Consider the following 57,671-nt stretch of genomic DNA (forward strand, 5'->3'; position numbering starts at 1 on the left):
CGCGCTTCTGATCGACGACGTTTCCGAGATGGCGATGGCCTTTGCCAATATCCTGAACGCCCCGTATCTGCGGTTACGCTTTGACATCATCACCACCAACGCTTGCCGTCGCTTCCACATAGATGCGGTGACGGCCCGCCTCGTCTGCACCTACCGTGGCACCGGAACGCAATATGGGATCTCTCCCAACGGCGAAGAGCCAAACCGGGTGTTCACAGTTCCCACTGGCGCGCCCATCGTCCTGCGCGGCACGCTCTGGCCGGAAACCCCGCAATCCGGCTTGCTCCACCGTTCGCCTCCCATCGAAGGCACTGGCGAAACGCGCTCTGTGTTGGTTCTGGACCCGGTCTTTGATCCGCAAAAGGAAATTTGATCGCGCTTGCCCCTAAGAAGGCTTTGATCACGTCGCAACCTGAGAGATATTAGGCGACAAGGGGTCCAAAGGCCTCTCATCACATGCAACCTCAAGGACTGAGGCGATACCGTCTTGAGACATCTTCCTTCGCGTCGCGCCTTCACTGTGCTTCGACACAATGTTCTGATCACGGCACTCTGCTGCCTGCTCTTCGGGCTCAGCCCGCAAGCCAAGGCGCATCCGCATGTCTTTGTCGACGGCGGCGTGGATTTCGTGTTTGACGCGGAACACCGCCTGACTGCCCTCAACGTCACATGGCTCTACGATGCCTTTGAGACGCTCTACATACTGTCCTCCTACGACATGTCTCTCAACGCCGAAGGCTCCTTGGATGAAGCGGACCGACAAGAACTCATCCGCATCAGAAGCAATTGGCCTCTGGATTTCAACGGCTCCGCCCATTTGTCAGTGCATGGCGAACGTGTTTCTCTCGATTGGCCCAGAGATCTCGATGCGCAGCTGATTGACGGGCGCTTGCAGCTCACCTTCACACGCGATCTCAAAACGGCGCTCCCGCTGGGCGCGTCCCCAGCAGAGGTCGCCTTTTATGAGTCCACCTATTTCTTTGCATTCTCCATCACCGACACGCCCGAACTCTTGGGCCCAGCAGAAGGGTGCCGCGCTGAGGTGATCCCCTTCAACCCAGCGCTCAAGAACAACAGCCTGCAAGCCTCATTGGCGCTGCTCAGCCGGGAAGAGACCCCGAGCATCCCCAATGTAGGCAAAGAATTTGCCGATAGGATCATCCTCATATGCGCGTGATACTGTCTTTCTGTGTGATCGCAGCTCTGGCGCTTGCGGTCTTCTGGATGGTGGATTTCTCCTCGGTCTCCGCTTGGGCGGTTGAGGCGCAGCGTGGATTTCAAAACCAGATGGCCGGAACAGTCCGCGCTTTGAAAATGGGCGAGCCGGGCGCTTATTTTGCGCTTCTCAGCGCAACCGCCGCCTACGGCTTTGTGCATGCGCTGGGGCCGGGGCACGGCAAATATCTCGTTGGCGGTGTGGGGCTCGGTACAGAAGTCTCCGCCATGCGCCTGCTGTCACTCGCCGTGGCCTCGAGCCTCGCACAGGCACTTTGGGCGATCATCTTGGTCTATGGCGGTTTCTCCATTGTGCAGGCCAGCGCGCAACAGATGACAGGGTGGACCGAGGACATTCTGGCCCCCGCCAGCTATCTCGCCATTTCCTGTGTGGGACTCGCGATCATCTGGCGAGGTGCGCGCGCGCTTCCCAAAAGCACGGCCAAGCACAGCCACCACCATGATCACTCCCATGACCACGCTCGTGATGACTGCGGCTGCGGTCACGCCCATGGCCCCACGGCTGAGGAAGCCGCCCGCCTTACATCTGTCAGAGAGGCCATCGCGCTGATCCTCAGCATTGCAATCCGGCCCTGCACCGGCGCCGTTTTCCTGCTGGTCATCGCGTGGCAAATGGACATCAAAACCGCCGGCGCTCTGGCCGTTGTGGTTATGGGGCTGGGCACCGCCGCCCTGACAAGTCTTGTGGCGGTCTCAAGCACTGCTGCCCGCCGCTTGGCTGTGATGTCATCGGGCTCCCTGCACGGCGTGGCCACCATGCTGCCTGCGCTGCAGATGTTGACCGGCCTGATGATCCTGATCTTCAGCCTCGGCCTGCTCGGCTTCACATTCTAAAGCCCCTACGCCCCGCAAAGGCCTAGATGCGCATTTTTTGGCCGAAACCCGCCCATCCTGCGCATCATTTTTTCAGAAAATCCCACGGCTTCTTTCGAAAATTTACCCCCGATCGGGCCAATGTCTGTTTTGCAACCGGAAAGGTCGCAAAAATTTTAGAGGCAATCCGACTTCAAAATATCTTGCGGGCGTGAGGTGCTGTTGCCGGTTTGTCCGGCAATGGAGAATTGGGAAGCCGGTGAAATACCGGCACTGCCCCCGCAACGGTAACGAAGGTGAGGTTCGGCAAACGACCACTGGGAGGAGGATCCCGGGAAGGTGCCAAAACCAGGTGAAAGCCGCTTCGAAGTCCGGAAACCAGCCTTGCAAACGTCAAACCGCGGGTGGCGGTGGAGGCTTCTGTCTGGGCGCGATCCTCATCCCGCCTGCGCAAGCCTCTGTGCCATCTGCCCCAAGCAAGGCCGCGGGGTGCGGCAGGAGAGCCAGATTTGAATAACATTCACACCCTATTGGCGCGTCGAAACCCGGGTCATGCTCTAGAGCAAGCCTTCTATACAGATCCCGAGATCTTTCAGACCGACCTTGAAGCCATCCACTATCGCGAGTGGCTGTTTGCCATTCCGTCTTGCGAATTGGAGAAAGCAGGCAGCTACGTCACCTACAATGTTGGCGCTTACCGCGTCATCATTGTGCGCGGTGCCGACAATCAGATCCGCGCCTTTCACAACACCTGCCGCCATCGCGGCTCGGTGATCTGCAAAGCTGCCAAGGGCCATGCCCCCAAGCTGGTCTGCCCTTATCACCAGTGGACCTATGAGCTGGACGGCTCGCTGCTCTGGGCGCGCGACATGGGGCCGGATTTTGACCCCAAGCAACATGGCCTGAAAACCGTGCATTGTCAGGAGCTCGCCGGTCTCGTCTACATCTGTCTGGCAGACGAAGCCCCTGATTTCGCACCCTTCGCAGAAACCGTGCACCCCTATTTGGAGGCTCATGATCTGGGCAATGCCAAAGTGGCATTCGAAAGCTCCATTGTCGAAAACGGCAACTGGAAGCTGGTCTGGGAAAACAATCGTGAATGTTACCACTGTGGCGGCAACCACCCGGCCTTGTGCCGCACCTACCCCGATGACCCCAGCGTGACCGGCATTGGCGAAGGTGGCGAAACACCTGACCACCTGCAGGCCCATTTTGACCGCTGCGAAGCCGCCGGTCTGCCCTCCAACTTCCACCTCAGCGAAGAAGGCCAATACCGCGTGGCGCGCATGCCGCTAAAAGAAGGCGCGGAAAGCTACACGATGGATGGCAAAACCGCCGTACGTCCGTGGCTCGGACGCGTGCCATTCGCTGATGCTGGCGCATTGCTGCAGTTCCACTACCCGACAACCTGGAACCACTTCCTCGCAGACCATTCCATCGTCTTCCGCGTCACCCCGATCAGCCCGACCGAGACCGAAGTCACCACCAAATGGCTGGTGCACAAAGACGCCGTGGAAGGCCGGGATTATGATCTCAAGCGCCTGACTGAAGTCTGGATGGCCACCAACGATGAAGACCGCCGCGTGGTCGAGGACAACCAGCAGGGCATCAACAGCCCCGCCTATGTGCCCGGCCCCTATTCCCCGACACAGGAATCCGGCGTGCTGCAGTTTGTTGAATGGTATTGCGCCAAACTGGCCAGCCACCTGACCCCAAACACCCTTGCTGCGGAGTGATGTGATGAAAGATCTTCAGACCACCGCAACCGTTTGGCAGGACAACGAGATGCTGGAATGCGTCTCCATCGTGCCGGAAATGCCCAACACGGCGAGCTTCACCTTCCGCGCCCCATCCGGCGCCCTCTTCGCCTATGATCCGGGGCAGTTCCTGACCCTGGAAATCCCCGCACCGGGTCAGCCGGGAGGCGTGGTGCACCGCACCTACACGATATCCTCCTCGCCCTCACGCCCGCGCTCGATCACCATCACTGCAAAGGCACAGCCTGACAGCATCGGCACCCGCTGGATGCTCGACAACCTGCGCCCCGGCATGCGCCTGAGAGCCTTGGGACCGGCAGGCCTCTTCACCAACGCGGGCAGCACAGCGAAGAAATTCCTCTTCATCTCGGCAGGTTCCGGCGTCACCCCCATGATGTCGATGACCACCTGCATGTGGGACGAAGGCCAGGAACTGGACGCCGTCTTCATCAACTGCGCCAAGCGCCCCTCGGAAATCATCTTCCGCCAAAGGCTTGAACAGATGGCCAGCCGCACCCCCGGACTGGATCTCAAATTTGTGGTCGAAGAGCCCGATCCCTACCGCCCCTGGACGGGCTATCAGGGGCAGTTCAACCAGCTGATGCTGGGCCTGATGGCGCCGGATTATCTTGACCGCGAGGTCTATTGCTGCGGGCCAGAGCCCTTCATGACCGCGGTGCGCGAAGCGCTGGCCGGTCTGGGCTTTGACATGGACAACTACCATCAGGAGAGCTTTGGCGCGCCGGTGGAAACCGAGGCCGAACAGCCCGCGCTGGATGATGTGGTGCCTGACGAGGACCGCAAGGCGGAAATCCACTTCGCCACGTCTGATGTCACCGCCAAAGTCGCCGAGACCGAAACCGTGCTCGCCGCCGCGCGCTCGGTCGGGCTCAACATCCCCTCAGGCTGTACCTTCGGCGTCTGCGGCACCTGCAAGGTCAAAAAGACCGAAGGCGAGGTGCATATGGTTCACAACGGCGGCATTTCGGACGACGACATCGAAGCCGGCTACATCCTCGCCTGCTGCTCCAACCCGATTGGCAAAGTGGCAGTAGAGGTCTGAGCCCCCCGCTCTCGGGCTCACAGAAAGGCCCGGCAGACATGCCGGGCTTTTTTTGTGTTCTATGGCTTTTGAGGCGATGGTGTTCTGGAAGTGTTTCGATTGACTACAGAGAAGAATTTGCAGCAATCCCCACTTTCGCTTTGCAAAGCGAAAGTCAGCATTTTTAGAAAGCCCAATGTTTTGTAGCGGCGTGACCCTTATCTACTAGGGGTTGCTGATGCAATGAAAATGCTTGCTTTGATTGCATCCAAACGCTTCCTGTGTAGGAGTAGTGTTAGCAAACGAGAGGCTTGTCGATGTCTTCCGGAGATAAAATGAAAGGTCGGTGCTCCCAGTGTGGCTGGGTCACTAGACGAACATTTAAAAACATGGGGCGGAAGCCGTGCCCGAAATGCGGTGGCCAAATTCTGTTTCATGAAGACGACAAAGAAGCAGCGCAGACTATCGCTATCCTGTCGATAATTGGCATGATCGTATTAGGGTTCCTGTTTGTCTCACTGGGAATAGCCGAATGGTAAAGTCGCAGGAGATATACTGACTACGGCTGTCGTTACCATTCCAACTTCGTCAGAAATTTCTTAGCAAACCCTAGTTTCGTCTTGATTACTCTGCTGCTTGTTTAAAGTCGTTCGAGCCTAAGCCACTAACCAACCTACCTCTTACTCACCCATCCTTCAAAACCCGCCCCAAATCAGGCCGCCGAAAATCCGGCCCTTTCAGCACCTTGCCATCTGCGCGCAGCACCGGGCGGCCGTCGGCACCCAACTTGGACATGTTGGAGGCATGCACCTCGGCCATGGCGGCGGGTTTCAACCCATGCAGGCCGAACTCCAGAAAGGTGCCATCCAGCACATACTGAATGTCACACAGCGCATCGAGCACCTCGACCATATCCCCGGCCGCAATAGCAGCGCGCAGCTCGGCCACCTCTTCTTCGAGAATGTCCTGACGCATCTCCGCACGCTCTTGGGGAATGGCAGGTGTGTCAACCACAGGCACATCAAAGGCCTCATGCCATTCCTTCACAAGCGCAAGTGTGTCGCGGGACATCAGAAATCCCAGTCTTCGTCTTCGGTCGCGACCGCTTTGCCGATCACATAAGAAGAGCCCGAGCCGGAGAAGAAGTCGTGGTTTTCGCTGTCCGGGCTGAGAGCGGCCAGAATGGCGGGGTTTACCTCGGAGACTTCCGGCGGGAACAGCGCTTCAAAGCCGAGGTTCTGCAGGGCTTTGTTGGCGTTGTAATGCAGGAAGACCTTCACATCCTCAGTGAGGCCAAGCTCGTCATAAAGCTCTTCGGTGTATTGGTTCTCAATCCCGTACAGCTCAAACATCAGGCCAAAGGCATAGTCCTTCAGCTCCTGCTGTCCGGCCTCATCGAGCTGCTCATAGCCGCGCTGGAATTTATAGCCGATGTAATAGCCATGCACCGCCTCGTCGCGGATAATCAGGCGGATCAGATCGGCGGTGTTGGTCAGCTTGGCGCGGCTCGACCAATACATCGGCAGATAGAAGCCTGAATAGAACAGGAAGCTCTCAAGGAACACGGAAGCGATCTTGCGCTTGAGCGGGTCATTGCCCGGCGCATAGGTATCAAGGATCGCTTTGGCTTTGGCTTGCAGATGCGGATTCTCTTCCGACCAGCGGAACGCCTCATCAATCTCCTTGGTGGAGCAAAGCGTTGAAAAGATGGAGGAATAGCTGCGCGCATGCACCGCCTCCATAAAGGCGATATTGGTCAGCACTGCCTCTTCATGCGGGGTGATCGCATCGGGCATCAGCGCAGGCGCACCCACAGAGTTCTGGATCGTATCCAGCAGCGTCAGCCCGGTGAACACGCGGATGGTGAGCTGTTTTTCATGGTCGGTCAGCGTGCCCCAGCTGGGGATGTCATTGGACAGCGGCACTTTTTCCGGCAGCCAGAAATTCACCGTCAGGCGGTTCCAGACCTCAAGGTCCTTGTCGTCCTCCAGACGGTTCCAATTGATGGCGCGGGGGATGTGGGTTTCGATCATGTCTTTCATGTCTGACGTCCCTTACAGCGAGCAGGATACGCAGCCCTGCACCTCGGTGCCCTCAAGGGCCTCCTGACGCAGACGCACATAATAGATTGTTTTGATGCCTTTTTTCCAGGCATAGATTTGCGCACGGTTGATGTCGCGCGTGGTGGCTTCGGCCGGGAAGAACAGGGTCAGAGACAGGCCTTGATCCACGTGCTCGGTGGCCGCCGCGTAGGTATCAATCAGCGCCTCGGGGCCGATTTCATAGGCGTCACGGTAATACTCGAGGTTCTCGTTGTTCATGAAGGCGGCTGGATAGTAGACGCGGCCGATTTTGCCCTCTTTGCGGATCTCGATTTTGGACACAATCGGGTGGATCGATGAGGTCGAGTTGTTGATGTAGGAGATCGAGCCGGTCGGCGGCACGGCCTGAAGGTTGCGGTTGAACAGCCCGTGTTTCATCACGTCAGCCTTCAGCGCGGCCCAATCCTCACGAGTGGGCAGATCCACACCGTCAAACAGCGCTTTCACCTTATCGCTTTTCGGCAACCAGTCCTGCTCGGTGTATTTGTCAAAGAACACACCAGAGGCATAGTCAGAGCGCTCAAACCCTTTGAAAGAAGCCTTGCGTTCCTGCGCCAGATCGCAAGAGGTGCGGATCGCGTGGAAAGCCACAGCGGCAAAGTAAACCGATGTGAATTCAATGCCTTCCGGGCTGCCATAGTGAATGTGCTCACGCGCAAGGAAGCCATGCAGGTTCATCTGGCCAAGGCCGATGGCGTGGCTGTCATCATTGCCTTTGCGCACCGATGGCACGGAGTCGATCGCGGACATTTCAGATACAGCCGTCAGCGCACGGATCGCGGCCCCCACGGTACGGCCCAGATCTTTGCCGTCCATGGTTTTGGCGATGTTGAGCGAGCCGAGGTTGCAGGAAATATCGCTGCCCATCTTGGCATAGCCGAGGTCTTCGTTGAACTCAGACGCCTCATTCACCTGAAGAATTTCCGAACAGAGGTTGGACATGTTGATCCGGCCCTCAATCGGGTTCATCCGGTTCACCGTGTCTTCAAACATCACATAAGGGTAGCCGCTCTCAAACTGGATTTCGGCAATGGTCTGGAAGAATTCGCGCGCGTTCACCTTGGATTTGCGAATGCGCTTGTCGTCCACCATCTCCTCATATTTCTCGGTCACCGAGATCTCAGAGAAAGGCACGCCATAGACCTTCTCCACGTCATGCGGAGAGAACAGATACATATCGGCGTTTTTCTTAGCGAGCTCAAAGGTGATGTCGGGGATCACCACGCCAAGAGACAACGTCTTGATGCGGATTTTTTCGTCTGCGTTTTCGCGCTTTGTGTCGAGGAAACGCATGATGTCAGGATGGTGCGCGTTCAGATAGACCGCGCCTGCGCCCTGACGTGCGCCCAGCTGGTTGGCATAGGAAAAGCTGTCTTCGAGCAGCTTCATCACCGGGATCACACCGGAAGACTGGTTCTCAATGCCTTTGATCGGCGCGCCGTGCTCGCGGATGTTGGTCAGCAAAAGCGCCACACCGCCACCCCGCTTGGAGAGCTGCAGTGCAGAGTTGATGCCGCGGCCAATGCTTTCCATATTGTCTTCCAGACGCAGCAGGAAGCAGGAGATCAGCTCGCCACGGGAGGCTTTACCGGCGTTCAGGAAGGTCGGTGTGGCCGGCTGGAAACGGCCCTCCAGAATCTCTTCCATAAAGGCCATGGCCTGATCCTCATCCCCACGCGCCAGCGCCAGAGAGGTCATGACCACACGGTCCTCATAGCGCTCCAGGAAGCGCTGCCCGTCACGGGTTTTCAGCGTGTAGGAGGTGTAATATTTGAAGGCGCCAAGGAAGGTCGGGAACCGGAATTTCTTGGCATAGGCCGCTTCCCAGATCGCGCGCATGAAGTTCTTGGAATATTGATCCAGAACCGCTTCTTCATAGTAGCCTTCGCTCACCAGATAGCCGAGCTTTTCATCCAACGAGTGGAAGAAAACGGTGTTCTGGTTCACATGCTGCAGGAAATACTGACGCGCCGCCATGCGATCCGCGTCAAAGCGGATGTTGCCATCCGCGTCATACAGATTCAGCATCGCGTTGAGTGCGTGATAGTCCTGCTCGTTCACTGTGCTGTCGAGCATAGCGGTCTCCCAATCTTTTCCAGCCCCGCACGGACGCGGGAAATATCAGTTTCGGTGCCTGCCAGCTCGAACGTGTAGAGCAGCGGGACATTGCATTTTTCGGCGATGACGCGCCCGGCCAACCCATAGGTGGCGCCAAAGTTGCGATTGCCGGTGGCGATCACCCCAACAAGGTGGGCGCGTTTGGTGGCGTCGTTTAGAAAACGGATCACCTGTTTGGGCACTGCCCCCCGCCCCTGCCCATCTGCATAGGTCGGACAGATCAGAACAAAGGCTTCTTTGGGGTCAGGGAGCGGCGCGTCGGGATCTTCCGAGATGCGCGCGGCTTCAATACCAAGCCGCGTCACAAACCGGTGGGTGTTGCCCGATTTTGAGGAATAGTAGACAAGCGCCGGAAATTGGCGGCTCACCTCCCTTAGGCCAGCTGTGCGATCATGTCAGGGCGGAAGCCCGACCAGTGATCCGCCCCCGCCACAACCACCGGCGCCTGACGATAGCCCAGCTCGGTCACATGGCTCAGCGCGCTGTCGTCCTGCGTCAGATCAACCACATCATAGCTGATGCCTTTGGCGTCCAGCGCACGTGTGGTGGCGGTGCATTGTACACAAGCGGGTTTGGAATAAACGATGATGCTCATCTGTCCTCTTTCTTTTTGTCAAAGCCGAGGACGCAGAGTGGCAGCACCACTTCTTGCGCGCCCCCGAACCCTCCGTTCGTGGTCATCATTTTGCACTTTCGGCAGGTCTCCTGACTAGCGGATCAACGCTTGGCTGGCCTTCCCGAGGATGCCCCCCAGTGGCATATTCAGCCTTGCTATCCGCTTACAGTTGCGGGGGCAGCGCCGGAATTTCACCGGCTTCCCTCTTAGCCTTCGACAGGAATCGAAAGAACCGAAGCACCCCTATATAGGGTGTGATCACCACATAGTGTCAATATATAGCGGCATTGTGACTTCGATTTATTGTTGATGGATGCAAAGTTTCTGTGGATATCTGCCCAAGATATCCACATCACCGCCATCTCGGCGCAAGATCTTATCACCTTCAGAAAAATGGCCAGCCGCACACCGGCGCTTCACCTAAAGCGTTTCATCAGCGAAGGCGGAAAGGTAGAGCCCGCACACCGGCGACCAAGGATCAACAGACCCGTATTCAAACTCTGTCGCGCGGCCTTGCTGAACCGCGATGATATTGCTCCGGTGCAGGATTGTGAAAAGAAACCGCTCCTGTATCGCCTTGGCCGGGCCGATCATTTTCACGCGATCCCCATGCCAGCCAAAGTACATCTCCGCCACGATCTTCTTTGCCGGATCATCCTCCCCGGCCAAAGCGGCGAACTCGTCAACAAATTCATCGATGCCCGCCAGCTTCAGCACCTCGGGGCCGAAGTGATCCTTCAGCGTGCGTCGCAGAAATGACGTGGTGCCGCCCAGCGTCAAAGGCACCAGAACCGCCCCCGCCAGACCGGCTGCCCCCACCAAAAACGCACGCCGCCTCAAACTCATAGCTGCTCTCCCGCATAAAGCGACAGCGCCGATAGGGTGAGCGTCGGGTTCGCAGCCGCCCCGGTCGTGAAGGTCCCGGCCCCAAGACAGGCCAAATTGGAGACACCAAAGACCCGCAGGTTTTTGTCCACCACACCGGTTTTGCTGTCCGTACCCATCGGCGTGCCTCCGATAATATGCGCTTCCGTCGGCTCAATGCCCCCGATGCCGACAATCTCATGCTCGAACGGAATCAGTGAGGACACACGCTCACGCGCCCGCGCCAGGCCGGCATAGGCATAGGCGCTGTGCCCGGACCACAAAATCGTCGGCGCGTCGTCTTTTAACACAACCCGGTTCTGCTCCTGCGGCAAATCTTCGGCCACCAGCTTCAACTTCAGACGCTGCAGCCATTTTCCCTTCTCAAGGCGCAAAGACGGAGGCGCATTCCAGCTTTCAATGAGAACAGACGCCGCCTCACGACGAAACTCCCCATCATAAAATCCGTAACCCATCCCGGTCAGCGAGGTGCCGCCATAATAGTTGTCAAACGGGATGTTCACCCAAACAAATTGCCCCACCTGCTCATGCAGCCCACGCCCCACCAGATCAGAGCCAATACCTGATCTCAGCAGTATTGCCGAGTTGAAGATCGGGTTGGCCCCAAGCCCGACAAAATCCGCCCGCAAGGTGATCGGCCCCAACTCGGTCGTCTGGGCCACAACACCGGTGGCGAGCCCCGTAGCGGTCTCCACGGTGCGGCACTCCGCATCCAGCAGGTAATGAAACCCTTCATCCTCAAACAGTTCCAGCGAATTGAGGATCGTAAATTTTGCATCCACCGGACACAGGTTGCAGGCGCCAGACACACAACAGGTGGTGCGTCGCCCCCCATTGGAGCGCGCGCAGGGCATCGGCTGCCAGCTGGGCTCTTGGGCAAACAGCTTGCGCTCCGCCCGCGTTGGCGCATGCGGCGGAAACGGAAACGGGGCACTCCGGGGCGCATATCCAGCCTCATCGGAACCGGCGATATCCATCAGATACTCCGCTTCCACCATGTAAGGCTCGATGTCGCCGTAAGACACCGGCCAGTCCTGCGCCACGCCATATCTTGAAAACAACTCAAAATCGCTCGGCTGCAGACGCGGCGTGTTCCCCCACCAACAGTTTGAGCAGCCGCCAAACTGATGCCGTACGGTCCAGTCCTTGCGCTGTCCAGAGCTGTTTTCCTGCGCCACACCGCCTGTTGGATGCGGAACGCGGGTTTCCAGCTGGGTATCGTGATCAATAAACGGACCGCGCTCCAGAAACAGAACCCTCAGGCCGCGCCCTTTCAGCTTATAGGCGAAAAAACAGGAGGCAAAGCTCGTCCCAACCAGGATGACATCCCAGGATGTCTTCTGAGCATCTGCGGCGGAAATCGGTTTCACTCGGCACCTATGTCTGGATCAAAACACATGTCACGCGGGGCACAGAGACGGGGCAGCTGCACTCAGGCATCCACCACTCAGCTTTGCGCTTCACTTGGCGCCATTCAGGACAATGCCCGCGCCGCCCAGATCCATATCTCTCAACATGTTCAGGCTGCGGTTCATGCCATCGCGTGTCATCTTATTGGTCTCGATGGTGAAAATCCCCAGATCACGCGAATTCAAACCGGCAAAGCTGTTGGAGCTGTCCTCCAGACTTGGCGCATCAATGATGACCACATCATAAACCTTGCGCAGCAGGGCAATCATGTCCTGCATCCGCTCAGAGCTGTAGAGCACAGAGGGATCCGCCGCCGATACTTCCGCACCGATACAGTCAAACCCATCCGCCGTATCCGTCACCACCAGACATTCACTCAAAGGCTTGTCGCTGTGGATGGCGGACAAGAAATTCGCCTGTTCATTCAGACCAAAACTATCTGTCAGCTGTGCGGTGCGGAAATCTCCGTCGACAAGCACACATTTCCGACCGCGCTGCGCATTGGCCCAGGCCAGCAAGATCGCCGTATTGGTCCGGCTTTGGTTGGCATCATAGGAGGTCACAAACAGCGACCTCAACGATCGCTCACTGTGCAGATTGATGTTATCCGCCAGCTTCAACGCCGCCTGCGCAAAGGCTTCATCATTGGAAAGCTGTGCAAGCAGCTTCTCAGCCGAGCGGATCTTCTTCAAGCGGGGGGTGTTGCCAAACACCGGCAATCCGGTTGCCCGCGACACCTGCCTCGGCTCAGAGAGCCGTCTGGGCCGCCACTCCAGCATGAAGGCCAAAGCCGCTCCCAGCGAAAGCCCGCCAACCAGAGCCAGGATCGCCGCCACTTTCTTGCGCGGGTGAGACGGGCTGCTGGGTGGTGAGGCATAGCGGATGATCTTCGCATCGGAGATCGGAATTTCCTGAAACTCACTGATTTCGCGATACCGCCCCAGGAAATCCTCATACACACGGCGGTTAATGTCGGCCACACGCTGCAGCTGGTTCATCTCGATCAGCTGGCGCGACCGCTCAAGGTTCAATCCTTCAAAGCTGCGCAGGCTGGTCTCCAACGTGCGCACGTTGAGCCGCAGTGTCTCCACGCGGTTGTTGAGCTGCAAAATCAGGTTCTCAACCTCATTGGCCAGCTCAGCTTCGGTTTTGGAAATCGCGCGGCGGATCGAATCCATTCGCGCGGACTCATCTGAAAAGCTCAGCGAGGCTTCAGCCTCTTCGCGGCGCAGATCCACCAGCGCGCGTCGGAACTCAAAAATCGCATCGTTGGAAAGAATATTCGCGGTTGCAAGCGGGCCATCCTGCTCATTCACCAGCGTGGCCCGACGCACCTGCGCCTCTGCCTGCGCCAGCTCCGCCCGCGCGTTCACCAGCTTGGTGGTGAATTCCTGCATCTGCTGGTCCAGACGAGCACCGTTGTCAGCATCCGCTTCCATAACGCTGCGCAGCTCCAAAACGGCACGCTCGGAATCTTCAAGGTTGCTCGCAAGCTCCTCAACCCGACCCTCCAGCCAGCCGGTGAAACGACTTGCCGTCTGGAAACGTTTATCCGCAAGCACGCGAATATATTCCGTCATAACCGTGTTGGAAATCGCCGCCGCCTTTTGCGGGCTTTCCGACGTCGCCTGAACCGCCATCAGGAACGATGTGCCCTGCTGACGAATGGACAGACCCTTGCGCAAAATCCCGACCGAGGTGCCATACTCACCAAGTGTCTGCTCGTTCAGAGAGGCCGCCTCCAAAACCGCTGTATTGGAGGCTGTTTCAACAACAACCACTTCATCATCCGCTGCGCTCTCGCCACGGCCCAGAATGGTTTTGGCGGTATCCTTAAGCCAGGTCACCACCGGATTGGGCACCTGCTTTTCACGCAAACTCGGATTGAATTCAGGATCTTCGTCCAGATTGAGCTTCTGCACCACGTTGATGAGGATTTCATTTGACCGCATAATCGCGATCTCCCCCTCGATCACCGCGTTGCTCAGCACCTGAGCTTCCACAAGGTCAAACGAGTTCTGTTCACTGAGCCCCTGACCACCCAACAGCAGCTGGCCGCCGGAACTATAGGTCGGCGTGAGCGACGACAGGTAGTAAACCGCCCCCCCCAGACAAAGCACGCCCGTGGCAAGCACAAGCGCAATCCGATGCCGCAGCGCCCGGATAACATCGGAAAATTCCAGCATTTTCGGAGCAGATGTCGCAGCTTTGGGCAGACGCATCTCCAACTTTCTATCAGGTGAAAGAACTCTATTCATTGGTATTCAAAGAAACTCATTTGTATTCCGTCGAGTCGCGGTTCTTCCCGACAGTATTTCGAAATCTCATAGACTTACCGAGCGTTTACCCCTTCCCCAGTGGTATTATTAAACTTCGGCTTCAAACCGCAAAATCAATTTTATGCTAAGCAATGCACGCAACTTTCCTACAATAAAATTACGTTAAGCTGGTTAACAGCAGGCAATATCGACAAAGCATGTGGTTTAAACGTCACTATCCTTTCTTCATAATTGAAACATTACCAGAAAAATCAGGCGCAAATTGGGCGGCAATCTTCAATTCAATGGCCTTAGGCCAGTTTTCCATCACTCTTGTAAGCCTCAATAATATCTGCAATTTCCCCTGCAATATCCTGCTTGGGTTGGAAATTCAGAATGCGATGCGCTTTTGAGATGTCATATGCGCGATTTTTGATAAAGAATCCGACGCGGCGCCGAAAAATCGGCGGCTCAATTCCCAAGGGCTTGCAAACAATTTCCGTGGCATGTGCCAAAAGCATCATAGGCCCAACCGGTACGCGCAAACTTGGTTTGGGTTTGCCCAGCTGATCGGCGATCTCATTTGCGATATTGCGCAATGACACATATTCGCGCCCGCCAATCAGAAAGGCCTCATTGTTGACGTCGCTTTCCATAGCCTGCCGGAACGCCGCCGCCAAATCGCGCACATCGACCCAATGGTGGAGCGTGCCGCCATCACCGACAAAGAAGAAACGCCCTTTCTGGATCATGCGGAACATTTTGAGCGTCCGGTCATCGCCTGGCCCCCAAATCATCGTCGGCCGCAGCACTACGCCAGCCATACGACCATCCGCAAAATACTCCGACGCGATCTCCTCACCGGCAAGCTTGGTTTCCTGATAGATGTCGCCGGGCTTGAAGGGGTAGTCTTCGGTCGCTGGGGGGTGATCAATGTCACTGTGCACACCGTTGGTGGAGCAATGAATGATGCGCGGCACCCCGGCCGCAATCGCCGCTTCAAAAATGCGCCGTGTGCCCTCGGCATTGATGTCATAGAAGGTCTCATCCGGCAGCCCTTCTTGCCGGAAAATACTCGCCAGATGATAGATGCCAGCCACCCCTTCCACGGCCGCAGGCAGGCTTTCGGGTTGCGCAAGATCCGCAATAACCACCTCATCGACCAGAGACTTTAGCGCCTCCGCCTGCGCGGGCTTGCGCACCATCGCCCGCACTTTGACGCCAGCGCCTTTCAGGTGCCGCACGAGGTGCTCCCCCACAAAACCCGCGGCACCTGTGACGAGATAAATTGGCTCCGAGCTCATAAATTCGCACTCCTAAAAATCAATTCTCAAAAGCAGATCCGTAATATCTGCCCCAAAACTCAAACGACCTGCGGCGCAGTTTCGTGACACCTTGTCCTCAAATATGGAAAGCAGTCACGCTTTTGGCCGACAGACAATCCTCTTCTCAATGTGTCCGAACCGTCGACGAGGCGACACTCCACGGCACAGATTCACCAGACAGGATACGACCGGCCGCAGACGGGTCACCAAAATTCGGAACCTTTCGACAGTCTTCCGGCAGCTCCATCTGCGCCTTGTGCCGCCAGCCAACCATCGCCATCCCCCGGCCGGTCTGCAGCGACACACTCAAATCCGCGCTCCGCGCCTCCTGCAGCAGACGCAGGATATTGCCATTGCGCGCCCCCGCCTCGTTTGTGACAAAAACCCCGACAGGATGGCAAAACACCACCAGACGGAAATCAGCATAGTCTCCAATCAAAGGCCGTCCGGTGCGCCGATCCACCGAGAAAGGCGGCGCGTCAGGGCTCACACTGTAAAGCAGCTCGGAGAATCTGGGCTTGTTGTAAGCGAGGTCAAAGTCCCCCAGCCATTCCACAGCCCGCATCTCCTCGTCGGTGACAATCAGAGGATTGTCCGCCAGCCAGGGTGTCAAAAACGCCTCCGCGCCCTCCCACTGCCAGCGCGTCTTGCCAAGCAGCATGTTCTCATCTTGGCCCAGGATCAGCTTGGCGCTGCGTGGCAGGGCAGGATTGGCAAAGATCAAAAAGCCCGCGCTAATCCCCAAAACCGCAAATGCCAGCGGCTTTTTCATCACTGATGGCACAAAATTGCCCGACGCTTCCGTCGCGCTGGTCTTCAGGAAACGCCAAAACACCGGCAGCACTGCCTGCAAGCCAATGCCCCATAAAACAAAGAAAAACGGCATCGTCGGATAGAGGTAGCGAATGTTTTTCAGACCGCCAAACGACTGCAGCAAAAAGGTGGTGACAAAAAGCGCCAGACAAAACGAGGCCGGCATAAAGTTGGCCCGCAGCGCAATGATCGCAATCACCGGAAACAGCGTCCAGAAGGTCGGATAATTGTCGCGGAAATTGCGGTGATAAAACGTCGTATCATCCACATGCGGCCAAGGTTCCCAGTTGTAAGTGGTCCATAGCCAATTGATTTCCTCTGACGCCACACCGCTAAGGAAAAAGATCGCAAGGCCAAGCACAATGGCACCATTGAGCCACCAAAGCAGAGGGTAGCGTCGCAGCCAGCCGGGCATAAAAACCACCAGCACCCACAGCAGGATCGCCCCGACGCCAAGCGCGGTCAACATCTGCAAATCCAGCGCCACAAGGAACGCAACAGCCGCAGCAACCAGCGCCGCCGCGCGCCAGATCACAGATGTGATCTCCGTCAACGCGGTGTAAACCAGCAGCGCACCCCCTACAAAAAGCACTCCTTGGGCGGAGTAGAACCGGATATACTGGGACACCTCGATGCCGTTGGGCCAAAACAGCAGAAAGCACAGCGCAATCAACGCCGCGACACGCCCGCTAACGTGATAAGCCCAAGACACAATAAGCGCCACCAACAGCGCGCCCGGGATCACCGAAGGGATCAACCGCGCCGAAAAGGCCGATTGCTCGCCAATCACATCAAAACTGAAAGCTATAAACTGCGAGAACCGGGCAGCACGGTCATAGATCCCGTCAAGCACCGTGAAGGTCTGGTTTTCCTGCCAACTCACTGAGGGCAAATACTGATAAAGCTCATCATAGATCAGAGGATGGTTGATCAGCCCCACCCGGGTGAGCATCGCCATCACAAACGAAATCAGGCCAATTCCCAGAAGTCGCAGCAGGTGCGATTTGGTGTCATCCCGGCTGGGCAGCGCAGTATTTTCTTCTAAACTTCCAAACACAATTCACTTCCTTGGATCGCCCAAGAAATTAACGGGCGACCAAATGCTTCGTCTTCAGGCGGCATCCCAATAACCGCACCCCCAAAAGAAATTCAGCAATATATAATCAGAATATTCGACCAAATATCATATGCATACATGTTGTTTTGTCATTGGTTGATGATAGCCCGAGTGTTGCTTTCCCGCATGCAAAATTGCGTGAACACCCAAAATTACAGTTTCGCTACCCCTCCAAATCATCTGTCTGAATTCCGGATTTTCAATATTCAGACAGATGCCCTCTCAGGGACCACAACAGACATGTGCCCGCACATGCGCCGCCAACTCCTCAAAACAAAAACCAAAATTGAACAAATGCAGAAAAATACACGTTAAAGAATATACTATTTCTTACCGTCTTCCCATCATTTTTGCCAGTCAAATATGGCGATCACCCGTGTTCGCGCATTTCATACCTTGAAAAAACACCGCTGCACAAACTCTGCGCAAATTGACTTTTTCAGGCCTGTTTGAACGTCCCAACCGCTTCCAGAAGTGTCTTACGGCGCATCAAAATGGTGCCGCCAAGCCCCACAACAAGCAGCCCCCCGGCCATTAGAATCTCCAGTACGTGCCCCGGCTCCCAGAGTGTGCGCAGCCCGATATGGGCGCAGACCAGACCTACAGAGAGCAGAAGCGGCACGGCAACCGCAGTGGTGCAATCTGCTAGGCTGATCGGCACAATTTTCTGCGCCAAAATCCAACCACGCGGCACAATGACCAGCCCCCAGACCGTGATCACCGTTGCCACGCCGAACACATCAGAAAATGCAGCAGCGCAGAGAACCATAACCGTATAAAGGACCGCGGATTCCGTCATGAGGCGCACATGCAAGTCGGTGCGATTGGTCGCCCGGAAAATGCAGGACAGCAAAACCACCGCGATCGCCTCAAATGTCAGCCCCGCAATCGACAAGGCAAAAATCGGTGCAACCTGCGCCCAATCATCTGAGAGCACCACGGTGAACACCGCCGTCCCCGCAGCCGCTGTCGCGGCCAGGATGGGAAACAGAACCGTCGCCATCAGGTTCATCGCGCTGAGATAGATGTCGACCAGCCGCTTGGGATCATGCTGAGCCTTCGCCATGCGGACATAAACGATTGTGGACGCTGGCCCGACGAGGCCAAACTGCGGCAACTTGGAAAATCGGGCGCTCATGGAAAACAGACCCAAGGCCGCCTCCCCGTTGAACTTCCCGATGCTCATCACCGCAGACTGCGCTTTTACGGCTGAAATGGCCGACACAATCAAAGCATTTCGGGCAAACTCAAGGTGTGGCCTCACCAGAGCGGGGCGGAATACCCGCGTGGGGCGAAACTCGGACAGGTACAGAATACCGGCCAATCTGACCCCGGCCAGCGCCAGCTGTTGCGCGACAAGCGCCCAGACACCGGCGCCGAGCACCGCAAGTATCACCACCGCGCCAAGGCTGAACACCGTGGTGATGGTCTGCACCTTGGCAATGCCTGTGTAATTTTCCCGCCGTTCGATCTCCGCGTTGGGCGTGGCGGCAATGGCCTGCATCAGAGGCACCACCGACAGCGCCGCAATGATCTTCACCAGCTCCGGCTGCGCAAAGAATGACGCCCAAAGCGGCGCGGCCAGCAGGATGACAGCCATCAAACCGCCCCCCACCATCACAAGCAGCCAGAACACACTGACCCATTCGTCATGGTCATACTCCGGCGTCCGGATCAACGACCGCCCAAGCCCCGCATCGCTTAAAACGCTGCAAAAGACGATCAGGGACATCGCCATGGCAATCAGGGCAAACTCATCCACCGTGAGATAACGCGCCACCACCGGCAAAACCAAAATCTGCGACAACGCCAGAAACAGGCGCGCAGACACAAGCGAGCCGACGTTGACAAAAAATCCCTTGGTGGAATGCCCGGTGTTGCCGTTTTCAGAGCCCATGGCGGATCAGTCCAGCTTGATCACATCTGCCCAATCATAGACCAGGATCGCATCACTTGGAGTCGCTCTTGCCAACCATTCATGCCGCGCGAAACTTGGCCAGCATTGGGTTGTGTTTCGAAAGGCAACCGGCACATAGGCCGCCTGAAAATCCGCATCCGAATACAGCCCGTCAAAGGCGCTGTCCGCATGTGACCAGAACGCCAGCCCCTGATCTTTTGTGCAGGCCCGATTGAAGGCGGCAAGCACGTCCGGCTGGTGCCTCCAGAATGTCGGCTTGTCAAAACTCGCGTGGTTGCGCATCCCGATTTTCACGGGATTGGCATGAGCCATCTCAACCCAGTTCAGCCCAAGCAGATCATAGATGTGCCCATCATAAGCCAGCGCAATGCCGCCCGCCGGACCCACACCAATTGAGGGGCGCGGCTCCACCTCGTTGAGGAACGCACCAAAATCGAGCCCCTGCTCCACCAGCACATATTCTTTTCGGATATCAAAGCGTGATTGGTAATATTGCCCCCAGCCAATCAGCATGATGCCAAGTGCGGCAACCGCACCAGCCACCTTCGCCGCTCCGAGAGTTGTGGAGGGCATCCCAGCCCCCAAAGCAACCAAAAGCGCCAGCGCTACAGGCAGCAAAGGCGCCACCGGCTGATAGAACCGCCAGAGCACAAAGTGATCGCCACCGAGCGCCGCATAGGTCATCAGCAGGCCAAAAATGGCCGCAGCTGCAACGATCAGCGCGCGCGTACCAGGGCGGCTGTGCCGCGCCTCAAACAGCGCCCAAAAGGTCAACCCCAGCCAGATCATCACCAAGATATCCGTGAACGGGCTGCGCAGCAGGAAATCAAAGAGATATTTCATCCCGTCCGCCAGGCCCTGCAGTCGGTCAGAGGAAACCTTGGCATAAAACGTGTTCGGGAACGGCTGGCCAAAATAGCTCAGCCGGAAAAAGGTGACCGCCACAAAAGAGCCGCCCGCCGCGAGGACAGACAGCCCCAGAACGCGCCAGGACCGCAGCGAGAGCAGAAAGCTCAGACAGATCAGCCCCACCGCCACCAAAATACCTTCCGGGCGCACCAAGGGCATCAATGCGGCTGCCAGAACCAGCCCCAGCCCGTTGCCGGGGCCAAAGTCGTCCTCCACCCGCTTGGCCAGCAGAAACACCAGCCAAATCACCATCATCGACCACAGCGCCAGCTCCATCATGGTCCAGACCGACCACATGAAATACCCCGGGCTGGCCATCAGGAACAACGCCATGGTCCACAGCGCCGGTCCGACTGGTACGTCCAGCCAATCGGTCAGCGCCCGCACCAGACGCAGGGTGATATAGACCGCGCCAAGTGCAAACATCGCACATAATCCGATGATCAGAAACTCCGGCGTGGGCGTAAGACTATAGGCCACCGTCAGAATGCTCATCCATAGAAACGCAGTGGAGCCTTCGACCTTTTCGCCGCCCACGTTGTAAACGTACCCCGCCCCATTGGCGACGTTTTCAGCATAGGATCGGGTGATCGCCGCGTCATCAATGCCAATGAACGGCAGACCGCCAGACAGAAACCACGCCAGCGCCGCCCCGATGCAGGTCAGCCCGAGGGCCAGTATAAAATCTTGGAATTTATGTGGCTGATCCATCTGCCGTCCGATCTCTTCAAAATTTGGTCTTCATAAAAAAACGTTCGGGCAGATGCGTGATCACACCCATCAGCGCACGCCACCGCATGTCGTAATAGACAAGCTTGCCCTTCTCCATCGCCGCCACAACGCGCTCGGCAAATGGCTCTGCGTCGGTGGTCAGCGGCCCGGGCAGGTCCATCCCCTCCGTCATCGCAGTGCGCACAAAACCCGGCTTCACCGTCATCACATGCAGCGCGCTGGCCGCATATTTCTGCCGCAGGCCGGAAAGATAGGCCGCAAACCCCGCCTTGGCGGACCCATAGATGTAGTTTTTGGCGCGCCCGCGGTCACCGGCAACAGAGCCTATGCCAACAATATGCCCGCCCCGCCCTGAAGCGGACATCTGCGCTGCTACCTTCTCCAGAAACAAGCAGGGCGCGAGGAAATTGCTCTCAACAATCAGCCGGGTCGCCGCGCTGTCCCCCGTATCCGCCTCCTGGTCACCCAGCACACCAATGGCGCAGACAACAATGCCCGGCTTCATCGGCAGGCTCTCAAGAAAGCTCTGATGCCCTGCTACATCCAGCACATCAAAATCATGCGCGGACACCTCCACGCTGTGCCGGATAGAGATATCGGAGACATCCGCCTCCAGCCGCTGCGCATTTCGCGCCGCCAGCATGATGGGATGCCCACGCTTGGCCAGCGCGACGGCAATGCCACGGGCGATGCCGGACCGGGCACCAAGGATCAATGCGGGGGTGTCGGCAGGTGTCACAGGTTCAGCCTCTGGGATTGCATAGATTGAAAAAGCCCGCGCGCACCGGATTGGGCGCGCAGATCACGAAACGCAGGCAAACCCTCGGCATATCCTGCCTCAAGCATAGGCTGGCTCATCCGGCTGTCCTTCGCCATATAAAGACGCCCGCCATGTTCCGTTGTGATCTCATCAAGCGCGGTCATCAGGGTCAGCGCGCGCGGCGACAGCTGGAAATCAAGCGCCAGCGTATAGCCTTCCATCGGAAACGACAGAGGCCGCTCCGGCGCGCCGGGGCCAAACCGTTTCAGCACTGCAAGGAAAGAGCCAAGCCCCGCGTCAGAAATCGCGGTCAACAGCTTGGTCAGCCCGGCCTCAGACTCAGCCAGCGGAAGCGCACATTGATACTGCGCAAACCCGCCGCGCCCATAGAGCCGGTTCCACTCTAGGATCGCATCCAGCGGATAGAAATACCGGTCATAGTCAACGAGCTGCGGCGCGAGATTCTGGGAATTCTTCTTGTGATAAAGCCGGTTGAAAGCCCGAATGGTGTAGGTGTTCAGCGCCCAGGAAGGCGCATCCATCGGCATCCGCTGCTTCTTGCGCAGAGGAATATCAAATGGCAGGTCCCGCTGGGCCGCAGCCAATTCCTCAGGCGCAGCATGCTCTCCTAGAAACACCAATGAGCGCCCGCGATGCGCACCTTTGGCCAAACAGTCGATCCAGGCCACAGAATAGGTCACATCGTTGTGGGTCTCAAAAATCTCAATCGCGTCAGCGAGATTTTCCGCCACATGGGTGGTCTGACGCACCCAACCGGAGGGGACCGACAGCAGCTTCGTGCACACCGTGAGGATATGCCCCGTCAGCCCATTGCCGCCAATCGTGGCATGAAACAGCGCGCTGTTCTCCTCAGGCGAACAGCGACGGATCTGCCCGTCCGCGCAATAAAGATCAAACCACAGAACATGATCGCCAAAGCTGCCCACTTTGTGGTGGTTCTTGCCATGCGCATCCACCGCGATCAGCCCCGCCAGCGAGACAAATTTTGTCCCCGGCGTCACCGCAGGAAACCAACCGCGCGGCACAAACACCTCCAGAATTTCGGTGAGGCTCAACCCCGCTTCGGCCACAAGCGTGCCGGTGTCCTCATCAAAAGACAGGATCCGGTTGCGCGCTGTGCCCAGCAATGTGAGGTCCGGGTTCATGGCAATATCGCCGTAAGACCGGCCAAAGCCGCGCGCGATCATGCCTTTGCCCGCATCCACCGACAGCGTGTCAAACCCTGTCGGATCAAGCGGCGTCGTCGCGCACTTGCGCTGCGGCCAGCGTCCCCAGCCTGAGAGCGTCTGCGTCTTGATCATGCATGCCCCCCAACGCCAGTCGCAGGAGTAAACACAAACCGCTTGTCCAGATGATATTTGCAGAAATAACCGACGCTCAGGCCCAGCACGGCGCCCACTTCGCGCATCAAATCGGTCTGCCAGACCAGCCAGAACCCATACTCCGAGCCCCAGAAAATCACCGTCGTGATCACCCCCATCAGGGTGTAGAGGCCAAATTTCCGGCTCTGCGCCTCCTTGGAGACATCAAAAAAGATCCAGCGCTTGTCGAGGTGAAACTTCACCACCAGCCCCACAACCGTGCCGACAAAAATCGCCAGCGGGACCCCCAAACTGCCTTCATAAAGCGCCAGGGACAGGCGCTGCGTCAGCAGGTTCGCGATGGTCGCCACCACCGCAAACGCGCTGTAGCGGGTGACAAGTTGCGTCAGTGTCATAGCTGCGCACTCGCCAGAAACACCGCGCCGCAGGCAGCAAAGACAATCAAGCTCACCTTATCTTTGAGAGCAAAAACAATGGGATCGTCATCCATCTCTCCGCGATAGGAGATGATGGCCACGCGATTGATCCAGTAAAGCAGCATCATGCACACCAACCAAAGAAGCTTTGGCTCAGAGTATAGGCTCGCCACATTGGAGTTGGAGACATAAAGCGCCAGGATCACCACCGAACAATAGCCAGAAGCCAGCATCGCCCCCAGCACCACGGGCAGATCGCCCACGCTGTATCCGCGCCCATCCGTGCTGTCCAAATCCCGCGCTTCCAAATCCTTGAGCTCGGAAATCCGCTTCACCGCGGCCAGCGCGAGGAAGACAAACATCGAGAAGGCCAGAAGCCACTCAGACAGCGGAATGCCACTGGCCGCACCACCTGCCACAATCCGGATCGTGTAAAGCGCACCAAGGGTCCAGATATCGATCATCAGCTTGCGCTTGAGCACCAGAGAATAGGCAAAGGTCAGAGCCACATAGCCCACCAGAACCAATGCAAAGGCCGAAGGCAGGAAGGCCGCAATCACCATCGCCGTCAAAAACAGCGCCGCCGAATGCACAACCCCATGGGCCACCGGAATGGTGCCCGCCGCAAACGGGCGCTTGCACTTGCGCGGGTGTTGCCGGTCCACGTGCAAATCGAGCATATCATTGATCAAATAGATGCAGGATGCCGCGAGACTGAAGGCACAAAAGGCAAAGAACGACGGCAGCAGCATCGACATCTCATGCGCGGCCAGCGCGGGCACAAACACCAAAAGGTTCTTCAGCCACTGATGCGGCCGCATCGCCTTGAGGTAATGGCGCGCTTTGCGCGTCGCGCTTTCATCACTATCCCTGTCCAGATGGGTGACCTCGACATTCATCGCATCCACACGCGCACGCACCGCCGGCTTGGCCCCGATGGTGATTGCCTTGCGCGCCTTGAGCCAAACCTCAAGGTCGGCGCTGGAATCCCCGATATAATCAAAGCCCCGCTCGCCAAACCGATCCACAAGCCATTGCGCCTTGGCGCTGCCTGCAAGATTGCGCTGCGCATCCGAGCCAATTGCCTCGTCAAACAGCTCCAGCTGATCCCCGATCAGGCTCACCTGTCTGTGGTTTGAGGCCGACACCAAAAGCACCTGCCGCCCGCTCTCTCTGGCCGCAGAAATCTGCGCCAGCACATCCTCACGCAGCGGCACGCTGTCGGCATCAACCACCATTTCGGCGGCCAGCCTGTCTTTGAATTGCGCTTTCCCCGCAAACAGCCAAGAGACAATCTGAGGCAATTTTGCAGGCTGCTTTGCAATCAACAGCAATAGCGCTTCGTGCATCGTATCTGATTTGGTCAGCGTGCCGTCCAAATCAACGACCAACGGAATGTCCACAGTATCAGACATGTCAAATTCAAGAGCGTCCGCAGATCCGCGCTGTGCTCCTATCGTCGTCATAATTTAATCCAAAACCAAAAAAGTCTAAAATCTAAAAGTAGGAAACCCCAAGCTCTATTCTAAACCAAGCGATAGCTGTTCAAGAAAGCGTAACTTGGCTCTCAGAGTTGCCAAAATATCGATTTGCGCAATATCCAGTCATTTAGAAACGCCGCAGAGCGGCAAATGGCCCGCCATCCACAGCAAGTTGGCGCAGAAATACGCACCCATCCTCACCTAAAATGGTTCGAAGCACTGACCAATAATACGCGTGTATTCATATCCCCGTTTTTAGGCGTTCCTATGCGGCCATCCGCACGCACATAACAGCCGAATTATTCGATTTTTTTGCGGCACCGCATCAAAAAGCGCGCTATCGATTTGTGGCTCAATTCCACAATCAGCAACAGCGTCTTACCTGGGCCACCCCGCGGCCGATTTCGACAAAAGATTTAGGCTGCTGGCAATCAAGTTTTTGACAGGCCGAGAAAAAGTACCGTCAACACCCATGGGTGGGCCTCATAAATTAAAGAATCAATACTTTAATATTTAGCCCAAGCCTTGTGATGGGCCTAGCTTTATCCTGACAACGGCAATTCTGAACTGCGACTTGCCAAAAAACGCGGCATGATTGCCGCATATCAGCAGCCCCATTCACAGGAATATTAAAACCCGCACATTGGGTCGAACGTCAGGAAATCAGATCCATTTGCGCAGAAAGATCCGCTTTCTGCGCCGCATTGGAAAGCCGCTCCAAAACCAGCGAAATCTCCTTGCTCCGCGTCTCTTCGCTCCAGTCCAAAAGCGCTGCCATTTCGCTGACAACCACTTGAAATTGCTGCGCATTCATCGTGCCCAGCACCAGATCATTTGTGCGCCTGAGCAGCACATCACTCAGCCGGAAGGCCTGCGTCTCATCCACATGTTGGCGCACAAAGACACGCAGCTGCGCCTCCGTCAGCCCTGCAATCTCATGCGGCATGTTTTCATAATCCGGCAAATCCACGCTGCGCGTCTGGCAGGGGCGCGCCTTTGCCTGTGCGCCCAACAGTTGATCAACCGCCTGCTCCGCCACCAGCCGCGCGGTGGTCCATTTCACGCTGACAATGCTGAAAAGCCCGACAATCCCATCCACGACACCATGATCAATAATCTCGCTTTCATGCAGCGGCACCGCCTCTGCGCCCTCTTCCCGCATCGCAGGCGCCAGCCCCGCATAGCTGTAAAGCACATCCTCAGACGTCAGCCCCAGCTCCGGGTAGACCTCATTGAACTCCTCAACAAAATCAGCCACATCGCCCGGCCCAACCCGATCATCCACCTCAGCGCCCTCATGGGCCACATGGGTGGTGCCGATCATGGTTTTGCCCTGCCAGGGTACCACAAAAAACATGCGGTTGGCGCTGTCGACTTTGGAGTCAGAGGCGCGGTTGCTGCGCACGGCCACCCCATGCGGCAGCGCCGGTTTGCGGGTCACCAAATTCATGCTTTTGACCAGCCCAAGCTGCATCGAAAGCTGCGCTTCATCCGCACCGTTGATCCAGCTCGCCGCCCAGGGGCCGGTTGCGTTGACAACCGCGCGCGCCTGAATGTCAAAACACGCGCCGCTGCGCATGTCCCGCGCGTTGACGCCAGCAATCACCTGCGGATCATCCTCCCGAAACAGCGGCGCGTCTGCGGTCACATAATTGGCCACTGAGGCCCCATGCTCCGCCGCTTGTTGCAACATCTGCAACACCGCCTTATCCGCCAGCGAGACCTGCGCGTCCATCCACATCGCCCCGCCGCTTAAGGGCTGATCCTCCATGCCCGGCACCATCTCACGATAGCGCTTCGCTCCCAGAACGCGCCCCTTGGGGGCCTTGAGCCTGCGCCCGTCTTTTAGCGCCACACAGGCATTGAGCAGCTCATAAAGCACCACCCCAATGCCAAGCGCGGCAGGCCCCCGCATGCCAAACCCGTAAGCCGGCATCAGAAACCGCATCGGCTGCACCAGATGCGGCGCGGTCTGCAGAAAAATCTGCTGCTCACGGATCGATTCAATCGCCCGCTTGAAATTGAGATGCTGAAGATAGCGGATGCCGCCGTGAATGGTCTTCAGGGAGTTGTGGCTGGTGGCGCTGCAAAAATCGGCCTGCTCCACCAGCGCCACGCTCAACCCGCGCAGCGCCGCATCCCGCGCCACACTGGCCCCCAGCACACCGCCGCCCACAACAACCAGATCAAACTGCCGCGTCGACAGCTCTGACAAATCACGTTTCATAAAGTCACCAATGGTGCACGAATCTATTAAAAACGGCCACTTAATCAAATAACCGCCTCTGATAAGACGCAATTTCCCACCGTTTGTCATGCTGCCAATTGCCGCGCTGAGGAATTGAGGCATCACCTGCGTGGCCACATCACCACACTCTGCGCAGGCATCTTGCGAGGCGCGCTTTTTTGGTGCTACGCAAATCAGGCTTGGGTTGTTTATGGGGGATGCTGGTGGAAAGTGAGCGCGACACTCTTAAAAAAGACCGCGTCGTTGATGCGTTGAACGACGACAGCTCTGCCCTGCAAAAATATCAGAAATTCTTTGTCGGCAATTCCAGTTTCAGCGCCTTTCTGCGGTATGAATTTGCCATGATGTTTGCAGCTGGCACGCGCGGCGCTTTGGGCTTCTTTCTCAGAAAACACCTATTCCCCGGCCTATTTGCCAAAACCGGAAAAGGCGTCAATTTTGGCCGCAATATCTCTTTGCGTTGCCCCACCCGCATGTCGCTGGGCGAGAGCGTGACCATTGATGACGGCTGCGCGCTTGATGCGCGCGGCGCAGCTTCTGCCGATGATTTTTCCATTGGCCCGCGCACCCTGATTGCGCGCGACACCGTGCTGCTCGTGAAAAACAACCACCTGCGTATTGGCGCAGATTGCTCCATCGGCAGCCAGTGCAATCTCAGCGGTGTGTCAGGCATTGAAATTGGCGATCACTGCATCATCGCAGGCCAATGCTATTTCGGCGGTGGGCGCTACAAAATGGCGCTTGGCGAAGGTCCCATGGTGACGCAAGGTCTGGAAACCAAAGGCCCTGTGGTGCTTGGAAATGACGTCTGGGTCGGCGCGCATGTCTCTATTCTGGACGGGGTCCGCATCGGCAACGGCGCGGTGATAGCGGCAGGTTCGGTGGTCACCAGCGATGTGGACGACAACGCCATTGTCGCAGGCGTTCCTGCCCGCGTTATCCGCCACCGCAGCTGATCTGCGCCGCCACCCGACGCCGGATGGCCCTTTTCCAAATCCGTTCATCCCGTTTGGGCGTTTGAACCGCACCGATGTATCAAAACCACGCCCCCGCGTGCTTTCTGACGCAAACAGCTTGCCACAAACTGCCACCACGACCTAACGTGGCCTTAGATTTTAGGGAGGGCTCCGCCCTCAAATTTTGACATAGCATATTGTGAAGACGAGATGATTATTGACGCTCGCAGCTTACCTGACGGCGAGGTTATCGACGCCGACATCTGCATCGTCGGCGGTGGCCCTGCGGGCATCACCCTTGCACTGGAACTCTCTGGCTCCCCTCTAAAAGTTGCCCTGATCGAAAGCGGCGGCATCTACTATGAGGATGAAACCCAGCAACTCTACAAGGGGCCCAATGTCGGCTTTCAGTATGACCCGCTGGATGAAGCCCGCCTGCGCTTCCTCGGCGGCTCCTCAAACCACTGGAGCGGCCACGCCATGCGCCTGGCACCGGTCGATTTTGAGGTGCGCGACTGGATGAAATGGTCCGGCTGGCCCATCACCTATGAGGACATCGCCCCGTTTTATGACCGCGCGCAGCCCTATTTCGAGCTTCATGAAGAGCGCCCCTATGACATCGCCTATTGGGCGGACCGTCTTGGCTTTGACCTCTTTGACCTCAACCCGGATCTTCTGGAAAACGTCTCCATCAACCAAAGCCCCCCAACGGCTTTTGGCTATACCTATGAGGATGCGCTCCGGGCGTCTGAGAATGTCACGGTGTTTCTCAACGCCAATGCGCTCAACATCGACAGCACATCCACCGCATCCGAAGTCACCGGCATTGATCTGGCCTGCATCGACGGCCCAAGGCTGCGCTGCGAGGCCAAGCGCTATGTCCTCTGCATGGGCGGCATCGAAATCCCGCGCCTGATGCTTCTGTCAAACAAGGTGCACAACACCGGCATTGGCAACGGCAATGACCTTGTGGGCCGCTTCTTTGCAGACCACGCCGCCATCCGTCCGGCGGCGCGCATATTGGCGGGCCGCACCGCCCCCAACATCGATCTTTATGCCGAGCCTTACGAGTTTGACGATGTGGGCGGCATGTTTGCGGCCATTGTGCCGTCAGATGATCTGCTCCGGCGCGAACAGATCGCCAGCTTCATCTTCCACATGTTCCCCGCCGCGCGCTCCCCCGGGGATCTGGCCATTGGCCAGCTTACCAAACAGCTCCGCGGCAAGGGCAACGGCCTCGCCCCGCATATCCAGAATGTGCTGACCGATCTGGATGGCGCGGTCAACGGCATCTGGCGGCGCGCCCTTGATACAAGGGACGATCTGATCACCCGCGAATGGGTTGGGCCGTGGCTTGGGTTTGAATGCGTGCCAAACTACGACAGCACCGTGCATCTGGTGGAAGAAACAGACCGCTTTGGCCAGCGCCAAATCGCACTGAACTGGCAGCTCACGGATCAGGAAATGCGCACCGTCAAACGCGCGACAGAACTGCTCGCCTCAGAGATCAGCCGCACAGGCGCGGGCCGCGTCTGGACCGATGTGCTCAGCGAGGACTACGACTGGCCAAGCTTTGTCGCCCGCGGCAAACACCACTGCGGCACCACCCGCATGTCGGCGGGGCCAGACACCGGCGTGGTGAACGCCGACTGTCAGGTGCATGGCATCAGCAACCTCTTCATCAGCAGCTCATCTGTGTTCCCCACCAATGGCTACGCCAACCCAACCGTGACCATCGCCGCCCTGTCGATCCGCATGGCAGACAAATTCAAAGCCGACGCACGCGCAGGCACCCTGTAAGGAGGGCGATCATATGAAACGACGTGACTTGCTTCTGGCAGCCGCCCTCAGCCCGGTGGCCTCGCTCGCCAAAGCCATGCCCAATCCGTCTTTGGACGCACTCAAAGAGATTGGCCGCGCCGCCCTTGCGCAAGGTGCCGTTCCGGCGGGCCCTGCGGCCTTGCGCGCTGCACTGGGATTGCCGTCCCACGCGCCCTTGTCCGATCACACCGGATCCCTAAACGCGAAAGTCGCGGATGATTTTGCCGCAGGCCACACCGTTCAGGTCGATGGCTGGGTGATGAGCCGCACCGAAGCCTGCGTCTGCGCATTGATCGTTTTGCAGGAAGAAGGGGCCTGACATGCGGGTTTTCATCCTTCTGATTCTGATCGCCGCATGGGGCCTCTTCCTGTCCGTTTTTGTCCCCGGAAGCCTCTATTCCGGCACCGCGATCGGCGCGCTTATTGCGACTCTCTGTTTTCTTTTATTCGGCCGCAAACGCCGCAATGGAAACAAAGCCAATTAAGCCAACGGTATTGTCCAATTCCATAGCGGTTTTTGCCTAATTTCACTGCCCAAGGTGTTGCGGGAACGTGTCACCTCACTCCGCAATTGCCACAGCCCACGGCGGTTGCTAGAGTTTGAGCCAATTCGAAGGCATTTTGCTTTAGGTATTTTTAATTCTTTTGTTTTGGTCAGGAGTCATACTTTGACCGTTAAATACTCTGTCATCGTTCCAATTTTGAACGAGGAAGAAAGTGTGGGACTGCTCTACCAGAAAGTCGCCACCGTTTTTGATGAATCCAAACTGTCTTTTGAACTCATCTTTGTTGACGACGGATCCACCGACAGCAGCTTTGAAAAACTCTCGGAGCTTTCCGCAGAAGACCCGCGTGTCGTGGTGCTGAAGTTCCGCAAAAACTACGGACAGACCGCAGCGATGATGGCGGGCATCGAATATGCGCGCGGCGAGGTTCTGGTCACCATGGATGGTGATCTGCAGAACGATCCCGCAGACATTCCGATGATGCTGGCCAAGATTGACGAAGGCTATGACATGGTCATCGGCTGGCGCATCAACCGTCAGGACAAATGGCTGTCACGTAAGTTGCCCTCGATGATTGCCAACCGTCTGATCGGCAAGGTCACTGGCCTGCCGGTAAAAGACAACGGCTGCTCCCTCAAGGTCTATCGCGCCAACACCATCAAGCGGGTGCCGCTCTATTCCGATATGCACCGCTTTATTCCGGCGATGACATTGCCCGTGGGCGCGCGCATTGCCGAAGTGGGCGTGCGTCACCATGCCCGCCAATTTGGCGAGTCCAAATATGGCCTGTCACGCATTTTCAAAGTGCTGCTTGATCTGATTGCGATCAAAACCCTGCTGATGTTTTCGCGCAAACCCATGCGGCGCTTCACCGGGTTGTCCGTCACTTTTGCATTTTTGACCTGCCTCTTTGCTTGGCCCATCGTCTTTGGCCCCGGAGCTGCTGAAACCGGCAGCGTCATGGTCTTTACATCCGTGGCCATGCTCTGCGGCTCTCTGTCCCTTTTCTTGTTTTTGGTCGGCGTGGTCTGTGCCTTGGTGCACCGCCAGATTGGGCCCGACAAATTGTATTGGCTCGGCGGCCATTCCGTGACCGCGCTGCCGAATGGAGAATAAAATGATTCACAGTCAAAATACCCATGACGCAAAAGCGGCAAGCGAACTTCTCACGGTAATTGTCACCGCCGATGGGGATGGCAAAGGGCTGAAAGAGCTTCTGTCTGATTTTCGCCCGGTGCTTGATGCCCGCCCCGAGCCTTACGAACTGGTGGTGGTCTATGAGCAATCCTCGTCGGGCATCACCCAGGCGCTCAGCGCGCTACAAGACAGCTGGCCCAACCTCAAATCCATCGGCCAGCGCCCTTGGGCCGGCGAAGACTCGGCCATCAAACACGGCATTGGCCAGGCGGTGGGCGATATCGTCCTCACGCTGCCATCGTGGCGCGAGATTGAGCCGGGCTCCATCAATGCGCTGCTCGATGGGCTTGCCGATGCCGATATGGTGGTGGGCAAACGCGACAAGGTGGATCGCAACGGCATCCAGAAATTCCGCTCATGGGCCACCCACGGCCTGCTGCGCGCCCTCTTTCAACAAAGCTTCAGCGATGTGTTCTGCCGCGCCCGCGCCGGTCGGCGTGATGTGTTCCAGAAGGTCTCTGAACTGGGCGTCCGCCAACACTTCCTGCCCCTGATCGCCGCCTCTGAAGGCTACAAGGTCAAAGAGGTTGATGTAGCGGTGATGCAGAACCTCAACGAACAGGACATCTACAAATTCAAACCCCACGCCCATGTCGGCGCGCTGGTGGATCTGATGACCCTGTTTGTGGGCCTGAAATACCTGCGCCGCCCCCTGCGGTTCTTTGGCTCGGTGGGCGTGCCCCTGATCTTGGTTGGCGCCTTGCTGACCACCTATCTGGTGATTGAGCGCCTGTTCTTTGGCGCAGCCCTCGCGGATCGCCCGGCTCTGGTGTTTGCGGTTCTGATGCTGGTGCTTGGCATTCAGATCGTTGCCCTCGGCCTTGTCGGGGAAATCATCATCTTCTCCTCAAGCCGAAGACTGCGCAGCTACGAGATCGATCAGGTCCTGAGGGGCCGCCCCACCGCCGCGGAAGAGGCGGCCTCAGAACGCACCGCGCGCCCGCGCGGTACAGAGACCCCACCACAGGGCGATCGCCAGCAGGCTGACATAAGAAGCGATATCGCGGACGCCTGACGCATGCACATGGACGTCCTCAACCCGCAGCGTTGAGGGCGTCTCAAACACCCCTTTGACAGAGACTAGAGCGCCTGCGCCCAGCGTTGTGTTTGACAGCGCAAGGCGCTCGCCGGTCCACACACGCAGATGCGGCGCACCGTTCTCAACCACGATCCGGTTGCGATCAATGCCAATCTCCCGCCCCGCACGCTGGTCATATTCCGCCAACACTTTGGTGGAATGCACGTTGGCCGCGAAAGCCCCTTTCTCCATCGCGAGGGGCGCACAGAGATAGACAGCCAATAGCACAACCGCAGCCCGCGCACGCACACCCCTCGGGCGCAGCAAATCCTCACCATTGGGCGCATCTCTGAAAACCATCCAGAGCGCCACACCAAGGCTCAGCCCATAAAGCGCATAGGTGGGCCAATCCTCCGGCCAGAACAGCCCGAAATTCAACGGCACCCAATGCAAAGGCGCAAAAAGCAACACGCCGTTGGCCCATTTTGTCTGCAGCGCGTCCAAGGCAAAATGCAGCAGCGCTCCAATGGCCAACACATTGAAAACGCTCACAGCTCTCCGGCTGAACAGCGCCAAACAGGCGCAGAGTACCAGGCTCATCAGCAGACTGCTTTGCGCCACCACATAGAGCCGCAGCTCAATCGCAGGCACATCGCCAACGACGCGCACCACCCGCTGCAAAATCCACGGCAGATCCGGGATCACACATCCTGCCAAAATCCATTTTGTGTCCGCCTGCGGCAGTCCAATCCGGGTGAGCAGCACCTGCGCACCGATATGCCCCAAGGTGGCAGGCACGGCTCAGCCAAACCGCTTTCGCAACTGCATCCGGACCTGCGCCGCGATAAAGGCCGCCGGGGTCGTCAGCGCCCCAAAACACGCCGGGGAGCGCTCAACCTGTCGCAACCAATCTGCCATGCTGCCAAACGGACGTTCCGGATCTATCGCACAGTCCGCTACAAACCCGTAGCGCCCAACGGCCCGCTCCTGATTGGGCAACGGCAGCGGGTCTGACCCCGCCAAAACGCGCCAGCCATGAGCTTCGGCTTCTGCCAGCAAGGCTGGCCGCTGCGCACCACGCATCCGCACGCCACTGTCCGCGACAAAGACCCCCGTATCGGTCGGCGCTTGCGAAATCAGCGACCGCACCACCTCGCCCCGCGTGCCCTGCCACTTGCCAAAGCCCCAGGGCAACACCACCAGCAGCCCCTGCCCGACCGCCGCGCTGATTACCTCTGCCAAGGGCGCCCCGTCAGGCGGTGCCGCAGAGGTCCCATGCAGCAAAACCTCAAGCCCCTCCTGCGTCACAACCTGCCGCCCGGCGACAATATAGATGCAGCTCCCATCCGGCGTGCGCGCCAGCTTGGTCATCTCTTCTTGGGTTTGTGTGATTTCCCATTCTCCCGCCTTTTCGGGGAGAGAATCATAAAAATTCACGCCTGATATCTCTGTGAGAAACAAAAAACCGACGTCAGAATGACTGTTTCTCATTAACCCCATAGTCGACCGCGCATTATCGAGCGCCTTTTTTAGGGAAAACGCGGAATGAATATGCACATGACCATCAATATGGCAGCGTATCAGACCGCCAGCCGCAGCCTCTAGATCGTTGTTATTCAATAGATTTGGTCCAAATAGAGACAATAATGTGTTTTCTCTATATCAGCCCCCAACGCAGGCGACGTCAATAAAAACCGCGCGAAATAATGGCGAATTTCACGGCCAATCGCCCCACCCCGCGCACTACTCTTTTGGGTAGGTATCAAAACCCTGACTGGAAATTCACAAACCCCTAATTTTAAATGTTTTTTTTACAGATTATTAATACTTATTGACGCCACTGAAATCTCCGTATCTTATTTGTGATGTGTCTGTGGGAAGGGTAATCAAACAGGCGGAATATCGGGGGAATTTAACAATTCCAAACCGCAGGACCATTTTTTGCCTGCATAAAATTTATACTTTTGCCTCTTTGATGTTCGGCCCATCAAAGTGGACCTATTTGTTTAACATTCGGCGCAATTCCGCTCTGAATCCCCGCTCCGCTGCTCTCCCGCTTATTTGGCGAAAAATACGCGTTTGTTGCGAGTAATTAGGGGGAATTAACAGTGTCATACTATTACCGCGAATATGAATGGACCGCTCTCAAGGAATCCGATCTTCTGGATCAGGGCGGCAACGGCTCCAGCATCGGCTGTGGCGATAAATTCACCATGCCGGACAGCGCCTCAGTCTGTCTCTCAACCAAAGACAACGATTACTTCCTCTCCGGCGACAACTGCCGCAATGAGCATGCCAACGACCGCTCCGGTCAGCAGGCCTATGTCGACGGTGAAAAAGTTGGCGGTCAGATGTATGCGGAAAGCTATCACGTGCTGAAAGGCTCTGATGGCCAGACCTACTACATGATCGAAATCGAGATCGAAGATCACAACGCCCCCGGCGCAGGCGACGACTATTTCAGCTTCTACGGTGAAGTGCCGCCAGAAGGCACCGAGCTGACCGTTGTCAAAACCTGCAATGTCAGAAGCAACTGGGTCGACTACAAATGCCTCAGCGCAGGCGAAAAGGTCGAAACCGGCACGATCTCCGGCACTGTATTCTGCGATGTGGACTGCGACGGCATCAACGGCGAAGTCACCATCATCCCCGGCTGCGACTACACCATCGAAGCCGAAGACATGGCCAGCTACGGCTTCAAAACCGTCGAAGGTTCTCAGGCCTCCGGTGGCGAACTGGTCAAGCTCTACTGCGCAGGCGGCTACGGCGAACTTTGCACCACCTTTGACGGCAAAACCGGCGTCTATGACGTAAAAATCCGTGTGCAGGATGAAAAAGACGGCCAGAGCGTCATCAAGCTTAAGGTCGGCGGTCAGATCGTCGAAGCCATCCGTCTGGATGCAGACACCGATGGCTGGGGCTCCAACGATGGTGGCTTCTCCACCTATGTGATCAAAGATGTTGCGATTGAATCCGGTCAGGACGTCAGGCTCCGCGCCTATGGCGATGACTACGAATTTGTCCGCATCGACAACATCGTTCTGGAAGGTCAGGATCAGACCGAAGTGGTGTCTGAGCCCACCAAAGCGGGCGTGACCATCAAGCTTCTGGATCTGGACGGCAATGTGGTTGCGACCACCCAGACCGATGCGGATGGCAACTACCGTTTCGATGACGTCCCTGTGGGCGACTACAAGATCATGGGCGTTGCCCCGGATGGCACAGAATTCACCATTCAGGACGCTGGCGCAGATGACAGCATCGATTCCGACGTGGATGAAAACGGCATGTCCGGCGTGGTCTCTGTCACCGCGGACAGCGAGACCGACATCGACCTCGGCGTCTGCGTGAAAGAAGATCCCGGTTCCCTCTCCGGGCGCTATTTCTGCGACGTAGACAGAGATGACCTCGACAACAACAACGGCGACGAGCCTGGCATCCAGGGTGTGCTTGTCACCTTGCTGGACGTGAATGGCGATCCGGTGCTGGACGCTGGCGGCAATGCCATCACCACCCTGACCGATGCGGATGGCAACTATCAGTTCTCTGATCTGGAGCCCGGCACCTATGGCGTCAAATTCGAAGACCCGGATGCCGTGCTAGTTGGCAAAGAGCTGGTGAACCCCAATGTTGGCGCGGATGACACCTCTGACAGCGACGCCATCGGCGACACAACGATGTCCGTCATTGAAAACATCACCGTTGTGTCCGGCGAAGACACAGGCGACAACGACGCCGGTGTGCGTGACACGGACCCGATGACCGCAGAGCTTGGCGACACCGTCTGGCTGGATCTGTTTGGCGACGGCATTCTCAACGACGAGGAATTCGATCCGTTCTTTAACGGCCGCGAACAGGGTGTGCAGGGCGTTACTGTGCAGCTCTTGACCGCCTCCGGCATGTTGCTTGCTGAGCAGATGACCGATGAGAACGGCAACTACCTCTTCACCGGTCTCGCTGCAGGCGACTACAAGGTCGGCTTCATGCTGCCTGAGGGCTTTGCCTTCACAGCGGCCAATCAGGGCGGCGATGATGCGCGCGATTCCGATGCGGTGCCAATGAGCGCTGATTTCGCGATGACACAGGTGGTCACCCTGGCCGAAGGCGAGTCCAACCTCACGCTGGATGCTGGCATCCTGCGCTGCGGTCTGATCGAAGGCACCAGCCAGGCGGATGAAAACTCACCGGTGGGCGGCTTTGACCTGCTGGTGGGCTGTGAAACCGATGACAGCATCATCGGCTTCTCTGGCGAAGACACCCTGATGGGCAACGGCGGCAACGACACCCTCGAAGGCGGCAGCTATGACGATCTTCTGGAAGGTGGCGAAGGCGAGGATGATCTCAACGGCGGATCCGAGAATGACATCCTGATCGGCGGCGCTGGCAATGATGATCTCAACGGCGACGGCGAGGTCGACACCGCGGTGTTTGGCGGCAACTTTGCCGATGCTGACATTCAAATCGTCGACATCTTCACCGGTGAGCTGATCATCACCTCGGTGGATGGCGTCGACCGCCTGCGCAACATCGAATTCCTGCAGTTTGATGATATGACCGTGGCCGTGGAAGAGCTTGTACCAGGCGGCACCAGCGATCAGGTGGCCGCACCGGGTGCGGGCGGTTCGGTCAACATCGACGTGCTCGCCAATGACATCGAGCTCAGCGAAGGCATGCTTGAGGTCGCTCAGGTCAACAACGGCGGCTACGGCACCGTGGTGCTCGAAGCGGACGGCACCGTGACCTACACGGCTGGCGCGAACTTCACCGGCTATGACTCCTTCAACTACACCGTCACCAACGGTGTCGGCTTTGTCCGCACGGTCGAAGTGCAGGTCGGCGACGTCCCAACACTGGACCCGGCGGACCCAAGCACCATCGTGCTGGTCGAGCCTCTGGGTGCAAACGGGGTCAGCTTCACCGGCACGGGTCTGGATGAAAACATCCTTGGCACACGCGGCGAAGACACCATCGAAGGGCGCGGCGGCGACGACTTCATCGAAGGCGGCCGGGGCGACGACAACCTGCGGGGCACCGCTGGCTTTGACACCCTGCTCGGCGGCGAAGGCGACGACACCATCAACGCCGACGGTCAGGCCGATCTCGCCTTGGGCGGCATCGGCAATGATGCTCTCGCCGGTCAGGCCGGTGCCGACACACTCTTTGGCGGCGACGGCGATGACTTCATCCGCGGCCTGCAGGGCTCGGACTATGTCTCCGGCGGTGCGGGTGATGACCGGTTCCTCAGCCCCAACGACGGCGCAGATGTGATCCTTGGCGGCGCTGGTGCCGACGAGTTCATCTGGTCAGAGGCTAGCGATGCGGGTGAACGGGACTTCCTCGATGGGGAAAGCGGGATCGACCGCCTCGAAATCGAGCTGGACGGCGCCGATGCGGTTGCGGTTCAGGCCGAAGTCGACGCCTACCTCGCTCTGGTTGCCCTCAATGCGCCCGCAGCGGGCAGCATCAACGACGGCAGCATCCTCACAGACACCTTCAGCTTCACCACGCTGGATCTCGACATCCGCAACTTCGAGGAAGTGGTGCTCATCTAAGACAGATCAGGCCCTCAATCGGGGGCCTGCTCACCCTCAACTCGTGATGCGCCTCTCAGACTTACCTCAGCCTCACAGCGCATTGGCGACAAGACCAAAAGCTCCCGAAACACCTTCGGGAGCTTTTCCTTGTCTGGTCGCAGGTCAAGCGTGCCGCGCACCGCGCCAGGCCGAGGGAGACTGCCCGAACTTCGCCTGAAACGCGCGGCTGAACGCCTCTTTTGAGGCATAGCCCACCCGATCGGCAATCGCCTCAATCGAGGCGCTGGAATGCAACAGCGCCTCAGCGGCCTGATCCAGCCGCCAACCCCTCAGATAGGCCCCCGGCCCCTGCCCCATCACCTGTTTGAACCGATCCGCAAAGTTGGACACCGACATCCCGGCAATATCCGCCAGCTCCGCATTGCTCAGACTGCCGCCGCTGTTGGAGTGGATCGCCGCAATCGCCCGCGCGATCCGCTCATCTTTCGCCGCCGCCAGCCACCCGGGCAAGCTGTCATCAGATTGCGCCCAGCGTCTGAGAATAACCACCAGCAGCAAATCCAGAAGCCGGGACACCATCGGGCTTGCCCCCGGCTGCGTCGCGCCCAACTCGCGCAGCACCAAGCCGCACATTTCATCAAGCCACTCGATAGGGTCTTCCGCCAGCCCGTCCAGCACGATCACCTGCGGCAATGACTGCAACACGCGCTCGGCCAGATCCCCATCCACCGTAAAGCTGCCGCAAAAGCAATGGATTGCCGGGCGCAGCCGGTCCCCGCTCTCCGGATCAATCAGCGTGGCCTGCCGCGCCTTCAGAGCTGGGTCACGAAACACAACATCATGCGCCGTGCCTTGCAGCATCAACGCGATCTGCTTTTCCTGCAAGGTCACCGTCGCCCCGCCCGCCGGGGTGATGTCCAATGCCCCCTGCTGGAGAATGTACACACACGGCTTGCCCGGCGGCACCGCAAAGGCCAATGGCGTCTCCGGCGTGATCACACGGGCGCTTTCCCCTCGCACATGCACAATGTCGAGCACCTCAGAGAAGGCGTCCGTCTCAAACATTGGAGTTTCTGCTAACACTTCCGGCGTTTCCGTCATCGGCAAATCCCTTCTGACCCCATACCTCTCTTGGCAATGCTAACCCTGTCGTGAGGTCATCCAAAATGTCTATTGCTCTCAGCAAGTTCCGCAGCGTCGTCGCCGCAATCGCCCTGTCTTTGCCGGTCTCCGCCGCCGCAGAAAACGCCTCCGTCGTGCTTGTTCACGGCGCATTTTCCGACGGATCTGCCTGGCACAGGGTCATCCCGATCCTGCAAGACGCCGGAGTTTCGGTCAGCGCCGCGCAACTTGCGCTGGCCGACCTGCAAGAAGACGCCGCAACGGTCACCCGTCTGGTCGAGCTGCAGGACGGCCCGGTGGTTCTGGTTGGGCATTCCTATGGCGGCAGCGTCATCACAGAGGCCGGCGCCCATGAAAAAGTCGAACACCTCGTCTATATCGCAGGCTTTGCCATGGAGGCGGGGCAATCACTGTCTGATCTTACCAAAGATCAGCCCGCCGCGCCGTGGCAGTCAGAAATCTACCCGGATGGTGCCGGATATCTGCGCCTGACCGCCACCGGCATCTCCGAGTTCTTTGCCTCTGACCTGCCAGCCTCAGAGACCGCTGTGATGGCGGTGACCCAAGCCCCCCTCAAATATGACACCAATCAGGATGCGCTCTCTGTGGCGGCATGGACCCTCAAGCCCTCCAGCTATGTGATTGCGGAAAATGACCGGATCATTCCGGCCCAGATCCAAGGCTACTTCGCGCAGAAAATCGGTGCCGACGTCACAACTGTGCCCTCCAGCCATGTGGCCATGCTCGCCCAGCCGGAGGCCGTTGCCGAGGTGATTTTGAACGCCGTTCAAGCCGCCACCTCCCAGTAACAGCCTGCCTTTCTCGCTTTCTTTGGCCTCAGGGCCACAACCTCCTCCAACAAAGGACCACCCCAATGACCACACTGATTTTGGCCGCACTGATCCTCTATTTTGTGCAAACCCTGCTGCCGGTCACCTTCCGCTACCGCGGCAACCCCGCCTCCTTCAACGCCCGTGATGAAATGCCCGCAACCACCGTTCTGGTGGGCCGCGCAGAGCGCGCTTTGGTCAACGTGGGCGAGGCCATGATCCTCTTCTTGCCGCTGGCCCTGCTGACACTCAACGTCGAAGGCGCGGTGCTCGGGGCAACCATCTTCCTGCTCGCGCGCGTGGCCCATGTGGTCCTCTACCTCACCGGCGTGCCCTATCTTCGGACCATCGTCTGGGCGATCAGCCTCGTCGGCCTCGTGATGATGGCGCAGCACATCGTCTAAGGCGCGCCTGACCTCCGGAGAGACCTCTCTCACCAACGAGAAAGCCCCTCAGGGGCTTTCTCTGCCAGCAGCGGCGCCGGTTTTGCGGGCAGAACCTTCCAAAGTTGCAACACCCGTCCCCAGAGCGCGGCCCGACAGCCAAATTCATTTGCGACAGGGGGCAACCTGTGCTGAACTCACCCCTGCGCCGGACGCGATTTTTGTCCGTCTGCACAGACTTTTTGAATTTGAAATTTTTCCAAATTGCGGTTCCAGACGCCATGAAACCTGCCAACGCCGCGTTGATCAAAGATTGCCTGCACGCCTCAACCGGACGGATCTCCGATCTCTTCCTGCCACCGGTCAAAAAATACGCCATCCTCTCTGCCGGACGGTCAGGCTCCAACCTGCTGGTCTCCCTGATCAAAAGCATCCCCAAAACCCGGCAGCACGGGGAAATCATCGGCGAATACCAATTGCAAAGCGCAGCGGTCCGCCGCCGGATCACCGGCGCGGGTGCGCAATCCTATCTCGAGCGCCGCCTGTCGCGCATGTCCAACGAAGACATCGTTGGCGTCAAACTGCTCTACCGCCACTTGGAGAGCGACTATGGCGAGAAGTTCGGGATCAGCGACACCAGCGGCGTGCTGCCTTATCTGCGCGCGGCAGAAGATATTCGGCTCATCCACCTCAGACGCAAAGACAAACTCGCCGTCCTCATTTCAACGCGCCTGGCTTATGAAAGCGGCGAATGGGTCGGCGGGTCTTATGGCGACCGCACTCTGGAGCTGCCTGTGGATTGGGTCCGGGACCGTTTTGAATGGCTGGAAAGCTGGGAGACGCGAATTGCCGAGGCTTTCCCGCCCTCACGTCTTTTGCAGATGACCTACGAAGATCTGGTGGCCCAGAAAGAGGCCGAGATGCAGCGCCTTTGTGCCTTTCTCGATGTCCCGCCAGCGCCGTTTCACTCCAAAATGTCCAAACAGAACAAGCGCCCCAAGTCCGAGGTTGTCAAAAACTTCGCCGAACTCAAGGACGCCTTTGCGGGCACCCGCTACGCGCCCCTGTTTGAGGAGTGACCCAACCCGATCACGCCCCCATCCCGTAAAACCGCGCCGCCGTGCCGCCAAAGACCTCTTCATGGTCCGCCTCAGGCACCAACTCGCGCATGGCGCCAACAAGCGTCTCGTAGTCTGACGAGAGGCTATCGACCGGAAAGTTCGACCCAAACATCACCCGCGATGCCCCAAACTGCGCAAGGCATTCCGCCACGATCGGGCGGATGCCGTCTACCATCCAGTCGTGATCAAACATGCCCAACCCCGAAAGCTTGCACGTCACCTGAGGCAGCGCGGAAAGCGCCTTCATTTGCTTGGCCCATTGCGCCAAACCGGCTGCACTGCGATCATGCGGGCTGCCTGCATGGCACAGCGCCACCTGCGTCTCAGGGGCCTGCGCCAGCACCCGCGCGGCCTTTTCCATCAGCTCGGGGATCAGCTGCAAATCAAAGGACAGCCCGCGCGCACCGGCCATCTGCAATCCCCGCAAAAACGCCGGATCATCGAGCAGCGCATTGGTGCCGGTCACCGCATCCTCGCCGGGCGCGCGTCCGACAATCTGGCGCACTCCGCGCACGGTCCGCAGCGCCTCAAACGCATCCAGCTGCGCGTCCAGATCCGGCGCGGTCAGATCGCAGAAGACAACCTGCGCCATCGGCCAATCCGGCGTCTCCTCCGCCACGGTCTGCACCCAGCGCGCCTCTGCCAGACCATCCTCGGCCCCCACCTGAATATGCACCGAGCCAGCAAAGCCCTGCGCCGCCGCATCTTCGCGAAACTCCGCGATCAGGTAGTCCCGCTGGATCGGGGCCGGATCGCCAAAAAACCGCGCCACGCCTTTGGCCATCAGCCACGGATAGCTGACCGCCTTCAGATCCCAAAGGTGGTGATGTGCATCAATCCGCATGGGTCGCTCCCGCACCTGAAATGCCTGTGGTCCGCGCTAGAATATCCACGCCCTGCTGTTTCCAGAAATGCAGCAGGTCGATGAAAATCCAGTTCTCCGCGAGCTTGTCGCCCTCGCGGCGATAGATGTCGATCACCCGAAACTCCCCCGCCTTGCCGGTTGCTGGCATGCCCATAAACCCGCCACTGGGCACGGCGGTAAAATTGGGCCATCCAAAGAAGCCACCATAATGCCCTTCCGCCATACGGCAGATGTGATTGGTCTTGGAACGCTCAGTGAAGCCGGCGCGGAACGGGCCGGAATGCTGCTTGGCATAGCGTTCAATGGTGTAGGTCGCGCCAATCCCCGTTGGCCCCCACCAGATCATGTCGTCATGCCACGTCAGCGCCAGCTCTTCTTCCAGCGGCAGCGGATTATCCCATTGCCCCAAATCGCCAATCATCGCCTCAATCGCCGCCAGTGTTTTTGCGCCTTCTGCCTCTGGCTGCGCCTCAAAAAGTAAGCCGTCGTGGGTCAGCGGGCCGGGCTGCACCAGCTGCGCGGCGGTCTGCTCCGGGAAAGGCTGCAAACCCGCCTGCACCATCAAATGCGGAATGTCGAAATACATCGCGGTCTCGACAATCTCGCCATCCAACACCCGATGAAAGGCGCAATAGCGCAGAAAAGCCATCTTGCCGGTGGGAGCAATGCCCAACCACGGCTGATCAAACAGCCCCATCAGATGCCCCATCGAGCTCACCCAAACACCGCCCTGATCGTCAAACCGGTTCTGCGCGGCAAAAAAGATGTCCATCCGGCGCTGCATCCGTGTCAGGCTCTGACGCAGCGGGGTCCAGAATTTGTCCCCCACGGCGCGCGCGCCACGGATCTCGTCAAAGGGATGAAATCCGCGCCACAACAACTCAGAATCACAGTATTTGGCCATCACCTCCGCCGCGCCTTCCGCCGGCGCAGCGTCCAGATCGGCATAAAATGCCCGAATAATGTGCTTGGCGTCTTGAACATCACCCATGTGATTTTCCCATATTAAACATGTATTTGCCGCGCACTTAACAACGCGGCCTCCGGAGTCGTTTCAAGTATTTTTGCATACGTATGCAAAAATGTCTTGCCAAAACCGACGCGGCGTTACTACCATTTTGCAAACGTATGCAAAACGCACCCGGATCAACCGGATGCTGCTCGGGGGACCAAAATGGCCGAAATTCAGCTTCGCAATGTGGGCAAGCGCTGGGGCACTTTTGTGGGTGTTCACAACTTCGACCTCACCATCGCCGACAAAGAGTTCCTTGTGCTGCTCGGGCCCTCCGGCTGCGGCAAAACCACCACCATGCGCATGATCGCCGGGCTTGAGGATGTCACCGAGGGGGAAATCCGCATCGACGACACTGTGGTGAACGAGCTCGAGCCCAAAGACCGCGACGTGGCCATGGTGTTCCAAAGCTACGCGCTTTATCCAAACATGAACGTCTACGAGAACATCCGCTTTCCGCTGAAGGTGCGCGGCATTGATCCGGCCACCCACCATGAGCGCGTCATGCAGGCCGCAGAGCGTGTGGAACTGGGCGAGTTTTTGCACCGCAAACCGGCGGAGCTCTCCGGCGGCCAGCGTCAGCGCGTGGCCCTCGCCCGCGCCATTGTGCGCAAGCCCAAAGTCTTCCTGATGGATGAGCCGCTCTCCAACCTGGATGCGAAACTGCGGGTCTCCACCCGCGCCCAGATCAAAAACCTGAGCCATGACCTTCAGGCCACCACCATCTATGTGACCCACGACCAGATCGAAGCGATGACACTGGCCGACCGCGTTGTGGTGATGAAAAAAGGCGTGGTGCAGCAAGTTGGCTCCCCGACCGAAATCTACGACCGCCCCGCCAACACCTTTGTGGCCAGCTTCATCGGCTCTCCGGCCATGAACCTGATGGATGGCGAGGTCGCCGGCGGCGTGTTCCGCGCGCAAAATGTGGAAATTTCCGGCATTGATGCCCCTGATGGCCCGCTGACCCTTGGCTTCCGCGCAGAGGATGCCGCTGTTGCCGAAGGCAAGGGCCAGATCACCGCCCCCATCTACACGCTGGAGCTTCTTGGCGACGCCACGATGATCTCCGTGCGTGTCGGGGATGCACTGGTTTCCGTGAAAGCTGACAAGACCTACCGCGCCGAAATCGGCGATCTGGTCTCCCTCAGCATCCCGACTGAAATCTGCCACCTCTTCAACGCAGAAGATGGCGCAAGACTGGGATCTTAACCCAGCGTTCTGCCTTCGCATAAGCGGCCAAGGCCAACCGGGGTGAAAGCGCCCCAATTGACCAAAACAGGGAGACACAAATGTCTATGATGAAACTTTCAATGCTCGGCGCAGCGGCCGCGTTCATGGGAACCACCGCTTATGCGGGCTGCGGCGTGACCTCCGGCAACGTCAGCATTCTGGGCAATGACTTTGCCGCCATTCAGGCGGTTGCCGAAGGCGCCAAGCAATGCGCTGGTGACGGCGTGACCGTTGAGAGCAACCTCAACAAAGATTACCGCGATCTGCAAATCGCCGCGCTGACCGCAAATCCGGCGCAATATTCCACCGTGGTCACCACCAATGCCGCGATTGTGCCGCTGATCGGCGAAGGCCTGATCCGTCCGCTGGATGATCTGATTGCCAAACACGGCCAGAACATCTCCAAAAACCAGCTGATCACCGTGGATGGCAAAGTGATGGCGGTGGCCTTCATGGCGAATGCCCAGCACCTGTTTGTGCGCACCGACATCCTTGAGAAAGCCGGTGTCGAGGTGCCCACCACCTATGAGGATGTTGTGGCCGCAAGCGAAGCCATCAAAGCCGCAGGCCTGATGGAGCACCCCTTCGCCACCACCAGCCAGACCGGCTGGAACCTCGGCGAAGAGTTTGTGAACATGTACCTCGGCTTTGGCGGCGAGTTCTTCAAACCCGGCACCGCAGAGCCGAATGTGAACAACGAAACCGGCGTGGCCGCGCTCAACATGCTCAAGTCGCTGACCGAGCAGTCCAACCCGGATTTCCTGACCTTTGACTCCAACGCAGTTCAGGCCTCCTGGGAAGCGGGCGATCTGGCGATTGCGCACCTCTGGGGCTCACGCGGCACCGGTATTCTTGATGCAGAAGGCTCCACGGACGAGATCGTCAGCAACACCGTGCTGGTTTCCTCCCCGACCGTTGGCGGCGGCAGCACACCTGCCTCTTCCCTGTGGTGGGACGGCTTTGCCATCGCTGCAAATGTGAGTGACGAGGACGCCGAAGCCAGCTTTGTCGCCATGCTCAACGGCATCAGCCAAGAGAATGTGAAAGCCAACAACGACGCAGCCGTCTGGCTTGTCGAAGGCTATCAGCCCTCTGCGGCCTCTGCCGGTGTTCTGGCAACCGCCACCGGTGGCACCAAGCCTTATCCGATGATCCCTTTCATGGGTCTGATGCACTCCGCACTTGGCGCGGAACTCTCCGAGTTCCTGCAAGGCTCTGAATCTGCTGAGCAGGCTCTGGCCGATGTTGAGGCAGCCTATGTCTCTGCAGCCAAAGAAAAAGGCTTCCTTCAGTAAGAAGCCATCCCTTGGCAGAACCGGCCCCCTCCCCTCCGGTTCTGCCGCCCCTAGCCCTTCGTGAACGGGACGATCTGACATGCGCCATAAAACCTTCCTCTGGTTCATTCTGCCCAGCCTTGCGGCGATGATCCTCTTCATTGCGCTGCCGCTGGTGTCAGTGGTTGTCCAGTCCATGCACATCGAACATGAGCAGGTCCTTGTTGTGACCGAAAACTGCGGCCCCTTCGGCTGTACGCAGGAAAGCTCTGTGGATACCGAGGCCACCGCCAAATTGCGCGCAGAGCAACCGCTCGGGCGCTTTGCGGGCCTTGCCACCTATTTTGACCGCGGCCACCTCGCTTCGGCGGAAATCGCCGAAGCCTGGGCCAATCGCGAAAGCCTCGGAGACTTCTTCGCCGAGCTCTATAACCTGCCATTTTACAAAGCCCTTGCGTTCACCCTGACCTACACTTTTGTGGTCACGCCGATGGTGATCGTGCTGGGCCTGCTGATCGCGCTGGGGGTGAACCGCCTCACGCCTGCGCTCAAAGGCCCGACAATCTTTGTTTCCCTGCTGCCGATGATCATCACGCCGCTGATCGGCTCGCTGATCCTGTTCTGGATGATCGACGCCCAAGGGGTGATTGGCAAATCCCTGCAATGGATCTTTGATGATCCGGAACTCTCGCTGAAAGCCTCCCCGCCACTCACATGGATCACCCTCATTGTCTACGGCATCTGGAGCGGCGCGCCCTTTGCCTTTGTGGTCTTCTACGCAGGGCTTCAGACCGTGAACAGCGACTCCCTTGAGGCCGCCATGATCGACGGGGCCACCAAATGGCAACAGATCCGCTATGTGGTGATCCCCCATCTGATGCCGCTGGCGGTGTTTATCTCGCTGATGCAGCTGATGGACAATTTCAGGGTATTTGAACCGGTGGTGGGCTTCTCAGCCCAAGCCAATGCACCGTCGCTCTCCTACATCATCTTTGCGGACATGCGCAGCGACATCACCCGCTTCAACTCCGCCGCCGCCACTTCGGTGCTGACCGTGATCGGGGTCACAATCCTGCTTGCCCCCGTCTTGGTGCGCACATGGCGCGACTTCAAAGGAAAGGCTGTCTGATGTCCTCCACCATTGCAAACCGCTCCTCCCGCAGCCTGATTGTGATCTCCTCAGCCTTTGTGCTGCTCTGGGTGATTGTCGCCTCCTTCCCCTTCCTCTGGACCCTCTGGGGCTCCTTCAAAGTGCAGGGCGATTTCTTCTCCAAGGCGGACTGGACCCAGGCCCTCACCGGCACCCGCACGCTGATTGAAACCGGCGGCACCTTCACTGGCAAAGGCTATGAAGGCGCTTGGGTGCAGGAAGAATTCTGGCGCGCGGCGATCAACACTTTCATCATTGTGTTTTTCACCGTTGTGATCTCGCTGACCTTTGGCACTTTGGGCGGCTATGCGCTGGCACGCTCAGGCCACAACTATTCCTTCTGGCTTTTGATGATCGCACTGGTGTTTCGCGCCATGCCCCACATCACGCTGGTCTCAGGCTACCTGCTGCCGTTCTTTGAATGGAACCTCTGGGGCCATATCCCCACCGCGATCATCGTGCTTGTGGCCATCAACCAGCCCTTCACGCTCTGGATGCTGCATTCCTTCTTCCTGAACATCCCAAAGGATTTGGATGAAAGCGCCAAGGTCGACGGCTGCAACCAGTTCCAAGCCTTCCGCCATGTGATCATCCCGGTGATGTGGCCCGGCGTGATCACAACCGGCCTGTTCTCCTTCCTGCTGGCCTACAATGACTTCTCGGTCACCTCGATGCTGCTCAGCGAAGAGAACCGCACCATGGTGCCTGCGATCTACGGCTTCCTTGGCTCCACACAGGAAGAGGGCAACGTGATGTTTGCGGTTGCCTCCGTGGTCTCCGCCACCGCACCGCTCTTTGTGCTGGTGATGTTCTTCCAGCGCCAGATCGTTTCGGGCCTGACCGCAGGGGCCGTGAAAGGATGAGCGCCACCGCCCGCCACAGCGCCATGGCGCGCCACCCTGCTCTCAACAGGATGCCACGGGATTTCCTCTCTCTGGGGGCGCACCGCCCCCTATCCTCCCCTTCCCATATGTTTAAAGGAGACGCCCCATGAAAGGCTCCCGCCCCGAACAAGCCGTTCTGACCCGTGACACGGATATGAGCAAAACCGAAGACACCCGCCGCGTGATCGAAACCATGGTGGATGGTCTCAACGACCACCGCATCGACGACATCGGCGAATTCTTCACCCAGGGCTTCCGCTGGATGGGCAACCAAGGCTGCGGCACCAAGACCGGCCTCAAAGAATTTCAGGACAACTGGCAACGCCCGTTTCAGGCGGCGTTTTCTGACAAAACCTGCATCGATGAAGCCCGCCTTTATATGGGCGAATGGGCCGCGGCCTTTGGCCGTCAGGAAGCGACCCACTCCGGTGAATTCCTCGGCATTGCCCCCACCGGCAAGCGCGTCGAAATCCGCTACATGGATTTCTGGAAAGTGGTGGACGGCAAGATTGTCGACAACTGGGTGAACGTGGATTTCGCCCATGTGGCCGCCCAGCTGGGTGTCGACATCTTCAACGGCGAAGGCTGGGAAGCCTATGACCGCGGCGAGAAAGAAGCGCCCCGTCCAGACGCACACTAAACCATGTCCCGGGCGCAAGTCCGGGACCCCACTCTATGAATGAGGCCCCGCCGATCCTGCGGGGCGGGAGACACTGAGATGACCATCGAGTATCTGAAACGCGGCAAAGACCAAGCGGAACGCGCCGAAGACGATGCAAAAACCCGCGCCGTGGTCGAAGCCACGCTCAAAGACATCGAGACCCGTGGCGATGCTGCCGTGCGGGAGCTGTCTGAGAAATTTGACAATTATTCCCCGGCCTCTTTCCGTCTCAGCCAAGAAGAAATCGACGCGCTGATCGCCTCCCTGACCGAGCGCGAGCTGGCCGACATCAAATTTGCCCAAGAACAAGTACGCAACTTTGCTCAGGCTCAGCGGGACTCGATGCTGGACATCGAAGTGGAAACCATGCCCGGCGTGATCCTCGGCCACAAAAACATCCCGGTGCAATCCGTGGGTTGTTATGTGCCCGGCGGCAAATTCCCGATGGTGGCATCGGCGCATATGTCCGTGGCCACCGCCTCTGTGGCTGGCGTGCCGCGCATCATCGCCTGCACCCCGCCATTTCAGGGCAAGCCCAACGCCGCCGTGATTGCCGCCATGCATCTGGGCGGCGCACATGAAATCTATGTGATGGGCGGCATTCAGGCGATTGGTGCCATGGCGATTGGCACGGAAACCATTGATCCGGTGCACATGCTGGTTGGCCCCGGCAACGCCTTTGTCGCCGAAGCCAAGCGCCAGCTCTTTGGCCGCGTTGGCATCGACCTCTTTGCCGGACCAACCGAGACCATGGTGATCGCAGATGAAACTGCAGCAGACGCCGAACTTTGCGCCACCGACCTGCTGGGTCAGGCGGAACACGGTTACAACAGCCCCTGTGTGCTGCTCACCAACAGCAAGAAGCTGGCCGAAGAGACCCTGGTGGAGATCGAGCGTATCTTGCAGATCCTGCCCACCGCCGACACCGCCCGCGTGAGCTGGGATGAATACGGCGAGGTGATTGTCTGTGACACCTATGAGGAAATGCTTGAGGTGGCCGATGACATCGCCTCTGAGCATGTTCAGGTGATGACCGACCGCGACGATTGGTTCCTTGAGAACATGACCTGCTACGGCGCGTTGTTCCTCGGTGCACGCACCAATGTCTCCAACGGGGACAAGGTGATTGGCACCAACCACACGCTGCCCACCAAAAAGGCGGGCCGCTATACCGGTGGTCTTTGGGTGGGTAAATATCTGAAAACGCACAGCTATCAGAAAGTCACCACAGATGAGGCCGCCACGCTGATCGGCGAATATGGCTCGCGTCTTTGTATGCTTGAAGGCTTTGTGGGCCACGCAGAGCAATGCAACGTGCGGGTGCGCCGCTATGGCGGCATCAACGTGCCTTATGGCACCGGCGCGCCTTACCGTGACGCCGCCGAGTGAGGCGGTTTTGGGACTGAGGGGCCAGCCCCTCAGACTCCCCGGGATATTTTGAGCAAGAGGAAAATGGACAGACACACCCGGCATAAGGCAGCGATCACGGCGTTTCGTGAGGCGGCGTATGATTTTGACGCGGCCGCAGTGCAGAATGCCTTGGCGCAGCTCTGTGCGCCGGATGTGGAAGTCCACCTTTGCCATCCATTTGGTGATCTGACCGGACCAGAGGCGCTTTATGAATGCGCCTATGCGCCGCTCTTTGCCGCAGTGCCCGATCTTGAGCGGCGCGACTTTATTGTCATGGCGGGCGCAGATGCCTTTGGGCAGGATTGGGTCGGCTGTGGCGGTCACTACACCGGCGTGTTTGTCGCCCCGTGGCTCGACATCCCGCCCAACGGCCACCAGATCGCCATGCGCTATCACGAGTTTTTCCGTTTTGAAGACGGCAAAGTGGTGGAGATACAGGCGATCTGGGACATCCCTGAGGTGATGATGCAGGCCCGCGCCTGGCCCATGGCGCCTTCACTGGGGCGCGAATGGCGTGTGCCCGGCCCCGCCACTTGTGATGGCATTGTGCAGGGGCCGTATGAGGCTGAGCAAAGCGCGCAAAGCTGCCAGCTGATCCTCGACATGCTGGAAGCTTTGGTGAAACACCCCAAAGACCCTGACCCGCGCGTGATGGCGCTCGACCGCTTCTGGCATGCCCGCATGAGCTGGTATGGTCCGGCAGGCGTCGGCACCGCCCGCGGCATTTCCGGCTTTCGCAACTGGCACCAGATCCCTTTCCTCAAGGCCATGCCGGATCGCGGCCAGCATGAGGATGAGATCACCCATCATTTCTTTGGGGACGGGGCTTATGCAGCCGTCACCGGCTGGCCCAATATGATGCAGGGCCTCAGCGCGGATGGCTGGATGGGGATTGCCCCTTCCGGCAAAAAGATCAGCCTGCGTAGCCTCGATTTCTGGCGCGTGGAAGGCGACAAGATCCGCGAAAACTGGGTGCTCGTCGATCTGCTCGACATCTACCGGCAGTTGGGTGTTGATGTCTTTGCCCGCTTGCGGGAATTCAACAAAGCGCGCAGCCTTGCGCGTCTGACACTGCCTGATGGAATGACCTGATGACCCAACTGCCCCGCACCCCGTCCTTTTCCCTTGCTGGCAAGACCGCGCTTGTCACCGGAGCCTCCTCCGGCATCGGTCAGGGCTGCGCCGTGGCGCTGGCTGAGGCGGGCGCGCATGTGGTCTGCGCCGCGCGTGGTGTGGACAAGCTCAACGACACCGTCACCGCGCTCACCGAAGCGGGCCACAGCGCCGAAGCGCTGTCGCTGGATCAAAACGATCTTCAGGCGCTTGCCCCCGTGATGACGGACCGCGCCTTTGATGTGGTGGTGAACTCCGCAGGTCTCGCGCGCCACGGCCCCGCCATGGAGACCACACCGGAAGACTACGACGCCGTTATGGGGCTGAATCTGCGGTCGGCCTATTTCCTCTCAGCCTACGCCGCAAAGGCCATGGTCGCGGCAGGCAAGCCCGGCTCGATCATTCATATCTCAAGCCAAATGGGCCATGTGGGCGGCATCGACCGCGCGGTTTACTGCGCCTCCAAACACGGGCTTGAGGGCATGGTCAAAGCCATGGCCATCGAATGGGGCCAGTCCAAGATCCGCATCAACACCGTCTGCCCAACCTTTATCCGCACACCACTCACGCAATCGACCTTTGACAACCCGGAGCGCGCCGCCTGGATCAAAGAGAAAATAAAACTTGGGCGCATCGGCGAAGTGGAGGACATCATGGGCGCTGTCCTCTATCTCGCCACAGAGGCCTCCGCCTTGGTCACCGGCACCTCCATGCTGATCGACGGCGGCTGGACGGCAGACTGATGGCGGAGAAAGTCACCTCCCTGCAAGTGGCCGAACGCGCCGGTGTGAGCCAATCCGCGGTCAGCCGGGTCTTCACCCCCGGCGCTTCGGTGAGCCAGAAAACCGTGGACAAAGTGCGCAAGGCGGCAGAAGAGCTGGGCTACCGCCCCAATGTGCTCGCCCGCGCCATGGTCTCCGGCAAAAGCCGCATCATTGGCCTCGTGGTCGCCTATCTCGACAATTACTTTTACCCGGAGACGCTGGAAATCCTCTCCAACGCGCTGCAGGAAAAAGGCTATCACGTGCTGGTTTTCATGGCCTCGCAAACCGCAGGCCCGATTGACGATGTGGTTCAGGAAATCCTTGATTATCAGGTGGATGGCATCGTCACTGCCTCCGTCGCCATGTCCTCCAAACTGTCGCAGAAATGCATTCAGGCCAATGTGCCTGTGGTGCATTTCAACCGCTTTGAGAAAACCCAAGGCGTGAGCTCCGTGACCTCAGACAACTTCGCTGGCGGGCGCGAGCTTGCGCAGTTTCTCGTTGCTGGCGGCCACCAGAAAATCGCCTATATCGCCGGTTGGGAAGGCGCCTCCACACAGCGCGACCGCGAGGCGGGATTCCGCGCCGGTCTGGAAGAACTGGGCCAGAGCCTCTTTGCCCGCGGCTGCGGCGAGTTTGACACCGACCACACCCGCGCAACCGCCCACGCCATGTTCAACGTACCCGCAGACAAGCGCCCCGACGCGGTGTTTGTCGCCAATGATCACATGGCTTTCGCGGTGATGGACGAGCTGCGCTACGGGCTTGATCTCAAGATCCCCGAGGATGTCTCTGTGGTCGGCTTTGACGATGTGCCCCCCGCTGCCTGGCGGGCCTATGACCTCACCACCATGCGCCAGCGCGCCAATCTGATGGTGGCAGAAACCGTGGACGCTCTGCTCGCCCACATCGAAGATCCCGCCAACGCAGTCCCCCGCCAGGTCTCCATAACGGCCCCGCTGATCGTGCGCGGCTCCGCCCGCGTGCCTGCCAATTGGCCCCCGCAAGAAGGATAAACGCCATGCAAGGCTTTGACCCGAAGTTTAAGGACTTCCCCGACTACATCATCGGCATCACCAAAGAGATTTGGGAAGACCGCGGCATGGCCACATTGCATGACTACTACGCCCCGGATGTGGCGGTGCGCATGCCCGGCTCTGTGTCGCGCGGCAACGCAGGCGTGATTGGCGCCACCATGGCGACACTCGCGGAATTTCCGGATCGTACATTGCTGGGCGAAGATGTGATCTGGTCCGGCACTCCGGAGGAGGGCATGCTCTCCAGCCACCGGATTATGTCCACCGCGACCCATCTGGGCGATGGCGTCTTTGGCAAGGCCACCGGCAGCAAGCTGACCTACCGCATTCTGGCGGATTGCCACGCCAAGAATAACGCCATTGATGACGAATGGCTGATCCGCGACAATGGCGCGGTGGTGCGCCAGATGGGCTGGGATCCCAAGGATTTCGCCCGTGATCTGATCGCCCGCGAAGGCGGCCCAGAAGCCTGCGTGAAACCTTTCACCCCGGCCAATGACATCGACGGCCCTTACAAAGGCACTGGCAACGACAACCCATGGGGCCAGCGCCACGCCGATCTGCTGACCGCGATGATGGATGCCGATATGGCGGCGATCAAACGGCATTATAATCGCGCGGTGCAAAGCGAATATCCCGGCGGGGCCACCGGCCACAGCTGGGATCCGGTCGAACGCTTCTGGATGTCCCTGCGCGCCTCCATGCCCTCGGCCACATTCACCATCCATCACCAGATCGGCCGCGACGATCCCAACATGCCGCCCCGCTCCGCGATCCGCTGGAGCCTGCACGGCAAACACGACGGCTGGGGCGCGCTTGGCGCACCCACAGGGGCCGATCTCTATGTGCTCGGCATCAGCCACGCGGAATGGGGCGAGCTGATTGGTGGAGATATCCGCCTGCGCCGCGAATGGACCCTGTTTGACGAAACCGCCGTCTGGAAACAGATCCTGCTGCACACCGGCGAGCTCTAGGGCGCGCTTGGTGCTGGCAGCAAACTCATATCTCAACGCCACACAGGCGGCGCGGCGCTTTCATGCACACCGCGCCTCTTTGCGTGCGCGGCGTTTGAACAACCGTCCTCCCGGACAGGGAATGTGACCACCCTCACATTCCCCCCCCAATCCAAAGGAGACACATTATGAGCACCATCCAATCCCGCATCGTCCGCTACGGCGAGCTGCAACCCTGCAAAACCGCTTTCATCGACGCCCACACGCCGGGCTCTGATCAGAAAGAGAACTTCACCATCGTCGGCGGCGGCGTCTCGGAATCCCCCGATCAGCACGTCCACATCACCGACAAGATCGGCTTCAACATCGGCGCGGCAGGCCAGCCGCCCAAATGCCGCAACTCCCTGCACAGCCACACCACCGCCGAGGTGTTTTTTGTGGCCAAAGGCCGCTGGCGCTTCTTCTGGGGCCGCTATGGCACCGCCGGTGAATTCATCGCTGAAGAAGGCGACATCTTCAACATTCCAACAGGCATCTTCCGGGGCTTTGAAAACGTCGGTCAGGACTACGGCATGATCATGTCGATCCTTGGCGGCGACGATGCAGGCGGCGGCGTCACATGGGCGCCGCAGGTGATCGAGGACGCACAGGCCCATGGTTTGATGCTGGGCGACAACGGCGTGCTTTATGACAGCAAGAAAGGTCAGGAGCTGCCCCACAATGTGCGCGCCATGCCGCTCTTGTCGGAAGAAGAGCTGAAAGCCTACCCCGAAGTGCCGGTCGAGGATGTGGTTGGCAAATACGTCGCCCGCTACTGGGATCTGATGGCGCTGGGATCAAAGAAACCCGCCAAGGTGATTGGCGAGGATGCCATGATCAAAGACAAACCCGGCTTCGAGGTCGACTTCCTCACCCGTGGCTCCGCGATGGCCGAGCAGGTCAAAACCGACAAGCCCGTGGTGCTGATGCCCGCCAGCGGTCACTGGCGCATCAAGATTGATGACGTGGAGGTCACCCTCTCCGCTGGAGACACCGCCGTGGCCATGCCGGGTGAGAGCTACAGCGCCGCGCCATCCATGACCGGCGAGGCCGGGCTTTACCGCATCACCGCCACCAACGACCCCGCCGGGGCGACGTGGAAAGGTTAATAAGACCCCCTGCGCGGCGCAACGTACGCCGCGCAACACCCCCAAAAGTTAACGCCACCCGCTGAAAATTGCACCTCCGCAATACAGCCGCGATACCGACGCGATACCGACAGGAAATTTTGGTCCATGAGCAAAATCTTAACGACCCACGTCGGCAGCCTGCCCCGCACGCAGGAGGTGGTGGATTTCATCTTCGCACGCGAGAACGAAACACCCTACGATGCCGCCGCTTTTGACGCCGCCATGACCGCTGCGGTGGACGCCGCCGTGCGCAAACAGGTCGAGGCAGGTGTCGACGTTGTAAGCGACGGGGAAACCAGCAAAATTTCCTACGCCACCTATGTCAAAGACCGCTACACCGGTTTTTCTGGCGACAGCGAGCGCAACGCCCCGGCGGATCTGAAAATGTTCCCCAGTTTTCTGAAGCGTCTCGCGGATGGCGGCGGCACCCCGCAATACGCCCGTCCCAAATGCACCGGCGAAGTCCGCAGCAAAGGCCAGGACGAATTACTCAAAGATATCAACAACCTGAAATCCGCCATGGCCACTCATGGTGCCGAACAGGGCTTCATGAATGCCGCCTCTCCGGGGGTGGTTTCGCTGTTTTTGCAGAATGATTTCTACAAGAATCGCGAGGCCTATCTGGCCGCTTTGGCCGATGCGATGAAAGAAGAATACGACACCATCATCGCCCACGGGCTTGATCTGCAACTGGATTGCCCCGACCTCGCGCTGTCCCGTCATATGTTGTTTACCGACCTCAGCGACGATGAGTTTGTTCAGATCGCCAACCTGCATGTCGAAGCGCTGAATCACGCCCTGCGAGACGTCCCGCAAGAGCGCGTCCGCGTCCACATCTGCTGGGGCAACTACGAAGGCCCCCACTGCTGTGACATCGGCATGGACAAGGTCTTCACCACACTCATGGACACCAAAGCGCGCTATGTGCTCTTTGAAACCTCCAACCCCCGTCACGCGCATGAATGGACCGTGTTCCGCGACCGCAAATCCGAGATCCCGCAGGACAAGGTTCTGGTGCCGGGTGTGGTGGACACAACCACCAATTTTGTAGAGCATCCGGAGCTGGTTTCTCAAAGACTTCAACGCTTTAGCGACATCGTAGGGGCCGAACGTGTGGTCGCCGGAAGCGACTGTGGCTTTGGCACGTTTGCCGGTTTTGGCGCGGTCGATCCTGACATCGCTTACGCCAAACTTTCTGCGCTCAGCGAGGGTGCAAAACTGGCCTCAGATCTGGCATGACCCCGCTCGTTTTCCTCCCCGGCATGATGTGTGACGCACGGCTTTTTGCGCCGCAGATCGCCGCCTTTTCCGCTCAGCGCACGGTCTCTGTCGCGCCCATCGGGCACCACCAGACCATGGCCGCCTTGGCCGAAGAGGTGCTGGCCCACGCCCCACCCCGCTTCGCTCTGGCGGGCCTCAGCATGGGCGGCATCGTCGCCATGGAGATCGCCCGTCAGGCCCCCGAGCGCGTCGCGGGCCTCGCCTTGATGGACACCAATCCCCTCGCCGAAGCGGACGCGGTGAAAGCCAGACGCGGCCCGCAGATCGAGGCGGTAAAACGCGGCGAATTGCGCCGTGTCATGCGCGAGGAAATGAAGCCCAATTACCTCACCGACGGTCCCAACAAAGGGGCCATTCTCGATTTCTGCATGGACATGGCCACCGCCCTCGGAGATCAGGTTTTTATCAACCAATCCATCGCGTTACGCGACCGGCCGGATCAGTCTCAGACGCTGAAATCCTTCACCGGCCCCGCGCTGGCGCTCTGCGGCGAGGATGACAGCCTCTGCCCCGTTGCCCGCCACGAACTCATGCATGACCTGCTGCCCAACAGCACGCTCAAAGTGCTGCCAAACGCAGGCCACCTGCCGACCCTCGAACAACCCGACGCCACCACCGCGGCGCTCAAAACCTGGTTGGAGACCCTATGACCCCTTCCCTGCTCAAGCTCCTGCAATCTGTCGATACCCCCACCGTCTGCAACGCCATCGAAGTCGCCCAAGGCAAACGTGGCTTTGCCCAATTCACCCGCGGCACCATGCTCTGCTCCGCCCCTGAGGAAGGCGCAATGGTCGGCTATGCCCGCACCGCCAGAATCGCCGCACAGGAACCCTCTCAAGAAGCCCCCGACGTGATCCGCGCGCGCCGCATGGCGTACTACAAACACATGTCCGAAGGCCCGTCTCCCCGCGTGACTGTGGTCGAAGATCTGGATTACCCGGATGCAATTGGCGCGTTCTGGGGAGAGATAAACACCACGGTTCACAAGGGCTTAGGTGTGTCGGGTGCGCTCACCAACGGGGTGATGCGTGACCTTGGCGACCTGCCGGAGGGCTTCCCCGTGGTCGCAGGCTCCATC

51 protein-coding genes and 2 riboswitches (2 of these 53 running past the window's edge) are annotated in these 57,671 nt (G+C 58.5%); of the genes, 29 read left to right on the plus strand and 22 right to left on the minus strand.

The features are described from left to right. The 5 genes from J7412_RS17115 to J7412_RS17135 form a co-directional block, all read left to right on the plus strand. Window positions 1-373, plus strand: partial view of a DUF1826 domain-containing protein gene (locus J7412_RS17115; protein ID WP_209079734.1) — the 3' portion only. 263 nt of this gene lie to the left of the window's left edge; the window shows 373 of its 636 coding nt (coding positions 264-636); the start codon falls outside the window, past its left edge; the stop codon is at window positions 371-373. Window positions 374-487: 114 nt separating this feature from the next. Next, window positions 488-1,177 carry a DUF1007 family protein gene (locus tag J7412_RS17120; RefSeq protein WP_209079735.1) on the plus strand — a complete coding sequence of 230 codons (690 nt, stop codon included), beginning with the start codon at window positions 488-490 and terminating at the stop codon, window positions 1,175-1,177. Continuing rightward, the gene (locus tag J7412_RS17125; protein WP_209079736.1) at window positions 1,168-2,070 is read left to right on the plus strand and encodes a hypothetical protein; all 903 of its coding nucleotides are present in this window, start codon (window positions 1,168-1,170) and stop codon (window positions 2,068-2,070) included. Before J7412_RS17120 ends, J7412_RS17125 begins: the two co-directional genes overlap by 10 nt. 176 nt (window positions 2,071-2,246) lie before the next feature. After that, window positions 2,247-2,451, plus strand: a riboswitch (cobalamin riboswitch). Between the two features lie 107 nt (window positions 2,452-2,558). Then, window positions 2,559-3,785 carry an aromatic ring-hydroxylating dioxygenase subunit alpha gene (locus J7412_RS17130; protein ID WP_209079737.1) on the plus strand — a complete coding sequence of 409 codons (1,227 nt, stop codon included), beginning with the start codon at window positions 2,559-2,561 and terminating at the stop codon, window positions 3,783-3,785. Between the two features lie 4 nt (window positions 3,786-3,789). Next, entirely contained in the window at window positions 3,790-4,869 is a 1,080-nt protein-coding gene (locus J7412_RS17135; protein ID WP_209079738.1) for a hybrid-cluster NAD(P)-dependent oxidoreductase, read from the plus strand. A gap of 663 nt (window positions 4,870-5,532) precedes the next feature. On the opposite strand, the gene J7412_RS17140 is transcribed toward J7412_RS17135, so the two are convergent. From J7412_RS17140 to J7412_RS17220, 17 genes are all read right to left on the minus strand, one after another. Continuing rightward, entirely contained in the window at window positions 5,533-5,919 is a 387-nt protein-coding gene (locus J7412_RS17140) for a nucleoside triphosphate pyrophosphohydrolase family protein (protein WP_209079739.1), read from the minus strand. Then, window positions 5,919-6,890: a class 1b ribonucleoside-diphosphate reductase subunit beta gene (nrdF, locus tag J7412_RS17145; protein ID WP_209079740.1), complete on the minus strand. Its 972-nt coding sequence runs from the start codon at window positions 6,888-6,890 to the stop codon at window positions 5,919-5,921. The genes J7412_RS17140 and nrdF overlap by 1 nt, the downstream gene beginning before the upstream one ends. 12 nt (window positions 6,891-6,902) lie before the next feature. Continuing rightward, on the minus strand, window positions 6,903-9,026 hold the full coding sequence (gene nrdE / locus J7412_RS17150; RefSeq protein ID WP_209079741.1) for a class 1b ribonucleoside-diphosphate reductase subunit alpha: 2,124 nt from the start codon (window positions 9,024-9,026) through the stop codon (window positions 6,903-6,905). Further along, entirely contained in the window at window positions 9,008-9,436 is a 429-nt protein-coding gene (gene nrdI / locus J7412_RS17155) for a class Ib ribonucleoside-diphosphate reductase assembly flavoprotein NrdI (protein ID WP_209065526.1), read from the minus strand. Before nrdI ends, nrdE begins: the two co-directional genes overlap by 19 nt. Before the next feature lie 5 nt (window positions 9,437-9,441). After that, window positions 9,442-9,663 (minus strand): glutaredoxin-like protein NrdH, encoded by a 222-nt coding sequence (gene nrdH / locus J7412_RS17160; RefSeq protein WP_209065525.1) that lies wholly within the window; start codon window positions 9,661-9,663, stop codon window positions 9,442-9,444. Window positions 9,664-9,745: 82 nt separating this feature from the next. Further along, window positions 9,746-9,936: riboswitch (cobalamin riboswitch) on the minus strand. 168 nt (window positions 9,937-10,104) lie between these two features. Further along, window positions 10,105-10,530 carry a hypothetical protein gene (locus J7412_RS17165; protein ID WP_209079742.1) on the minus strand — a complete coding sequence of 142 codons (426 nt, stop codon included), beginning with the start codon at window positions 10,528-10,530 and terminating at the stop codon, window positions 10,105-10,107. Beyond that, complete coding sequence (locus J7412_RS22115) at window positions 10,527-11,939, minus strand: GMC family oxidoreductase (protein ID WP_209079743.1); 1,413 nt, start codon at window positions 11,937-11,939, stop codon at window positions 10,527-10,529. Before J7412_RS22115 ends, J7412_RS17165 begins: the two co-directional genes overlap by 4 nt. A 90-nt stretch (window positions 11,940-12,029) precedes the next feature. Continuing rightward, window positions 12,030-14,201 (minus strand): exopolysaccharide transport family protein, encoded by a 2,172-nt coding sequence (locus J7412_RS17175; protein WP_209079744.1) that lies wholly within the window; start codon window positions 14,199-14,201, stop codon window positions 12,030-12,032. 347 nt (window positions 14,202-14,548) lie between these two features. Continuing rightward, a complete protein-coding gene (locus tag J7412_RS17180) occupies window positions 14,549-15,541 on the minus strand; it encodes an NAD-dependent epimerase/dehydratase family protein (protein ID WP_209079745.1) in 993 nt (330 codons plus the stop codon). 145 nt (window positions 15,542-15,686) lie between these two features. Then, on the minus strand, window positions 15,687-17,432 hold the full coding sequence (locus tag J7412_RS17185) for a hypothetical protein (protein ID WP_209079746.1): 1,746 nt from the start codon (window positions 17,430-17,432) through the stop codon (window positions 15,687-15,689). Between the two features lie 499 nt (window positions 17,433-17,931). After that, window positions 17,932-19,389 (minus strand): oligosaccharide flippase family protein, encoded by a 1,458-nt coding sequence (locus J7412_RS17190; RefSeq protein ID WP_209079747.1) that lies wholly within the window; start codon window positions 19,387-19,389, stop codon window positions 17,932-17,934. A gap of 6 nt (window positions 19,390-19,395) precedes the next feature. Next, window positions 19,396-21,030 carry a hypothetical protein gene (locus J7412_RS17195; protein WP_209079748.1) on the minus strand — a complete coding sequence of 545 codons (1,635 nt, stop codon included), beginning with the start codon at window positions 21,028-21,030 and terminating at the stop codon, window positions 19,396-19,398. A gap of 16 nt (window positions 21,031-21,046) precedes the next feature. After that, a complete protein-coding gene (locus tag J7412_RS17200; protein ID WP_209079749.1) occupies window positions 21,047-21,790 on the minus strand; it encodes an SDR family oxidoreductase in 744 nt (247 codons plus the stop codon). Next, complete coding sequence (locus J7412_RS17205) at window positions 21,787-23,133, minus strand: FAD-binding oxidoreductase (RefSeq protein WP_209079750.1); 1,347 nt, start codon at window positions 23,131-23,133, stop codon at window positions 21,787-21,789. The genes J7412_RS17200 and J7412_RS17205 overlap by 4 nt, the downstream gene beginning before the upstream one ends. Next, window positions 23,130-23,549, minus strand: coding sequence for a GtrA family protein (locus J7412_RS17210; RefSeq protein WP_209079751.1), 420 nt, complete (start codon window positions 23,547-23,549; stop codon window positions 23,130-23,132). Before J7412_RS17210 ends, J7412_RS17205 begins: the two co-directional genes overlap by 4 nt. Next, window positions 23,546-25,036 (minus strand): UbiA family prenyltransferase, encoded by a 1,491-nt coding sequence (locus tag J7412_RS17215; protein WP_209079752.1) that lies wholly within the window; start codon window positions 25,034-25,036, stop codon window positions 23,546-23,548. The genes J7412_RS17210 and J7412_RS17215 overlap by 4 nt, the downstream gene beginning before the upstream one ends. 670 nt (window positions 25,037-25,706) lie before the next feature. Continuing rightward, window positions 25,707-27,278 carry a glycerol-3-phosphate dehydrogenase/oxidase gene (locus J7412_RS17220; RefSeq protein WP_209079753.1) on the minus strand — a complete coding sequence of 524 codons (1,572 nt, stop codon included), beginning with the start codon at window positions 27,276-27,278 and terminating at the stop codon, window positions 25,707-25,709. A 224-nt stretch (window positions 27,279-27,502) separates the two neighbouring features. Between J7412_RS17220 and J7412_RS22120 the strand changes: the two genes are divergently transcribed. From J7412_RS22120 to J7412_RS17250, 6 genes are all read left to right on the plus strand, one after another. Continuing rightward, a complete protein-coding gene (locus tag J7412_RS22120) occupies window positions 27,503-28,255 on the plus strand; it encodes an acyltransferase (RefSeq protein WP_209079754.1) in 753 nt (250 codons plus the stop codon). A gap of 210 nt (window positions 28,256-28,465) precedes the next feature. Beyond that, window positions 28,466-30,055 (plus strand): GMC family oxidoreductase, encoded by a 1,590-nt coding sequence (locus tag J7412_RS17230; RefSeq protein WP_209079755.1) that lies wholly within the window; start codon window positions 28,466-28,468, stop codon window positions 30,053-30,055. A 13-nt stretch (window positions 30,056-30,068) separates the two neighbouring features. Further along, on the plus strand, window positions 30,069-30,395 hold the full coding sequence (locus J7412_RS17235; RefSeq protein WP_209079756.1) for a hypothetical protein: 327 nt from the start codon (window positions 30,069-30,071) through the stop codon (window positions 30,393-30,395). Window position 30,396: 1 nt separating this feature from the next. Then, window positions 30,397-30,561: an LPXTG cell wall anchor domain-containing protein gene (locus J7412_RS17240; protein WP_209079757.1), complete on the plus strand. Its 165-nt coding sequence runs from the start codon at window positions 30,397-30,399 to the stop codon at window positions 30,559-30,561. 183 nt (window positions 30,562-30,744) lie between these two features. Continuing rightward, window positions 30,745-31,698 (plus strand): glycosyltransferase family 2 protein, encoded by a 954-nt coding sequence (locus J7412_RS17245; protein ID WP_247738901.1) that lies wholly within the window; start codon window positions 30,745-30,747, stop codon window positions 31,696-31,698. 1 nt (window position 31,699) lies between these two features. Further along, window positions 31,700-32,794, plus strand: a complete 1,095-nt coding sequence (locus J7412_RS17250; RefSeq protein ID WP_209079758.1) for a glycosyltransferase — start codon at window positions 31,700-31,702, stop codon at window positions 32,792-32,794. Here the strand turns inward: J7412_RS17250 and J7412_RS17255 are convergent. Together J7412_RS17255 and J7412_RS17260 are read right to left on the minus strand one after the other, a co-directional pair. Continuing rightward, a complete protein-coding gene (locus J7412_RS17255; RefSeq protein WP_209079759.1) occupies window positions 32,702-33,595 on the minus strand; it encodes a hypothetical protein in 894 nt (297 codons plus the stop codon). The genes J7412_RS17250 and J7412_RS17255 overlap by 93 nt on opposite strands. 3 nt (window positions 33,596-33,598) lie before the next feature. Next, window positions 33,599-34,234: a hypothetical protein gene (locus J7412_RS17260; protein ID WP_209079760.1), complete on the minus strand. Its 636-nt coding sequence runs from the start codon at window positions 34,232-34,234 to the stop codon at window positions 33,599-33,601. 671 nt (window positions 34,235-34,905) lie between these two features. Between J7412_RS17260 and J7412_RS17265 the strand changes: the two genes are divergently transcribed. After that, window positions 34,906-38,349 (plus strand): SdrD B-like domain-containing protein, encoded by a 3,444-nt coding sequence (locus J7412_RS17265; protein ID WP_209079761.1) that lies wholly within the window; start codon window positions 34,906-34,908, stop codon window positions 38,347-38,349. 144 nt (window positions 38,350-38,493) lie between these two features. On the opposite strand, the gene J7412_RS17270 is transcribed toward J7412_RS17265, so the two are convergent. Next, a complete protein-coding gene (locus tag J7412_RS17270; protein WP_209079762.1) occupies window positions 38,494-39,396 on the minus strand; it encodes an AraC family transcriptional regulator in 903 nt (300 codons plus the stop codon). Window positions 39,397-39,497: 101 nt separating this feature from the next. Between J7412_RS17270 and J7412_RS17275 the strand changes: the two genes are divergently transcribed. The 3 genes from J7412_RS17275 to J7412_RS17285 all read left to right on the plus strand — a co-directional run bounded on the left by J7412_RS17275 (window position 39,498) and on the right by J7412_RS17285 (window position 41,745). Continuing rightward, window positions 39,498-40,262, plus strand: a complete 765-nt coding sequence (locus tag J7412_RS17275) for an alpha/beta hydrolase (RefSeq protein WP_209079763.1) — start codon at window positions 39,498-39,500, stop codon at window positions 40,260-40,262. A gap of 65 nt (window positions 40,263-40,327) precedes the next feature. Further along, the gene (locus J7412_RS17280; RefSeq protein WP_209079764.1) at window positions 40,328-40,687 is read left to right on the plus strand and encodes an MAPEG family protein; all 360 of its coding nucleotides are present in this window, start codon (window positions 40,328-40,330) and stop codon (window positions 40,685-40,687) included. A gap of 260 nt (window positions 40,688-40,947) precedes the next feature. Beyond that, window positions 40,948-41,745 carry a sulfotransferase gene (locus tag J7412_RS17285; RefSeq protein ID WP_209079765.1) on the plus strand — a complete coding sequence of 266 codons (798 nt, stop codon included), beginning with the start codon at window positions 40,948-40,950 and terminating at the stop codon, window positions 41,743-41,745. A gap of 10 nt (window positions 41,746-41,755) precedes the next feature. Here the strand turns inward: J7412_RS17285 and J7412_RS17290 are convergent, their stop codons facing one another. Both J7412_RS17290 and J7412_RS17295 read right to left on the minus strand, forming a co-directional pair. Continuing rightward, the gene (locus J7412_RS17290; RefSeq protein WP_209079766.1) at window positions 41,756-42,631 is read right to left on the minus strand and encodes an amidohydrolase family protein; all 876 of its coding nucleotides are present in this window, start codon (window positions 42,629-42,631) and stop codon (window positions 41,756-41,758) included. After that, the gene (locus tag J7412_RS17295; RefSeq protein ID WP_209079767.1) at window positions 42,621-43,643 is read right to left on the minus strand and encodes an ester cyclase; all 1,023 of its coding nucleotides are present in this window, start codon (window positions 43,641-43,643) and stop codon (window positions 42,621-42,623) included. The genes J7412_RS17290 and J7412_RS17295 overlap by 11 nt, the downstream gene beginning before the upstream one ends. Before the next feature lie 183 nt (window positions 43,644-43,826). Between J7412_RS17295 and ugpC the strand changes: the two genes are divergently transcribed. The 14 genes from ugpC to J7412_RS17365 all read left to right on the plus strand — a co-directional run. Further along, a complete protein-coding gene (ugpC, locus tag J7412_RS17300) occupies window positions 43,827-44,876 on the plus strand; it encodes a sn-glycerol-3-phosphate ABC transporter ATP-binding protein UgpC (protein ID WP_209079768.1) in 1,050 nt (349 codons plus the stop codon). Window positions 44,877-44,956: 80 nt separating this feature from the next. After that, window positions 44,957-46,192, plus strand: a complete 1,236-nt coding sequence (locus J7412_RS17305; protein WP_209079769.1) for an extracellular solute-binding protein — start codon at window positions 44,957-44,959, stop codon at window positions 46,190-46,192. 79 nt (window positions 46,193-46,271) lie between these two features. After that, the gene (locus tag J7412_RS17310) at window positions 46,272-47,300 is read left to right on the plus strand and encodes a sugar ABC transporter permease (RefSeq protein ID WP_209065497.1); all 1,029 of its coding nucleotides are present in this window, start codon (window positions 46,272-46,274) and stop codon (window positions 47,298-47,300) included. Then, a complete protein-coding gene (locus J7412_RS17315; protein WP_058239334.1) occupies window positions 47,300-48,184 on the plus strand; it encodes a carbohydrate ABC transporter permease in 885 nt (294 codons plus the stop codon). The genes J7412_RS17310 and J7412_RS17315 overlap by 1 nt, the downstream gene beginning before the upstream one ends. A 127-nt stretch (window positions 48,185-48,311) precedes the next feature. Then, window positions 48,312-48,845, plus strand: a complete 534-nt coding sequence (locus tag J7412_RS17320; RefSeq protein ID WP_209079770.1) for an ester cyclase — start codon at window positions 48,312-48,314, stop codon at window positions 48,843-48,845. A gap of 78 nt (window positions 48,846-48,923) precedes the next feature. Beyond that, complete coding sequence (hisD, locus tag J7412_RS17325; protein WP_209070292.1) at window positions 48,924-50,255, plus strand: histidinol dehydrogenase; 1,332 nt, start codon at window positions 48,924-48,926, stop codon at window positions 50,253-50,255. Window positions 50,256-50,318: 63 nt separating this feature from the next. Beyond that, window positions 50,319-51,368: an ester cyclase gene (locus tag J7412_RS17330; RefSeq protein ID WP_209079771.1), complete on the plus strand. Its 1,050-nt coding sequence runs from the start codon at window positions 50,319-50,321 to the stop codon at window positions 51,366-51,368. Beyond that, window positions 51,368-52,132, plus strand: coding sequence for an SDR family oxidoreductase (locus J7412_RS17335; RefSeq protein ID WP_209079772.1), 765 nt, complete (start codon window positions 51,368-51,370; stop codon window positions 52,130-52,132). Before J7412_RS17330 ends, J7412_RS17335 begins: the two co-directional genes overlap by 1 nt. Next, window positions 52,129-53,169: a LacI family DNA-binding transcriptional regulator gene (locus J7412_RS17340; protein WP_209079891.1), complete on the plus strand. Its 1,041-nt coding sequence runs from the start codon at window positions 52,129-52,131 to the stop codon at window positions 53,167-53,169. Before J7412_RS17335 ends, J7412_RS17340 begins: the two co-directional genes overlap by 4 nt. Window positions 53,170-53,174: 5 nt before the next feature. Beyond that, the gene (locus tag J7412_RS17345) at window positions 53,175-54,164 is read left to right on the plus strand and encodes an ester cyclase (RefSeq protein ID WP_209079773.1); all 990 of its coding nucleotides are present in this window, start codon (window positions 53,175-53,177) and stop codon (window positions 54,162-54,164) included. Between the two features lie 167 nt (window positions 54,165-54,331). Beyond that, window positions 54,332-55,291, plus strand: coding sequence for a cupin (locus tag J7412_RS17350; protein ID WP_209079774.1), 960 nt, complete (start codon window positions 54,332-54,334; stop codon window positions 55,289-55,291). Between the two features lie 126 nt (window positions 55,292-55,417). Beyond that, window positions 55,418-56,551 (plus strand): cobalamin-independent methionine synthase II family protein, encoded by a 1,134-nt coding sequence (locus tag J7412_RS17355; protein ID WP_209079775.1) that lies wholly within the window; start codon window positions 55,418-55,420, stop codon window positions 56,549-56,551. Next, entirely contained in the window at window positions 56,548-57,243 is a 696-nt protein-coding gene (locus J7412_RS17360) for an alpha/beta hydrolase (RefSeq protein WP_209079776.1), read from the plus strand. The genes J7412_RS17355 and J7412_RS17360 overlap by 4 nt, the downstream gene beginning before the upstream one ends. Next, a protein-coding gene (locus tag J7412_RS17365) for an RraA family protein (protein ID WP_209079777.1) crosses the window boundary here: on the plus strand, window positions 57,240-57,671 show its 5' portion. The gene runs 264 nt beyond the window's last position; 432 of the gene's 696 nt are visible here — the first part of the coding sequence; its start codon is at window positions 57,240-57,242; its stop codon lies beyond the right edge, outside the window. Before J7412_RS17360 ends, J7412_RS17365 begins: the two co-directional genes overlap by 4 nt.

It is taken from the genome of Shimia sp. R9_3, from assembly GCF_017743755.1.
GTDB lineage: Bacteria > Pseudomonadota > Alphaproteobacteria > Rhodobacterales > Rhodobacteraceae > Shimia.

Coding starts and splice junctions, on each gene's coding strand:
- J7412_RS17215 (WP_209079752.1), bottom strand. CDS start 25,036: ATGACGACGATAGGAGCACAGCGCGGATCTGCGGACGCTCTTGAATTT.
- J7412_RS17135 (WP_209079738.1), top strand. CDS start 3,790: ATGAAAGATCTTCAGACCACCGCAACCGTTTGGCAGGACAACGAGATG.
- J7412_RS17285 (WP_209079765.1), top strand. CDS start 40,948: ATGAAACCTGCCAACGCCGCGTTGATCAAAGATTGCCTGCACGCCTCA.
- J7412_RS17165 (WP_209079742.1), bottom strand. CDS start 10,530: ATGAGTTTGAGGCGGCGTGCGTTTTTGGTGGGGGCAGCCGGTCTGGCG.
- nrdH (WP_209065525.1), bottom strand. CDS start 9,663: ATGAGCATCATCGTTTATTCCAAACCCGCTTGTGTACAATGCACCGCC.
- J7412_RS17140 (WP_209079739.1), bottom strand. CDS start 5,919: ATGTCCCGCGACACACTTGCGCTTGTGAAGGAATGGCATGAGGCCTTT.
- J7412_RS17320 (WP_209079770.1), top strand. CDS start 48,312: ATGAAAGGCTCCCGCCCCGAACAAGCCGTTCTGACCCGTGACACGGAT.
- nrdF (WP_209079740.1), bottom strand. CDS start 6,890: ATGAAAGACATGATCGAAACCCACATCCCCCGCGCCATCAATTGGAAC.
- J7412_RS17330 (WP_209079771.1), top strand. CDS start 50,319: ATGGACAGACACACCCGGCATAAGGCAGCGATCACGGCGTTTCGTGAG.
- J7412_RS17190 (WP_209079747.1), bottom strand. CDS start 19,389: ATGGGCTCTGAAAACGGCAACACCGGGCATTCCACCAAGGGATTTTTT.
- J7412_RS17205 (WP_209079750.1), bottom strand. CDS start 23,133: ATGATCAAGACGCAGACGCTCTCAGGCTGGGGACGCTGGCCGCAGCGC.
- J7412_RS17125 (WP_209079736.1), top strand. CDS start 1,168: ATGCGCGTGATACTGTCTTTCTGTGTGATCGCAGCTCTGGCGCTTGCG.
- J7412_RS17305 (WP_209079769.1), top strand. CDS start 44,957: ATGTCTATGATGAAACTTTCAATGCTCGGCGCAGCGGCCGCGTTCATG.
- J7412_RS17295 (WP_209079767.1), bottom strand. CDS start 43,643: ATGGGTGATGTTCAAGACGCCAAGCACATTATTCGGGCATTTTATGCC.
- J7412_RS17280 (WP_209079764.1), top strand. CDS start 40,328: ATGACCACACTGATTTTGGCCGCACTGATCCTCTATTTTGTGCAAACC.
- J7412_RS17310 (WP_209065497.1), top strand. CDS start 46,272: ATGCGCCATAAAACCTTCCTCTGGTTCATTCTGCCCAGCCTTGCGGCG.
- J7412_RS17175 (WP_209079744.1), bottom strand. CDS start 14,201: ATGCGTCTGCCCAAAGCTGCGACATCTGCTCCGAAAATGCTGGAATTT.
- J7412_RS17240 (WP_209079757.1), top strand. CDS start 30,397: ATGCGGGTTTTCATCCTTCTGATTCTGATCGCCGCATGGGGCCTCTTC.
- J7412_RS17360 (WP_209079776.1), top strand. CDS start 56,548: ATGACCCCGCTCGTTTTCCTCCCCGGCATGATGTGTGACGCACGGCTT.
- J7412_RS17270 (WP_209079762.1), bottom strand. CDS start 39,396: ATGTTTGAGACGGACGCCTTCTCTGAGGTGCTCGACATTGTGCATGTG.
- nrdE (WP_209079741.1), bottom strand. CDS start 9,026: ATGCTCGACAGCACAGTGAACGAGCAGGACTATCACGCACTCAACGCG.
- J7412_RS17210 (WP_209079751.1), bottom strand. CDS start 23,549: ATGACACTGACGCAACTTGTCACCCGCTACAGCGCGTTTGCGGTGGTG.
- J7412_RS17235 (WP_209079756.1), top strand. CDS start 30,069: ATGAAACGACGTGACTTGCTTCTGGCAGCCGCCCTCAGCCCGGTGGCC.
- ugpC (WP_209079768.1), top strand. CDS start 43,827: ATGGCCGAAATTCAGCTTCGCAATGTGGGCAAGCGCTGGGGCACTTTT.
- J7412_RS17290 (WP_209079766.1), bottom strand. CDS start 42,631: ATGCGGATTGATGCACATCACCACCTTTGGGATCTGAAGGCGGTCAGC.
- hisD (WP_209070292.1), top strand. CDS start 48,924: ATGACCATCGAGTATCTGAAACGCGGCAAAGACCAAGCGGAACGCGCC.
- J7412_RS17345 (WP_209079773.1), top strand. CDS start 53,175: ATGCAAGGCTTTGACCCGAAGTTTAAGGACTTCCCCGACTACATCATC.
- J7412_RS17350 (WP_209079774.1), top strand. CDS start 54,332: ATGAGCACCATCCAATCCCGCATCGTCCGCTACGGCGAGCTGCAACCC.
- J7412_RS17195 (WP_209079748.1), bottom strand. CDS start 21,030: ATGGATCAGCCACATAAATTCCAAGATTTTATACTGGCCCTCGGGCTG.
- J7412_RS17335 (WP_209079772.1), top strand. CDS start 51,368: ATGACCCAACTGCCCCGCACCCCGTCCTTTTCCCTTGCTGGCAAGACC.
- J7412_RS17220 (WP_209079753.1), bottom strand. CDS start 27,278: ATGAAACGTGATTTGTCAGAGCTGTCGACGCGGCAGTTTGATCTGGTT.
- J7412_RS17250 (WP_209079758.1), top strand. CDS start 31,700: ATGATTCACAGTCAAAATACCCATGACGCAAAAGCGGCAAGCGAACTT.
- J7412_RS17275 (WP_209079763.1), top strand. CDS start 39,498: ATGTCTATTGCTCTCAGCAAGTTCCGCAGCGTCGTCGCCGCAATCGCC.
- J7412_RS17315 (WP_058239334.1), top strand. CDS start 47,300: ATGTCCTCCACCATTGCAAACCGCTCCTCCCGCAGCCTGATTGTGATC.
- J7412_RS17180 (WP_209079745.1), bottom strand. CDS start 15,541: ATGAGCTCGGAGCCAATTTATCTCGTCACAGGTGCCGCGGGTTTTGTG.
- J7412_RS17355 (WP_209079775.1), top strand. CDS start 55,418: ATGAGCAAAATCTTAACGACCCACGTCGGCAGCCTGCCCCGCACGCAG.
- J7412_RS17230 (WP_209079755.1), top strand. CDS start 28,466: ATGATTATTGACGCTCGCAGCTTACCTGACGGCGAGGTTATCGACGCC.